This is a genomic window from Vibrio sp. 5S239 (genome assembly GCF_041439575.1).
In the GTDB taxonomy this organism is placed as follows: Bacteria; Pseudomonadota; Gammaproteobacteria; order Enterobacterales; family Vibrionaceae; genus Vibrio; species Vibrio kanaloae.
The window spans coordinates 1-57,671 of record NZ_JBGOOM010000028.1 but is presented as its reverse complement, the minus strand read 5'-3'; the positions used below and the strand labels follow the sequence as shown (position 1 = coordinate 57,671).

Here is a 57,671-nt window from a genome sequence, read left to right as displayed (position 1 = left end):
TTTGGGATCTGCCGCTCTCACCTCTTTTGTTACCGGTATTACAGAGCCTGTTGAATTTGCATTTATCTTTGTAGCGCCTTTGCTTTATGTGTTTTCTGCTATTATGGCAGGGGTATCTTATGCCGTAACTTATGCGTTGGATGTCCACATAGGAAAAACCTTCTCTGCGGGTATTATTGATTTTGTTTCATTTGGGGTGCTTCCTGCTATGGATGGTTTTAAGACCAACTGGATCAATGTGATTCTTTGGGGACTGACTATGGCTGCGATTTACTACACTGTTTTCCGTTTTGCGATTAGAAAGTTTAATTTAAAAACCGTTGGGCGTGAGGATACTCAAAGTAAGGCGATCACTTTGGATAATGAAGATTTAGCTAGTGAAATCACAACCTTGATTGGCGGTGCTGCTAACATTACTTCTATAGGTGCATGTATTACGAGGTTACGTTTACAGATTAAAGATCAGGCACTTGTGAATGAGCAAGGAATCAAAGACCTAGGTGCAATGGGAGTTATAAAAGTAGGTTCAAATGGCTTGCAAATTATTTTGGGCTCAAGAGCACAATTTGTGGCTGAGCTTATGAATGAAGGTACTGCTGAGTCATCAAGTGCGTTATCTGCTAACCCAAGTTAAAAGTGCGGGCTACTTCCGATAAAGCTGACGACAATAAGTTATAGTCTCTGATACATAAATAATAACGCTATCAACGCTATGGTTGGTGGCGTTTATTTGTATCTAAAGTTATGTGCTTATGGCAGCTTTAGTATTCAATTAATGCGCTTTGAATAGGATTCAGTTATCATCTGTGACACGAAATTTTGGTTAGATGTACGGAACTATGCTAAAAGTCGCGATAAATGGATTTGGACGAATAGGGCGTAATGTATTGCGCGCTGTCTATGAAAGTGGCAAAAGCCAACAAATCAAAGTAGTAGCTGTCAATGAGCTTGCTCAGCCTGACGCTATGGCTCACCTATTGCAGTACGACACCAGTCATGGCCGCTTCGGCAAGAAAATCTCTAACGATCAAGAGCACATCTATGTTCATCATGGCATTGGTGCTGAAGATAAAGGCGAGTTTGATACCATTCGTATCTTACATCTGGCTGATATTGAACTGTTGCCTTGGCGTGATCTTGAAGTCGATATTGTTCTCGATTGTACTGGTGTTTACGGCTGCCGAGATGACGGCCTTGCGCACATCGCTGCTGGCGCGAAGAAAGTGTTGTTTTCACATCCAGGTGCTAGCGACCTCGATAACACCATTATCTATGGTGTAAATCACGATACTATCGAAGCTGACCACCGAATCGTTTCCAATGGTTCATGCACCACTAACTGTATTGTCCCTATCATTAAGGTTCTTGATGACGCCTTTGGCATCGAGTCCGGTACCATCACGACTATTCACTCTTCAATGAATGATCAACAAGTGATCGATGCGTACCACAGCGATCTTCGCCGTACTCGAGCGGCGAGCCAATCCATCATTCCTGTCGATACCAAACTGCATAAAGGTATTGAAAGAATCTTCCCGAAATTTTCTAACAAGTTCGAAGCGATATCTGTGCGTGTGCCGACGGTAAACGTAACCGCGATGGATTTAAGTGTCACAATTAATACAAATGTGAAAGTTAATGACGTAAATCAAACCATTGTTAATGCATCCCAGTGTACATTACACAATATAGTTGACTATACTGAAGCGCCGCTCGTTTCCATTGACTTTAATCACGATCCCCATAGCGCAATCGTTGATGGTTCGCAAACACGAGTGAGCAATGGCACCTTAGTGAAAATGCTGGTTTGGTGTGACAATGAATGGGGCTTTGCGAACCGAATGCTGGATACGGTTCTTGCAATGCAAGCTTCTGAAGGCAAGAAGTAAGACCTAGAAGCAAATGTGTGGATTATTTATTTTTTAGCTTGAAATAAATACAAAGTATCCACATATTATGAGTAGTTAAAAATTACCAGTTGAATAATTTATAGGCTTAGCAGGGTTGCTGAGTTTCCAAAACTTTATATTTATTTAAATTTGAGAGGACAAAACATGTCTGTGATCAAGATGACTGACCTGGAACTTGCAGGTAAACGCGTATTTATTCGTGCTGACCTAAACGTACCAGTAAAAGACGGTAAAGTAACTTCAGATGCACGCATCCTTGCATCTCTACCAACTATCAAACTTTGCCTAGAAGCTGGCGCAAAAGTTATGGTTACTTCTCACCTTGGTCGTCCTACTGAAGGCGAATACAACGAAGAGTTCTCTCTAGCACCTGTAGTTAACTACCTAAACGACGCACTAGACTGCGACGTTAAGCTAGCGAAGGATTACGTTAACGGCCTAGATCTAAACGCTGGTGAACTCGTTGTTCTTGAAAACGTTCGATTTAACAAAGGCGAGAAGAAAAACGAAGAAGCACTTTCTAAGCAATACGCTGCACTATGTGACATCTTCGTAATGGATGCATTCGGTACAGCTCACCGTGCTCAAGCTTCTACACACGGTGTTGGTACTTACGCTCCTGTAGCATGTGCTGGCCCTCTTCTTGCTGCTGAGCTTGAAGCTCTTGGCAAAGCAATGGACAACCCAGAGCGTCCGCTAGTGGCTATCGTTGGTGGTTCTAAAGTTTCTACTAAACTAACCGTTCTTGAGTCGCTATCTAAAATCGCTGACCAACTTGTTGTTGGTGGTGGTATCGCGAACACATTCATCGCTGCTGAAGGCCACAACGTAGGTAAGTCTCTATACGAAGCAGACCTAGTTGAAACGGCTCAGAAGCTAATGAAAGAGTGTGCTATCCCAGTAGCGACTGACGTTGCATGTGCGAAAGCATTCGACGAAAACGCAGAAGCTGAAATCAAGCACGTTTCTGAAGTTCAAGACGACGACATGATCTTCGACCTTGGCCCAGATTCAACTGCAGCACTAGCTGAAATCATCGGCAACGCGAAAACTATCCTTTGGAACGGCCCTGTAGGCGTATTCGAATTCAAGAACTTCGAAGCGGGTACTGCTGGTATCTCTAAAGCAATCGCTGAATCTGCAGGTTTCTCTGTAGCAGGTGGTGGTGACACGCTAGCAGCTATCGACAAGTTCGGTATCAAAGCTGACGTTTCTTACATCTCTACTGGCGGTGGCGCTTTCCTTGAATTCGTTGAAGGTAAAGTACTTCCTGCAGTAGCAATGCTTGAAGAGCGTGCTAAAGCATAATTGATTTAGAAAGGCGAGATGTGAATCTCGCCTTTTAACGTTTGCTGCATATCACACTTTTTTGCTAGAATGGCATAAGTTGTGAGCAAACGATTGCAAGTTTTTGAACTTAAGTTTTTTAATCTTAAAACGATAGAATAAATAGGACTATTTCCATGTCTAAGATCTTCGATTTTGTAAAACCTGGTGTGATTTCTGGCGATGACGTACAGAAAGTATTTGAAGTAGCAAAAGAAAACAAATTTGCTCTTCCTGCTGTAAACGTTGTTGGTACTGACTCTGTAAACGCAGTACTAGAAGCAGCTGCTAAAGTTAAATCACCAGTAGTTGTTCAGTTCTCTAACGGCGGCGCTGCATTCTTCGCAGGTAAAGGCGTTAAACTTGAAGGTCAAGGCGCACAAGTTCTTGGCGCTGTAGCTGGTGCAAAATACGTACACGCTGTAGCTGAAGCTTACGGTGTTCCAGTTATCCTGCACACTGACCACGCTGCTAAAAAACTTCTTCCATGGATCGACGGTCTACTAGACGCTGGTGAAGAGTTCTTCGCACAAACTGGTAAGCCTCTATTCTCTTCTCACATGCTAGACCTTTCTGAAGAGTCTCTAGAAGAGAACATCGAAACATGTGCTAAGTACCTAGAGCGCATGGCTAAAATGAACATGACAATCGAGATCGAACTTGGTTGTACTGGTGGTGAAGAAGACGGCGTAGATAACTCTGATATGGACGCATCTGAACTTTACACTTCTCCAGAAGACGTAGCGTACGCTTATGAGAAACTAATGGAAGTTAGCCCTCGTTTCACTATCGCTGCTTCTTTCGGCAACGTACACGGTGTTTACCAAGCTGGTAACGTTGTACTGACTCCTACTATCCTACGTGATTCTCAAGCATACTGTTCAGAGAAGTTCGGTATTGCACCTAACGCTCTAAACTTCGTATTCCACGGTGGTTCTGGCTCTTCTGAAGCAGAAATCCAAGAGTCTATCGGTTACGGTGTTATCAAAATGAACATCGATACTGATACACAGTGGGCGACTTGGGACGGTATCCGTCAGTACTCTGCTGACAACTTCGATTTCCTACAAGGTCAAATCGGTAACCCAACTGGCGAATCAGCTCCAAACAAGAAGTACTACGATCCACGCGTATGGTTACGTGCAGGTCAAGCTTCAATGGTTGCTCGTCTAGAGAAAGCATTTGCTGACCTTAATGCTGTAGACGTACTATAATTCTTTGAATTAAGTACTCTTTGAGTTTTAAGAAACCCGCTTAATGAGCGGGTTTTTTTATACCTGATGAAAACTTGTATTAAATATGTGAAAACCCTAGCCTACCGTGCATAAATTTCGTAGTCTTTTAGTTATCGGTATTTGTGTTTATCGGTAAGTTTTATTTTTCAAAAGCTTACATAAATATGACTTTGCAATCTGTCAAAGATAGGATATCGTGCCGAAAAACTGGACTTGGTTCAGTTTATAAAAAGGACTTGGCTTTTATTTACTTTTAACACAATAACTTAACAGGAGTTAAACTGTTTGCTTTGTTGTCTAGTAAGTTTGGCTTAAGGCAGTTTAGCCCATAGCATATTATATAGAGGATGCACATTATGGCTGATAGTTCGACATCAATTGAAACCCCACTTGTGGACAGCTTGTCTCACGCAGAGAAGTGGTTAACAAATAATTCAGATCTATTTATCCAATATGGCGTAAATATTATTTCAGCACTGATAATTTTATTTATTGGTAACCTTGTTGTTAAAGCGGTAGCGAACAGCGTGTCCAAGGTTCTTGAGAAGAAGAAGATGGACCGAGCCGTTGTTGAGTTTATCCACGGTTTAGTTCGTTACTTGTTGTTTGTTATTGTCTTAATTGCTGCTCTTGGTCGCTTAGGTGTTCAAACTGCATCTGTAGTCGCTGTAATTGGTGCGGCAGGTTTAGCTGTAGGTCTTGCGCTGCAAGGCTCACTATCTAATTTTGCTGCTGGTGTACTTATCGTTGCGTTCCGTCCATTTAAGTCTGGTGACTATGTGGAAATTGGTGGTGTAGCAGGTTCGGTTGATTCAATTCAGATCTTCCAAACGGTTCTAACAACGCCAGATAACAAAATGGTAGTGGTGCCAAATGGTAGCGTTATCGGTAGCCCAATTACAAACTACTCTCGTCATAATACTCGTCGTATTGATTTGATGATTGGTGTTTCTTACAATGCTGATCTTCAGAAGACAAAAGCACTACTGACTAAGATCTGTGAATCTGATGAACGTATATTAAAAACGCCAGGTGTGAAAGTTGGTGTCCATACGCTAGCTGATTCTTCAGTAAACTTTGTAGTTCGTCCATGGGTTAAAACTGCAGAGTATTGGGATGTTTACTTCGACCTGATGCAAGAAATCAAAGAAGGCTTGGATAAAGAAGGTATCGAAATTCCATTCCCGCAAATGGATGTACACATGAATAAAGTAGAAGCTTAATTTCTAGTTAGTTTTTTATAGCTATAAGCTTTTATAAGGAAAGGCGGATAACTTAGGTTATCCGCCTTTTTTTGTGGGTTCTCAATATTAACCCTTCTACTCGTTAATCGTTCTTATCGTTTACTGCCTTAATGCTCAGCTTTCTTTTTTGATTAGACATCGGCCACAATGATGTTTTCAACATCGCATATAAGGGCTTCCTTACTTCTTGCCCTCCCAAAATCGCCAATAAACATAAACCGCCGGGAATCAGAATTATCATCAGTAGTGGTCGAAGTAGGTAAGAGAAGCAAAAGATCGTGGGCAGAAAAATCAGTACTTGTCCCAGTCGGTTTAAAATATTCATCATGTCCGTATCTCCAAAATTATATTGAGCATGCTCATTTTTATAATTGAGCGCGCTCAATTTGTCAAATTAAAGCACTAAGAGTATGATCAAGCTTGATTTGAGAAGGGTGTATTTTCGTGAGTAAGAGAGAGATAACGAAACAGAAGATCTTAGCGTCTGCTTGGGAGTTGTTTGGGGAGAATGGTTATGACAACACCACAACTCGTCAGATCGCTCGTCACGCGAGTGTGGCTGATGGCACGGTGTTTAGTCATTTTGAAACCAAGTTGACGATTCTGCGAGAAGGGATGCTATCGCAGTTGGAAAAGATTGGTCAGGAAGTGTTAGCCACTGAGCAAGATAAGTGTACTGTGGATGTTGGGATCTCGCTGATTGAACGCTACTACCGCTATTATTTTGATAATGTTGAGTTAAGTCGAGCGTTACTCAAAGAGGTCATTTGGGATCTAGACTATTACCGCACCTTTGATCAGGCACTCTTTCAGACGGTTAATGTCGGTGTATCTATTTCTGAAAAAATGCCATTGATTATGGATAGCTATTTCATGACCTTGATAAAGCACTTGAGCCAGTCTGAACCAAGCCTTGAAGCTGCGCTGAGTGAACTGAACAATAAAATTCGAGTCATTCTAGAGTAGCTTCATTATATTATTGGGTCACTTACGGCATGTCTGGCTTGGTCGGTAATCTCGGTTCTTTAAGCGGTTAACCAGTACTGTTCAATCAGCCCATTAACGAGCACAAGTGCAATGGCAAACATTATGGTTGCGACTGCGATATCGATACCTTTCTTAACATTCGGTTTAGATAGCGTTGGACCTAGCTTTGCTGCGCCCAATGACAAAGAGTAAAACCAAACGAACGAAGCCAAGATAGTCCCCATAGCAAAAGCAATTCTGTCGTTACCTTCAAACTGCCCGCCAATCGAACCTAGAATCACTACGGTATCCAAATAGAGGTGTGGGTTTAATACGGTAACCGCCAATGCACCCAAAATAACGGTGCGCTTACCACGAGCCAGTATCTCCCCTTTTGACTCCTCGTTTGAGGGCGCTTTAAAGGCACTGCGTAGCGACAACAAACCATACACGGTTAGAAAAGCGATACCGCCTAACGTTACTGAGGTGAGTAGCAATTCGTTTTGCGACAAAATCGCACCGCCACCAAAAATACCCAATGAGATAAACAGAGTGTCGAGCAGGCTACAAATTGTCGCAGTGGTTAAATGATGGTTGCGCTTTATCCCTTGATTTAAGACGTACGCATTCTGAGCGCCAATAGGGATAATCATGCTTGCCCCTAGACCAAAACCTTGTAATAAAACCCAAAAACTCATTTTAACCTCCACTGATTTAACGATATTTACGTGCTATATGGCGAAGATACTCTGACTTTTTAAATAAGTATAATTAATGATTTTAATCTATTATTAGAGTTGCTAATGTTATGTTGAGTTAGCTCAAAAAGGAAGCAAATTGATGCGTGGATTGGATTATAAGTGGATAGAAGCACTGGATGCTGTGGTGAAACAACGTAGCTTCGAAAGGGCTGCGGAGCAGTTATATATCTCCCAGTCTGCGGTGTCTCAACGTATCAAACAACTGGAAAAGTGGCTAGCTCAACCTGCTTTGGTGAGAGAAAACCCGCCAAGGCCAACCCCAGCGGGTAAAAAATTATTGGGTTTGTATCGCCGGGTTCGTTTGTTAGAGCACGAATTTGTCCCTGAATTAATGAATGAAGATGGTCATCATCCTCTGTCTATATCGATAGCAACCAACGCAGATAGTTTGGCGACATGGCTGTTACCAGCATTATCGGATGTGATGAGGTCTCGCCAAGTGGAACTGAACCTCGCGATTCATGGTGAGGCGAGAACCATTGATAAGATAAAAAGTGGTGAGGTTGCCGGCGCGATCAGTTTGGAGTCTCAAGCGATTCCAGGCTGCAGTGCTGATTATCTCGGCAGAATGGATTATGTATGTGTGGCGAGCCCTGACTTCCATCAGCGCTATTTTTCTGAGGGCGTAAACTACGCCACATTAAGCAAGGCACCAGCGGTCTCTTATGACCAATATGATGACCTGCATAAGAAGTTTCTTCATGACCATTTTAACGTACCAAGAGACAGTGTGATCAATCATACAGTAGGTAGCTCAGAAGCGTTTGTACGTTTGGGTTTATCAGGTGTTGCCTACTGTTTGATCCCTCGATTGCAGATCATTGATGAGTTAGAGTCTGGGGCATTGATTGATATCACGCCTGGTTTTCTGCTGTCTTATCGCATCTACTGGCACCACTGGCAGTTAGAAAGTGGGGTACTCAAAGAGATATCTCAAGCGATATTAAGTTATGCTCACAACCACTTGCCTCAGTAATCTGTCGATTTTTTCATCGTCAATGTTCTGTTAGAAATGAGATGTTAGGATTGGCTAAACGACAAATTGCTCTATGATGAAAGTACATTTGCTTAGCACAGGTCTACCTAATGAAGTTTGCACCAAAGATGTTAGTAACGTCTCTTACTCTTACTGCAGCGTTGAGTGCTGTGAGTTTTCCATCATTGGCAAACTCTCCCTCTTTTCCGCATATTTCAACGACGGGCTATGGTGAAGTAGTTGCGACACCTAATATGGCAACATTTTCTGTTAGAGTCGTAGAATCGACGATGACGGCTGAACAGGCAAAAAAAACCGTTGATAAAGTTGTAACGGGTTTCCTCAACAAGCTGCATCACGCTGGCGTCAAGGAAGAGAGTGTACACAGCTCTAATCTCTATCTGTCTCCTCAGTACCATTACCCTAAAGATGGCAAGCCTGAGCTAGTTGGCTATAGAGCTTCACGTAACGTGACGGTTCAAGTGAACGATTTAGCTAACTTAAATGAGTACATGGATATTGCTATTGGGCAGGGTATTAATCAGATCGATAATATTCAGCTTCAGGTTCGTGACGAAGCTAAGTACCAAGAACAAGCGCGCTTAGAAGCAATTAAAGATGCAAGGTTGAAAGCTAAGTCGCTAGCGAGTGGTTTTGAACGTGAGTTAGGTGATGTATGGCGTGTAGATTACAACGCACAATCTTCTCAGCCCGTGCTAATGCGCTCAATGGCGATGGATGCGAGAACAGAGTCGAACTCTTATGAAGATTCAACGATCACTATCCGCGATCGTGTTAATGTGATCTATCAACTAGAAGAATAGGGAACACACATCTGAGAGGTATTAGATCACTATGATCTAATTACCTACGATAGGCCAAATACTAAAAAGGCTCTCATTATGAGAGCCTTTTTACTAATGATCGAGTTTGATGATTAGTGAAGTAGACGAGCGCGGATTGTGCCTTCGATCTCTTTCAGTTTAGCCAGTGCTTCTTCTGAACGATTTGCTTCTACATCAATAACCACATAACCCATATCTGCCGCCGTCTGTAAGTACTGACCTGCGATATTGATGCCTTCTTCTGCGAAGATGGTGTTGATCTGAGTTAGAATGCCAGGACGGTTTTCGTGGATATGGAGCAAACGAGACGTTCCAGTATGCAATGGCAGTGATACTTCTGGGAAGTTAACACTTGATAGCGTTGAGCCGTTATCAGAGTATTTCGCTAGCTTACCTGCTACTTCTACACCAATATTCTCTTGTGCTTCTTGTGTTGAACCACCTACGTGAGGAGTCAAGATGACATTGTCGAACTGCATTAATGGAGACTCAAATGGGTCTGCATTGGTTTTTGGTTCTGTTGGGAAAACGTCGATCGCTGCACCAGCAAGGTGACCAGAATCTAGAGCACCACACAGAGCAGGGATATCAACCACAGTGCCACGTGCCGCATTAATAAAGATAGAGCCAGGCTTCATTCGCTCGAACTCTTCTTTCCCCATCATGTTCTTAGTTTCTTTGGTTTCAGGTATGTGCAAAGAGATCACGTCGCACTTGTTTAGCAATTCAGTCATGGTATGAACTTGCGTTGCGTTACCCAAAGACAGTTTGTTCTCGATGTCATAGAAGTAAACTCGCATCCCAAGATTTTCCGCAATAATACCCAGTTGAGTACCAATGTGACCGTAGCCAATAATACCTAAACGCTTACCACGAGCTTCGTAAGAGTTATCTGCACTCTTCTTCCAAATGCCACGGTGAGCGAGAGCGTTCTTTTCTGGGATACCACGTAATAGTAATAAAATCTGACCAAGAACCAATTCAGCAACACTTCGTGTATTTGAGAATGGCGCATTGAATACAGGAATACCGCGCTTCGCCGCAGCTTGAAGGTTTACTTGGTTTGTACCGATACAGAAGCAGCCGACAGCAACAAGCTTTTCAGCCGCATCAATAACTTCTTGAGAGATGTTTGTGCGAGAACGTATACCAATGAAGTGAACATCTTTAACAGCCTCAAGAAGCTCATCTTCTGGTAATGAGCCTTTATGATACTCAATATTGGTATAACCAGCGGCTTGCAGTACTTCTACAGAAGAAGGGTGAAGACCTTCTAGAAGTAGAATTTTTATTTTGTCTTTTTCCAGTGAAACTTTGGCCATTGTTCTCGTCCTTAAAGTGGAAAGGTGGGGCAAATGCGGCGCACGTGCAACAAAATGGCTGAGAGGGGAACTAATTCACCATTTTGTCAGGAGACAAACGTTTTCCTTGTGCGTCTTCTGAACAATAAAGTAACAAAAAAAAAATGTTTTGGGTAAGAAAATTACGGAATAAGACATAATTTTACGGGTACAAAGCAAAAAAACGGCGCCCTTGGGCACCGTATGTAATGAAGTAACAGAAAAACTCAATCTCTTGGTATTTATTCTTCTATTTTTGCACCTTCAGGCGTGCCAGTGATCACCACATCTGCGCCGCGGTGAGCAAACAGACCAACTGTAACTACACCAGCGATAGCATTGATATTATCTTCTAATTGTTTTGGGTTTTCGATCGCCATGCCGTACACGTCTAGGATCATGTTACCGTTATCTGTTGTACAACCGTCGCGGTAAACTGGGTCACCACCAAGTTTCACTAGCTCGCGAGCTACGTATGAGCGTGCCATTGGAATAACTTCAACAGGAAGAGGGAATTTGCCCAAAACATCAACCGCTTTCGTGTCATCTACGATACAAATAAACTTGTCTGAGATAGCCGCTACGATTTTTTCACGAGTCAAAGCAGCACCGCCGCCTTTGATCATGTCGCGTGAAGCGTTAATTTCATCTGCACCATCAACGTAAACGTCTAGTTTAAATACGTCATTACACTCAAATACTTTGATTTCTAGCGCTTCTAGTTTTTCAGTAGAGGCTACAGAGCTTGAAACCGCACCTTTGATTTTGTCTTTCATTGTGCCAAGTGCGTCGATGAAGTGATTTACTGTTGAGCCAGTACCTACACCGACAATGCTGCCTTCTTCAACATATTGAAGTGCTGCCCAGCCAGCCGCTTTTTTCATTTCATCTTGAGTCATGCCATTCTCCTGAATAAGGTCTTGCGCTTTGAATTAATCGTTCGCGTATTGAAGTTAACGTTTATATCTTGAGGTTAACGTTTGCGGCGCGATTATAGCGCTTTAATAGTTGTTTTCCCATTGCCAAGTTTTACTCGGAGTCACTATTTTAGGTAAAGGAATGTCCCATTCTTCAATCGGTAGGGAATCAACATGCTGGCAATCATGAGCCAAACCAATTGGCGTTGCACCTTCGCCAGTTTCAAACCATTGAGCCAAAGTACGATCATAATATCCGCCGCCCATGCCTAAGCGATGCCCTTGAGAGTCAAAGCCCACCAGTGGTGTAAGAATAAGGTCGAGTTGTTGGCACGGCTTAACGAGCAATTGATTGAGCTGAGGTTCGACAATGCCGTATTTATTCAAAACCGTGGGTGTGGTTGGTGAGTAGTGCAGGAACAGCAGATGTCCGGCAGAGAAAGGGTGCAATACTGGTAAATAAGTTTGTTTACCTTGCGCCCATAACCATTCGACTAAAGGCTGAGTATCGAGTTCGCCATCAATCGAAATATAAAGAGCAATATGCTGAGCAGACTGAATATCATCAAGCTGCATGCACTGCTTAACTAAGTCTATACCGGATTGAGTTTGTTGGTCGCCAGATAAGGCATTGCGTTTGATACGGATCTGTTTGCGAAATTCGCTGCGTGTGAGCGTCTTCATAAGAAGGGATACCCCAAAGTGCCGTTGAGAATAGATGGCCCTTGAACCAGCGAGTTCAAGGCGGATCAGCAATGATTACCGTAGGCTTCTCGGTCGGGCCGAGCATGCTCAATAGCACTCAAGTACTAACCCTTAGGGATTGCTTATCGGCTCGGGGACGTGAATCCTCTGACAAACACTCCAGGGTAAATTTTGTGTACGCTATTGCTGTCCGTGCTTAACTTTACTGAGGACATCCGAAAGTGATGTCGTGAGCTGTTCCATGCGCTCGGTCAGTGCGTTTTGTTCATCATTTGCTTCAAACTTCTTGGTTTGTAATTCGTAGCAAATGTTCAGAGCTGCGATAGTCAGCAGCTTTACTTCATTGGTTACCTTAGTACGTTCAGCCATCTCTTTCAATCGATTATCGAGATCGGCCGCCGCTGCAATCAATGACTCTTCTTGCCCTGGTGGACAATTCACTCGAGTCAGTTTTCCTAATATTTCAACGTCTACCGCTTGATTACTCATGATGGATGAACTCTTTAACGCGCTATTTTAAGGCTGTTGCTCTTTGCCATTTTTTGAGAAAGAAAAAGTGCAAGTACCGATGAGGAAGCAATCTCCTCTGAGGGAGAAACTATAGGTAAACCGCTATTAAGATTCAAGCTTTTCAGAGTGACTGTTTGTAAATGAGAGCTTGAGCACACAGTAATTCAGCAAATTGAACAATTGCTAGTCAGTCACCCTTCAATTGCTAGGGATCGATGCTTACCAGAATTGGGGTGAAGTGGTACGATTATACTATCGATATAAAGAATAACTGAGCGAGCTATCTGATGAGCGAAACTACTTTACCTGACTACCTAACGGTTGCGACTGAACTTCAATCGGCAAGTCTAGCCGTTACCCCTGCTGAGATGCACGGTTTATTAACGGGTATGTTAAGCGGAGGCTTAAACCTTGCAGATAAAAGCTGGCAACCATTGATCTTCGATTACACCAACGAAGGTATGGGCTGGCCAGATCGCGCGTTAACCTTAGCGGAAGCAACACTGAAAGTAACAACCAGCGAAATTACAGGCTCAGGCATGGAGCTGTCTATGTTATTGCCGGATGAGGACGCAAGCGCGAGTATTTTTGATCTGGCTGACGGCGTATCTGATTGGATTAATCATTTTATTTCAGGCTTGGGTCTTGTTGGCGCTCAATTAAACAAAGCGTCTGATGGCGCTAAAGAAGCGTTGGCGGATCTTGAAGAGATGGCGAAGCTAGGCATTGACGAGGACGATGATCTGGAAGAGCAAGCGCAGCTTCTAGAGCACGTTATTGAGCACGTAAAAGCGTGTGCACTAACGATTCATGCTGAATTTGGTGCACGCCCATCTGAAGATGCGGCGCCAACTATTCACTAATCGTTTGTCGATTTGAGGTTATGATGGCTCAGTATGATGTTGTAATTGCGGGTGGCGCAATGGCAGGGGCAACCTTAGCCCTTGCTCTGAATCACCTAAGCCAAGGTTCGCTATCGATTGCGGTTGTTGAACCTTATCAGGTTGATCATCAAGCTCACCCAGGGTTTGATTCTCGTTCGATTGCTTTGTCTTATGGCACGGTACAGATTCTCGATTCATTGCGCTTGTGGCAATCTATCGCTTCCGTGGCTTCTCCGATTAAAGATATCCATGTATCGGATAGAGGCCATGCCGGAATGACGGATATCTACAGTGAAGAACTGGCTGTAGATGCACTTGGCTATGTGGTCGAGTTAGCGGATGTTGGTCGAGTTTATCAGCAGAAGCTGGAATCAGAAGCGGCAATTACGATGTTGTGTCCTGATTCGGTTGCGAAAATCGAGCGCAGTGAATCACTGACGACTGTCGACCTCAATAGTGGACAAACCATTACGGCTAAGTTATTAGTTGCGGCCGACGGTGCAATTTCAACCTGTTGTCAGCAACTTAATATCCCACTGAGTGAGCATGACTTTGAACAAGTCGCTGTGATTGCCAATATCGTGGCTAGCGAACCCCATCAAGGCCGCGCATTTGAGCGTTTTACTCATCATGGGCCAGTTGCTCTACTGCCGATGAGCGATAATCGTTTGTCTCTGGTTTGGTGTATGCCGCCGGACCAAGCCGATAAAGTCATGACTTTTAACGACAACGAATTCCTTGAGCAGCTTCAGTGTGACTTTGGTTGGCGACTGGGTCGATTAGAGAAGGTTGGTAAGCGTGCTAGCTACCCATTGCTTCTTCGCCATCGACAGCAGAACGTGTCACATCGATTCGCCATTGTTGGTAATGCAGCGCAAACGCTTCACCCCATTGCCGGTCAAGGCTTTAATCTAGGTATCCGAGATGTGGCTTCCTTGGCTGAAGAGTTGTGTTGTCAGTTGGATGATGTAGGCCGTTACACAGGTCTTGTTAACTTTAGAAAGCGTAGAGAACAAGACAGAGACGCAACGATCACGCTGACATCAAGTCTCGTTCATCTGTTCTCAAACGAATTTTTAACCGCTCGTATCGGGCGTAATCTGGGGTTAGCTGTCATGGATAACCTTCCACCACTTAAAGGTCCACTTTTGCGTCATACGCTTGGCCTAGTAGAAAGATAAGGTAATAAATAATGATGCAAAGTGTTGATATCGCGATTGTTGGTGGTGGCATGGTGGGCCTAGCGCTCGCGGCTGCGTTGAAAGACAGTGATCTAAGAATTGCCGTGATTGAGGGCAAAGCACCTAGCGAAGGCCTGAACGAATTGCCGGATGTTCGAGTATCGGCTCTGAGTCGTTCGAGCGAATCGATTCTGCGTAATTTAGGTGCTTGGCAAGGCATTGAACAAAGACGCGCCGCACCTTATCAAGCGATGGAAGTGTGGGAGCAAGACAGCTTCGCTCGTATCGAGTTTGACTCAACACGCTTGGCACAGCCTAACCTAGGCCATATTGTTGAAAATCGAGTGATTCAATTAGCGTTGCTTGATCAGGTTAAGAAGCAGGACAACGTAAGCCTCTACATGCCAGCGACATGCAAAACGATGGCGATCGGTGAAAGTGAAGCTTGGTTAACATTAGACAATGGTCAAGCGCTGACAGCTAAGTTAGTTGTTGGAGCGGACGGCGCAAACTCTTGGGTTCGTAAACAACAAGATATTCCGCTGACGCATTGGGATTACGGTCACAGTGCGATTGTCGCCAACATTAAAACAACAGAGCCGCACCACAGTGTTGCTCGTCAAATATTTACACCCCAAGGCCCACTGGCATTCTTACCAATGCAGCCGGGCAACATGAGCTCGATTGTTTGGTCTACCGAACCTAATCGTGCCGAGAATCTTGTGTCCATGTCGGATGCTGAATTCAATAAACAACTAACGGCAGAGTTCGATTCGAAGCTTGGATTATGCGAAGTGGTTGGTGACCGTTTTGCCTTCCCACTGCGGATGCGTTATGCACGTGACTTTGCGGTAGAGCGTGTGGCTTTGGTTGGTGATGCTGCTCATACTATTCATCCATTAGCAGGGCAGGGCGTTAACCTTGGCCTATTAGATGCTGCAAGTTTAGCGCAAGAGTTGTTAAAGCTGTGGGCCGCTGGCGAGGACATTGGTGCCAAGCGCAACCTACGCAGTTATGAGCGCTGGAGAAAAGCAGAGGCGGCGAAAATGATCGCTTCAATGCAAGGCTTTAAAGATCTGTTTGAAGGCGACAATCCAGCGAAGAAGCTGATTCGTGGCATTGGTATGAAACTGGCCGGCCAACTACCTGGTGCGAAAGATGAAATAATGAAGCGGGCACTTGGTCTATCAGGAAATCTTCCTGAGTTAGCGAAGCGTCCAGTGACTCATCGGTAGTCGTTCAATGTTCTCACCTGAACTAACGCCAGAGAGTAACTCTCAGCGTCATGAGTACGAAAAAAGGGTTGGCACATGCCAACCCTTTTTGTTTTGAATTCTTTAGATAATCAGATTAGGCGTAAGCACAGCGCAGCTTCATGATTTCACTATTTATTTCTTTCACCGTTTGAAAGTGGCGTTTCTCTGCTCGATCTGGCAGGACTAGCTTGCCGTTATCAAACTCAAATTTCCCTACGCCGTAAATGTAGATTCGTCCTTTGAAAAGTCGACTTACATGTTTAGCAATCATACTCGGTGTATAGCGCTTAAACAGTCTCATTCTTAATTATCCTTATATTTACTTAGCCTGCATATTATAGAAAAACTCCGAGATCATAATTGTGATAAGAATGGAGTAATACGCAGTCGGTTTGACGTTAATTAGATATTTGTGCTGTTCGAAGCACTTTCTTCAGTAAATATCTTTTTTTACGTGAGCTCCTCCCCAAAATAATGCTGAGTAGTGAACTGCCGTAAACTTTCCTGTCCGGTATTAAGCAGTGACAATGTTACAAATATAAGAATAGGCGGGATTTTTTTGTTTGTGTAATCAAATTGTAAATTTTGGACAAAAAAAAGCCCGTCTAAAACGGGCGAATAGTCACAGATGCATTACACAAAAGTGGATACTGATATTACTCAGTGGATTCACTTATACTGATTACCTAAAGGCTAGTCAGCAAACTCACAATAACGTAAATCTTATCTTTTGACTACTTATGCTTTTATTTTGATTAACTATTTATTTATGGCGCGTTCTTATTATGATGAAGTTCACACTAAAAATGTACTCAATGAAATAATAGGATGAAGTTTGCGATCTATGACGCGAACGAGAGGATCATCGACTGATGTCTGAAACGATCGGTACGCATAGGGCCATAAGATCATTGAGTTCCATTGCTACACCAGCCATTCGATCACCTGAGCTAATAGTCACGGTTGAGTTGTTCTGAATGGAAGGATCAAAAATGATCGGCATATGTCTTTTTAGGACTAGAGGGCCAACACATCCAACTTTAAAGCCGGTGATGGCCTCAACATCATTGAGTGATACGCAGGTCATTCGGCGGTAATTCAGTAGCGAACGTACTTTCTTGGGGTCGACAGAGCGATTACCAGTAGTACAAGCCAACGCATACTGGTTACCCATATCTTTCAGCAGGATGCACTTCACCATTTGAGAGGTGTCGATACCTCGTTCTTGTGCTGTTTCTTCGATGCTGGTGGTTGGTTTGCTTTGCATCAGCAGGCGATAGTTCACCTGCTGTTGATCCAGCCATTGTGTAATCGGTGTTTCCACGTGATTACTCTTCGTCGAGGCTATAAGGCAATGGTAGGATGTTCCACGTTTGATCAGGTTGTGCAGTCAATCGAAGCTGAACATCGTCATCAAGGTTGTTTGGTAACACCATCAAACCAATCGCTTGGTTATCAGAAAATTGATATACGTTTAAGAGTCGGCCAGCACTACGCCAGTTCTCACCAACGCTACGCTCTAGTTCAATAGGACTTTCTAGAGACAACACGTCCGCTGTTGTGCCTGAAACAATACGCATCTCACGTTTGTTCATGCCACGATACTTGGCGCGAGCTACGGTTTCTTGACCTGTGTAACAACCCTTTGAAAAGCTAATGCCGCCAAGAGCATGTAGGTTCAATGCTTGCGGGATGTGTTCGTTTTGCTCTGCTTTCGATAGATTAGGCTGAGCATCAAGAATCTCATGATACTGCCATAACGCCTCTGATACTTTTTCCGCAGTGCTGCTTGATACCAAGGCTTCAGCGGCTTCTTCTGTAACAAGCAGAGCCCAACGGTTGTCTGATACTAAGACGGCTGTGCCGCCAGAGATAGCACGCACATTGCCTTGGCTTTCTGAAATAGAATCAATGTATTGATTCGCAGACGCCCCCATCACACCGATAACAACGTCAGACGTTTGTTCGATATCGACCTTAGAGAATACGGCATACTTCTTGATTTCAACTAATTCGATCTCAATAGCAGATTTAGGTTGCATGAGTGCGTAGCCACCATTGTGGTGGAATAAACGAAAGATGCTCCATACCTTTCCTTTTGCATCGCAGTGCGCGCCTAATGTGGATTCATCACTAGGAAGAGTGACGACATCACATGTAATTTGACCTTGCAAGTATGATTTTTTGTCATCGCCTACCATGGTAATGGCACTCCAGTCAGACACGTGTGTCATCATTAGTTCTGGAAGCGAATCATTTTGTGTATGAGCGAGCGGCTGAAATGTATTTTTCCAATCCATATTATCTTTCCTAAGAATTTTGTTTTCCTCTATGTTAATCCGGTTCTGTTTCTTTGTCAGCATAGGTTTTTTTGTGAGCTTAGATAGGGACTGTGACTCACATAGTAGTTGCAGAGCGCCTGACTTGTTACACTCTGAGAAAGCAAAATTATAGGTGAGGATAGCCAATGTACACTGCAGAGCAGAAAGCACGAATTAAATGGGGTTGCCGTCGCGGCATGTTAGAACTTGATGTAGTCATCATGCCATTTTTTGAAGAGTGTTTTGATTCATTGCAAGAGCAGGAGCAGCGCGAGTTTGTTTCTCTACTAGAGTGTGATGATCCAGATCTGTTTACTTGGGTAATGGGACATGGACGCAGTGAGAACTTAGGTCACGCATCAATGGTTGATAAAATTGTCGCACATAACCTCAGCAAGGTTCGTTAAGCTTCAGCTTAACCCTTCATATTCAGCATCATTCGCAAAAGGCACTATTTTTGGGTGCCTTTTGTTTTTCATTGTTCTTTCTTCCATTCCGCTCGTTATTAGCCTCTATTGCTTGCCTTTAATGATCAACTTGTTTCGAACAAATAATGTGATATTAAATTCCGCTTATGGGCATTTTGATTATAAAGACGATGGTGAGATAAAGCTGAATGACCAACGTTATAAATTAAAGTCCGTTGACAAAGCCTGGGCACAGTTCTTTGTCAAACTGCAATTCGAGTGTGGACACTCTGTCTTACTATGGCGAGACAGCTGTCGTGAGCGTGAGTATCGTCATTTTCTGGCACTCTTACAACGAGAGCGCTAGATAAAAAAAAGGAGCACTTGCTCCTTTTTATTTATCTGTTACTCATATTTACGATTGGGTTTTCTCTGGTGTAAGAATTGTTGGGCCACTGTCTTTTGCAAGCTCAGGGTAATCTAACGTGTAGTGTAAGCCACGGCTCTCTTTACGTTGCATTGCACAACGAACCATTAACTCTGCAACCTGTAGCAAGTTACGCAGTTCTAACAAGTTATTCGAAACCCTGAAGTAGCTGTAGTACTCATGAGTTTCTTGTTGCAACATCTGGATACGGCGTAGTGCACGTTCTAGTCGTTTATCGGTTCGAACAATCCCCATGTAATCCCACATGAATAGGCGTAGTTCGTGCCAGTTGTGCTGAATGATAACCTCTTCATCACTATTGGTGACTTGGCTTTCATCCCATGCTGGTAGTTCAGCACAAAGCTGAGACTGGTCGATGTTTTCAACGATGTCTTTGGCTGCCGCCCATGCGTAAACCACACATTCAAGCAGTGAGTTAGAAGCCATACGGTTCGCACCGTGTAGGCCGGTGTAGCTCACTTCACCAATCGCATATAGGTTAGTTAAGTCGGTTTGACCTTGCTTATTTACCATCACACCACCACAAGTATAGTGAGCAGCTGGTACGATAGGGATCGGCTCTTTGGTCATATCGATACCCAAATCCATCAAACGCGTGTGGATCATTGGGAAGTGCGTGGTGATGAACTCTTCAGGCTTGTGACTGATATCGACATACATGCAATCTGCACCTAGGCGCTTCATTTCAAAGTCAATTGCACGAGCAACTACATCACGCGGAGCCAATTCACCGCGCTCATCGAAATCTTTCATAAAGCGGGAGCCATCTGGACGACGAAGGTAGGCACCTTCACCACGTAGTGCTTCCGTTAGTAGGAAGTTACGCGCTTCTGGGTGGAATAAGCACGTTGGGTGGAACTGGTTGAACTCAAGGTTTGCTACTCGGCAACCCGCACGCCAAGCGATAGCAATACCATCACCGGAAGAGACATCTGGGTTAGAGGTGTATTGGTAAACCTTTGAAGCGCCGCCTGTTGCTAATACAACAAATTTAGCGCGCACGGTTTCAACGTGTTCTTGGTTACGGTTCCAGATGTAGGCACCGATAACTTTATCTTTCGAACCACCAACCTTATCTTCAGTGATCAAATCTAGCGCATTGTGGCGCTCGAAGATTTCGATGTTTGGGTGGTTGTTGACGTTATCTTGTAGCGAAGTTTGCATCGCCATGCCGGTGGCATCAGCAGCGTGCAGAATTCTGCGGTGGCTATGTCCACCCTCACGAGTTAGGTGATATTTTGGCTGACCTTCCGTGCTGTTCTCATCTTTATCAAATGGAACACCACCATCAATCAGCCATTGCACACACTCTTTCGCATTTTCAGCAATGAATTGAACGGTATCTTCTTCGCATAACCCGGCCCCAGCAATTTGAGTATCCTCTACATGAGACTCAATACTGTCCGACTCATCGAACACCGCGGCGATACCACCTTGTGCGTAATACGTCGATCCTTCGCTGCGTGGTCCTTTGCTTAATACAATTACTTTTGCATGTTCTGCTACGCGTAAAGCTAATGACAAGCCTGCCGCACCACTTCCTACCACTAATACATCACACTGATGTTCACGGTTTGCGTTCATAAAACTTATTAAATCCCGGGCTATAGTCGAATTGTCTACACTCAATTGACTTTGTCTTGTTTTAGGAGTTGCAGTAAGACTGTTATAATCTTCTGAGTCATCCTAAAACGCTATGCAAAATCAAGATATAGACAGCTATCTAGAAATATTTAATTGCTCAATACCATTGCTTTTGCTCAAGTTTTCCCAAATTGATAGGGATAGCTATTTTCATTACATCACATTGTGAAACAATAATGGCAAATAATTTTAAGAAAGTTGGAACTTTCAGTATTTGGCTTAGTCACAATAGTGCTCTTGTAGACGGTGGTGTCAATACTACATTTCGCATAATTAGTACCCATATCTGTGAAGGTAAGGGTTATAACAATAGGAGTACCCGCTCGAATGAACGAGCAGCTAACCGATCAAGTGTTGATTGAGCGAGTTCAGAGTGGAGATAAGCAGGCGTTTAACTTATTAGTGGTTAAGTATCAAAATAAAGTCTGTAATCTTATCTCTCGATACGTGAATAATTCCGGTGATGTACCTGATGTAGCACAAGAAGCTTTTATTAAAGCCTACCGCGCGATACCTAACTTTCGTGGCGAGAGTGCCTTCTATACATGGCTGTATCGAATTGCCGTGAACACCGCTAAAAATCATATCGTTGCCCAGGGCCGCAGGCCACCAGCAACGGATGTAGATGCAGAAGATGCAGAATATTACGAAACAGGCAGCGCGTTAAAAGAAATATCGAACCCTGAGAACTTAACGCTGTCAAAAGAGTTGAAACAAGTTGTTTTTGGTGCGATTGAAGCGCTACCAGAAGACTTAAAAACTGCAATGACGCTGCGTGAGCTCGAAGGTTTGAGCTACGAAGAGATTGCAGAAGTAATGGATTGCCCTGTAGGAACCGTACGTTCGCGTATTTTCCGAGCTCGTGAAGCGGTGGAAAAGAAAATTAAACCTCTTTTGCAACGCTAGAACTTGTAATAATTATGGTGAAAATAATGGCTGATAAAGAAAAGCTTTCGGCACTCATGGATGGTGAAACGATCGATAAAGCTCTCATAGTAGATCTTGAATCTGATCAAGAAAGCATGAATACCTGGCAGAGTTACCATTTAATTGGTGACGTGATGCGTGGGGATGCGCCAGAAACGAAAGATTGGAACATTGCTGACAGTGTGGCAGCGGAGCTTGAAGCCGAGCCTGCGCATAGTGCAATGCCAAACCTGCACCAAGTGAATGTTGAACCTACGGTTGCTCCAATCGAAGAGCAACCAAAGCCTCAGCAAGCGAAACGTCAGCTTCCTGCATGGCTACAACAGTTTGGACAAGTTGCCGTGGCAGCGTGTGTTTCATTAGCGGTTGTATTAGGTGTTCAGCAGTATGGTGGTAGCGATCCAGCAGCACCAGAGCAGTTACCTGTACTACAGACGATTCCATTTGCGGGCTCTGCGGAACCAGTAAGCCTAACGCGAGACTCTGTTTCTAAGCCTGTCTCTGAGGCTAATTTACAAGAACAACGTAAACGCGTTCATGCATTGCTGGAAGATTATGAACTGCAGTTAAGATTAAACGGTGACGCATCATCAATGGAAGATGCACATTTAGAATCGGATATTGAATGAAGAAAATCCTGGTCAGTGCACTGACACTGTTCAGCTTGATGTCTCCAACAGCCTTTGCAGAAGAACTCTCTGCAAAGGCGTTATTGCATCAAATGAATGAGGCCAGTCAGCATCTAAATTACGAACTCTCCTATATATTGATAAAGAAGAGCAGTATTGAGCCTCTGCTTTATCGTCATGCAGTTAACGATGATCAACAGCTCGCACACCTTGTTTATCTCAGTGGCCCTGTGCGTGAAGTCATTCGACGTGGCAATGAAGTTAGCTACGTCGAGCCGGGGACTGAGCCATTTACTATTTTGTCTGGTAGCATGGTTGCCCCTGTCATTCCGATGATTAATAGAGATATCGATTCTCTTAACCGGTACTACGACTTCGTAAAAGTTGGGCGATCTCGTGAAGCGGGGAGCACAACACAAGTATTACGCGTGGTGCCGAAAGATGGCCTTCGTTATTCTTACGTAGTTTGGGTCGACGAGAAAACTCATCTTCCTTTACGTGCCGATCTTTTGGATCGTGATGGCGAAGTGCTAGAACAGTACCGAACTATCTCTTACGTGGTGAATGATAAGATCGCAGAAGCAATGGGTGGCTTGAATCAAGTTAAACTGCCGAAGGTTTTGTCATTACCAGAAGGCTTGGTGAGTGAAACTAACTGGCAAGCTTCTTGGATTCCTGAAGGATTTAAGTCAAAAGAGCTTAGCCGTTATCAAATGGCGGTGACCGAAAAAATGGTTGAGAGTCAACTTTTCAGTGATGGGTTGTTTAGTTTTTCGGTGTATATAGCCGACAAAGATGAGCACTCATTGAAAGGGCAATTGGTACGTCAAGGGCGCAGAACCTTACATAGTTTAGTGATGGGCAACAGGGAAATATCTGTAGTCGGCGATATTCCGCCTGCAACGGCTAAGCGTATCGCTCAATCAGTAACGTTCAATAACTCGGTACCAGTGCAATGATGACCGCGCTGGCGACCGTTAGCTCAGTCGAGCAAAAAGGTAAGCAATATTTTGTTCAACTGAGCTGCGAACAGCAAACCAGTTGCAGTAGTTGCTCTTCTCAAAAAAGCTGCGGAACCGGTATCGTCACCAAGGCCGTTGGCAATAAAGCTTTGTTTTGGCAGTTTAAAACCAAAAGCCTTGTTAAAGCCGGACAAATTGTAGAGATTGGCTTCCCAGAAAAAAGTCTGCTTCAGTCGGCGGCTATTGTTTACCTCGTCCCACTTTTCATGTTGATAATTGGTGCTGGCCTTGGACAGCTCTTGTTACAACCCTTGCTCCAAGGGGGCGAAGGGGTTGTTATACTCTGTGCTGCACTATTTACCACTGCTGGTATTGCCTTGGCGAAGCGGTTAGCCAAACCAATGGAAGACAAATCCAAGCAAGAAGTCGTCTTGATTCGAATTCTAGGTGAGTCTCTCGTCTAATTTATGATGCGTCTTGCCCTTAAATTGGGTAGAATCTGCCAACTTGATTGAAATGCCGCCACCAATGCTAATATTAGGTTGGAAGCATAGCGGCTTTCTTATTATCCCTATACAAAGAGTTTAGTCATACCAAGCCTATGAAGCACATTCGTAATTTTTCGATTATCGCCCACATCGACCACGGTAAGTCGACCCTTTCTGACCGCTTAATCCAAGTTTGTGGAGGATTAAGTGAACGTGAGATGGCAGCTCAAGTCCTCGATTCTATGGATATAGAACGCGAACGTGGTATTACAATTAAAGCGCAGAGTGTGACTTTAGATTATAAAGCTAAAGATGGAGAAACTTACCAACTTAACTTTATCGACACCCCTGGACACGTAGACTTTTCTTATGAAGTATCTCGCTCTCTAGCGGCTTGTGAAGGCGCGCTACTTGTAGTAGATGCTGGCCAAGGTGTTGAAGCACAAACTCTAGCAAACTGTTACACAGCAATCGAAATGGAGCTGGAAGTGGTGCCAATCTTGAACAAGATTGACCTACCCGCAGCTGAACCAGAACGTGTTGCTGAAGAAATCGAAGAGATCGTTGGCATCGATGCGATGGAAGCGACTCGCTGTTCTGCGAAAACAGGGGTAGGTGTTGACGATGTTTTAGAAAACATCGTAACGGCTATTCCACCACCGGAAGGTGATCCAGATGCGCCTCTACAAGCCCTTATTATTGACTCTTGGTTCGATAACTACCTTGGCGTAGTTTCTTTGGTACGTATCAAAAACGGTAAGCTGAAGAAGAACGACAAGATTAAAGTCATGTCGACAGACCAAGTTTGGGGAGTTGACCGTCTAGGTATCTTCACACCTAAGCGAATCGACACCACTGAGCTGAATACTGGCGAGGTAGGTTGGGTTGTTTGTGGCATTAAAGACATTCTAGGTGCGCCTGTTGGTGATACCTTGACGCTTGCTAAAGGTGGCTGTACTGAACGTCTACCTGGTTTCCAAAAAGTGAAGCCTCAGGTATACGCAGGCCTGTTCCCTGTTTCATCTGATGACTACGAAAACTTCCGTGACGCACTAGGCAAACTAAGCCTGAATGATGCATCACTGTTCTACGAACCAGAAAGTTCAGCAGCACTTGGCTTTGGTTTCCGTTGTGGCTTCTTAGGAATGCTTCACATGGAGATCATCCAAGAGCGTCTAGAACGTGAATACGACCTAGATCTAATCACGACTGCTCCAACAGTTGTGTATGAAGTTGTAAAAACAGATAAAACCGTTCTGTATGTTGATAGCCCGGCTAAACTGCCAGCGGTTAATGACCTCGAAGAAATTCGTGAACCAATTGCACGCTGTAATATTTTGGTACCTTCGGACTACCTAGGTAACGTAATCACACTGTGTGTTGAGAAGCGTGGCGTACAAGTAGATATGGTTTACCACGGCAACCAAGTTGCTGTGACGTACGATCTTCCTATGGCAGAAGTGGTTCTAGACTTCTTCGACCGTCTGAAGTCAACGTCTCGCGGTTACGCATCATTGGATTACAACTTCCAACGCTACGAGCCATCAAACATGGTACGTGTAGATGTATTGTTGAATGGTGAAACGGTTGATGCACTAGCGATCATTACGCACAAAGACATTGCTCAGTCTCGTGGTCGTCTACTGGTAGAGAAGATGAAAGAGTTCATCCCTCGTCAGATGTTCGATATTGCGATTCAAGCTGCGATTGGTAACCACATCATTGCTCGTTCTACAGTGAAGCAACTGCGTAAGAACGTAATCGCAAAATGTTACGGTGGTGATATCAGTCGTAAGAAGAAACTTCTTAAGAAACAAAAAGAAGGTAAGAAGCGTATGAAGCAGATCGGTAACGTTGAACTGCCTCAAGAAGCTTTCCTTGCCATACTTCACGTTGGAAAAGACTAGGTATCAATCGCACTAACTATCTGCTGAACATTACTGGTTAAATCGTTTATTTCTTTGTTGCAAAGATTGCAATTAGGTCCACTAGTCACTGCACTTTACGCCTAGAACTAAGCGATGTTTCCTGCGTAATCTTCCTAGCATTTAGTCAGCATGATTGATACAAATTAGAAATATTAAGTAGAGTGAAAGGGTTATACTCTTTCACTTTCGTTATTTTTAAAGAAATGAAATTTAAGGGATATCAATGGCTAATACATTTTCACTTATCTTAGTGATCGTAACTCTAGTGACTGGCATTGTATGGGCGTTGGAAAAGTGGTTGTGGGCAAAGAAGCGCCAGCAGAAACTGGCTGCCGTTGAAGCACAATCGACAGGCCTAGACGCTGAAACGAGCGCAAAAGTTACGGCTCAGCCTTGGTGGGTTGAGAACAGTGTTTCCATTTTCCCGGTCATTGCATTTGTTTTGATTCTGCGTTCATTTATTTATGAACCGTTTCAGATCCCGTCTGGCTCGATGATGCCAACCCTTTTGGTGGGTGATTTTATCTTGGTAGAGAAGTATGCGTATGGTCTAAAAGACCCGGTATGGCGTACTCAACTGGTTGAAACGGGCAAACCAGAACGTGGTGATTCAATCGTATTTAAGTACCCACCTCAGCCTAATATCGACTACATCAAGCGTGTTGTTGGTATGCCAGGTGACACCATTCGTTACAGCAGTCGAAAAGAGATTTGCATTCAAGCGAAGGGTACAAGTAACTGCGATCCAGTGAAACTAAGTCACGTTGAAGAAAGCCAATTTGTTCAAGATGGTGTGCCTCTTATTCAGCTGAATGAACAGCTTGGAGACGTAGAGCACCAAATTTTAGTTAACCCATTACGTCGTGATCGTGTGCAAGCATATCAGCCCCGTAATGGTGTTAACGAGTGGGTCGTTCCAGAAGGCCAGTACTTTGTGATGGGTGATAACCGTGACAACAGTGCCGATAGCCGTTACTGGGGCTTTGTCCCTGAAGCAAACCTTGTTGGTAAGGCCGTTGCGATTTGGATCAGCTTCGAGTTCGAACGTGGTTCAGACAGTGTACTTCCAACATGGATTCCTACTGGTGTGCGTTTTAATCGCATCGGTGGGATTCATTAATCGATCAATTAACACATCGAGAGAGCATGAATTCTCCAATTGATAAACTAGAGAGAAAGATTGGCTATCAGTTTAATGATGCCGATCTTATCCACTTGGCGCTGACTCACCGCAGCGCCGCAGGTAAACATAACGAACGTCTTGAGTTTCTGGGCGATTCAATTTTAAGTTTTGTTATCGCTGATGATCTTTACCACCGTTTTCCTAAGGTAAACGAAGGTGACATGAGCCGTATGCGTGCAACACTGGTGCGTGGTCATACATTGGCTGAACTAGGTCGTGAATTCGAACTAGGAGATTACTTAAAATTAGGTCCAGGTGAGTTGAAGAGTGGCGGTTTCCGTCGTGATTCTATTCTAGCGGATGCGGTTGAAGCGATTATTGGTGCTGTCTATTTAGATAGTGATACCGAGACGGTTCGTCGCATTATTTTGAGCTGGTACCAATCTCGCCTAGAAGCTATTCAGCCTGGAGTATCTCAAAAAGATCCCAAAACTCGCCTTCAAGAGTTTTTACAAGGTCGAAGAAATCCTCTACCTGTCTACACAGTGACTAATATTAAAGGTGAAGCACACAACCAAGAGTTTACGGTTGAGTGTGAAGTGGCAGGTGTGGATAAACCTGTTATCGGTAAAGGCACTAGCCGCCGCAAGGCAGAGCAAGCGGCTGCTGAAACAGCATTAGAGCAACTAAGCAATGTCTGATAACAACCAAGATTTCGATATCGATGCATTTTTTTCATCGGATAGCAAAAAAACGGGCCTACCGGAAAACCAACACTGTGGCTTCATCGCTATTGTCGGTCGCCCAAACGTAGGTAAATCGACGCTTCTGAACCATATTCTGGGGCAGAAGATTTCTATTACATCACGTAAACCACAGACGACACGTCACCGTATTATGGGCGTTGAAACTGAGGGTGATTACCAAGCGATCTTTGTTGATACTCCTGGACTTCATATTGAAGAAAAGCGTGCAATCAACCGTTTGATGAACCGTGCGGCGAACAGTTCTTTGAGTGATGTGAACCTAGTCTTCTTCCTTGTGGATGGAACACACTGGACTGACGACGATGAAATGGTTCTGAACAAACTGAAGAAGACTGACTTCCCAGTTGTACTTTGCATTAACAAAGTTGATAACGTTCAGGATCGTACTAACGTCATGCAGCATATGATGGAAGTCTCTAAAAAGATGGAATTCGTTGATGTTGTGCCAATCTCGGCGAAGCAAGGTAAAAACATTGATGTACTGCGTAAGCATGTACGTGAGCATTTACCAAAAGCGACCCATCACTTCCCTGAAGAGTACGTGACGGATCGTTCGCAGCGCTTTATGGCGTCTGAGATTATCCGTGAAAAGCTGATGAGATTCACAGGCGAAGAGCTACCTTATTCGGTAACGGTTGAAATAGAGCGCTTTGATTACAACCCAGACAACGATGGCTTCCACATCAACGCCCTGATTCTTGTTGAACGAACGGGTCAAAAGAAAATGGTGATTGGTAAAGCGGGCGAGAAGATCAAAACAATTGGTCGTGAAGCGCGTATTGATATGGAAGATCTATTTGGCCGTAAGGTTTACTTAGAAACTTGGGTCAAGGTTAAATCGGGTTGGGCTGATGATGAGCGTGCACTTCGCTCATTAGGTTACATCGACGATCTATAATATATTGAACGTCACTTTCTGATATCACGAAAGTTGAACTTAATATAATTTCTAGAGAGAGTGCGAACTCTCTCTTTTTGTATCTGTAAGAAGGGTAAGTGATTGAGCGAAGGTTTACATCGATGCTTTGTGTTGCACCGTCGACCATACAGTGAGTCGAGTCTGATCTTGGACGTCTTCAGCGAAGAGTTCGGTCGGGTGACCTTGATGTCTAAAGGCGCTCGAAGCAAGCGTTCCAATTTGAAAGGTACATTACAACCTTTTACGCCGCTATTGCTAAAGTGGTCTGGCAACAGTTCAATGAAAACCTTACGTCAAGCTGAGCCAATTAGTTTAGGGCTTCCTCTTACGGGGATAAACTTGTATTCAGCGATGTACGTGAATGAGCTGATTGGTCGAGTGTTGATGGCCGAAGTACCAATGCCTGCACTTTTTCATGACTATCTTCATGCTTTAACAGAACTGGCCCATAATGAAAATCCGGAGCCAGCATTGCGTCGTTTTGAGTTGGCTCTACTATCCGCGATGGGATATGGCGTCGACTTTTTGCATTGCGCTGGTAGCGGTGAACTGGTCGCGCCAAACATGACTTATCGATACCGAGAACAGAAAGGTTTTATTGCTTCAGTGCGTCGAGATAATCTGACATTTATGGGCGATGAACTTATCGCAATCAGCGAGCGTAGGTTTATCACTAAAGAACAGTTAAAAGCAGCAAAACGCTTTACACGCATAGCCTTAAAGCCGTATCTTGGCGGCAAACCATTAAAAAGCAGAGAGCTATTTATGCCAACAATAGCCCTCTCTAGAGCACGGAGTATTGGAAAATGAGCTCAATCCTTTTAGGCGTTAATATCGATCATATTGCAACACTACGTAATGCACGTGGGACTAAATACCCAGATCCCGTACACGCAGCTGAGATAGCTGAACGTGCAGGTGCTGATGGCATTACTATCCATTTACGTGAAGATCGTCGCCATATTGTTGATCGTGATGTGCGTATTCTGGCTGAAACTATTCAAACGCGAATGAATTTAGAGATGGCTGTGACGGACGAAATGGTTCAAATTGCACTCGATACTAATCCTGAGTTCGTTTGCTTGGTTCCTGAGAAACGTGAAGAGCTGACCACTGAAGGTGGTTTAGACGTTGTCGGCCAACTTGAAAAGATCAAAACGGCGACGGAAAAACTGTCAGCTGCTGGTATTAAGGTGTCGCTATTTATTGATGCGGATCGTCAGCAAATCGATGCAGCTAAAGTATGTGGTGCGCCGTTCATTGAGCTTCATACTGGTCATTACGCTGATGCGAAAACAGAAGAAGATCAGCAAGATGAACTGAAAAAGATTGCAGCTGGCGCAAGCTATGCTGACGATCTTGGTATCACAGTCAATGCGGGTCATGGCCTGACTTACCACAACGTAGCACCTATTGCGGCGCTTCCTGAGATTTATGAGCTGAATATTGGCCACTCGATCATGGGACGTGCTGTCTTTGATGGCTTGAACAGAGCCGTTGCAGATATGAAATCTGTTATGGAAACAGCACGTAATAACAAGTAGTTAGGTAAGCGGTAACTTAGGTAAGCGGTAACCATAAGCGACAAATTGAGTCGTAGCATGTTGAGTAGTAACGAGTTGAGTAGTAAAGGTTAATAATGGCTGTTGTTGGATTAGGTACCGATATCGCAGAAATTGAACGCATAGAGAAGGCACTATCACGAAGTGGTGACGCTTTTGCTCAGCGTATTTTGACGAGTTCTGAATTTGAAGTATTTCAGAAAATTAAGCAAAAAGGGCGCTACCTTGCAAAGCGTTTTGCCGCAAAAGAAGCGGCATCTAAAGCGTTAGGTACGGGGATTGCCCTTGGTGTGACCTTTCATGACTTCGAGATTTCAAATGATGAACATGGTAAGCCAGTATTGATCCTACATAAGAAAGCTCGTGAAATCGCCGATACGAGTGGAACCAGGTCGATCCACCTCACTATCTCGGATGAGCGCCACTATGCTGTGGCAACGGTATTACTCGAATCCTAAACCTGTTGCCGCTAATCTAAATCTAGTGCCTAATTAATCAGCAAACATAAAAAAGCAGAGTCCATGAGCTCTGCTTTTTTATTGGTTTGTATTCTTAGTCGTTAAACGTTAAACGTTAAACGCTAAATCGCTAACTAGATATCAGATGCTAGATGGTTTTAAATAATGAACCGCGGTTGCTTGAACCTTATCTAACTCATCCTGAAGTTCAAAAAGTTCCGGTTCAATATCTTCAACGGAAATGCCAGATCGCAGCTCTTTCTCTATCGTTGCACATACCGATTTAAGCCTTGGTACACCACTATATGAGCTGCTGCCATGCATCTTGTGGATAATGTGTATTAGTTCTTCAACAGGGTAATCACTATCTTCTATCGCTTTCTCTGTTGCCTCATAAACCTCAGGAATAAAGTCCACTAGCATTTGCAACATATCTCGTGCAAGGTCTTCTTTATTGGCTGCTTGCTTCATTGCAGCTTGCCAATCTATGATGATGTTTTTGTGCACACTTATTTCTCTTTCTGATATTTGGCTATGATCGATTTCGACTGAAACTGCTGGGTGGTCTGGGTCTATTTTTTCGATATGCTCAACCTCAGAGGTTGGGCTCCAATGAATCAGAACCTGTTGTAATATATGTTCTTCAATAGGTTTCGTTAGGTAGTCATCCATGCCCGCTTCAAGCAACCGGTCACGTTCGCCAATCATGGCATGAGCGGTCACTGCAATGATCGGCGTATTCGCATTATTCGCTAGTTTTTTGATATTCTGACAAGCGGTCACACCATCCATTTGTGGCATTTGAATGTCCATGAAGATGATATCAAATGGTGTTTCTGTCGCTTTGTCGATTGCCTGCTGACCGCTAGTGCAACTGATGACGGTTTCTACGCGTTCTTTCAGTAGTGCGGTAATCAATTTAAGGTTTGCAGGGTTGTCATCGACAGCCAATACGGTAAATGGAAGCTTCTCTTCCGAGTGCGTTTCAATCGCCGGTGCAATCAAGGTTGGAGCTTGGTTCGATACTAGGGTTTGCAGCAGTTTCTTACGAGAAAGAGGCTTGGTGATGCACTGAACATCCACCTCTTTCATCAATTGTTCACCTAACGCTAATTCGGTACTTGGTGTACCAATAATTACGTTCTGAGCTATTTTTTTAGCGCCAATAGCCCAACCACTTACGGTATCAAATTGGTATTCTTGGTTTGATGCAAGGTTTAGCAGAACGTAGTCATACGAGGGTGACTCGTCAGGCATCACCGAGCGATAAGTGACCACAAGCCCTTCTTGGGTTAAGATCTGTTGGGTAATTGACGCTGCTTGCATGTTTGGTTCGATCAACAGTAGTTGTTTGTTTTGCAGGCACTGAGTTTCAATCAGCTCCGTCATCGGCATATCAGTGGTAGAAAGCCTCAACGTAAACCAGAAGGTTGAACCCTGGTGAAGGCGACTGGTTAGACTGATTTCACCACCCATTTGGCTCACCAATTTTTGGGTGATAACCAGACCTAAACCTGTACCACCATAACGACGAGAAATACTTGCATCTGCTTGGCTAAAGGCTTGGAAAAGCTGAGCTTGTTGACGTTCAGATATACCAATACCAGTATCGCGAACCATGAATTGAAGCTCGATATTGTCTTCGCTTTGTGAGCGAAGTTCAACGCTGATATCAATGTTGCCATGCTCAGTAAATTTGATGGAGTTACCCACTAGGTTAGTCAAGATCTGCTGGATACGTAGTGGATCACCAACAACGCCTGGCGGTACTTTAGGGTCGATCTTGAGGGTCAGTTCTAAGCCTTTTTCATGAGCATTAGTTGCTTGAAGGTTCACAACTTCTTCGAGGCTGGATTGGAACTCAAATGGGATGTTCTCTAAGGCTAGCTTGCCAGCTTCAAGTTTCGAGAAATCCAAGATATCGTTAATAATACTGAGTAGGTTGTTCGCCGAGCGTTCAATAGTTTGCAAGTAGTCAGTTTGGCTGTTCGATAGATGGGTTTTGAGCATTTGGCGAGTAAAGCCAATCACACCGTTGAGCGGCGTTCTTAATTCGTGAGACATATTCGCCAAGAATTCAGACTTAACACGAGCCGCTTCTTGAGCACGCTTTTTCGCAATGTCTAATTCAACGTTTTGAATCTCTAACTGTTCAAGTGTTTCACGTAGATCGGAGGTCGCTTGGTCAATACTGTGTTGCATTTCAACGTGATATTCCGACAGCGATACTGCCATCGCGTTGATACCGTTTTTCAGCGAGTCTAGCTCACCATGCATTTTGCCTTCGATACGTACATCGAGATGACCACGACGTATTCGGTCGACCATGTTTTTCATGTGTGTGATCGGCTGGGTCACGTCGTGCATTAAGCGGAAGGCAAACACACCTGAAAGCCCAAGCCCGAGAACCAACACTAAGAATGCAGAAAACACCTCTTGATATTGTTGTAATCGAAGTGACGAAAGGTCTAACTCTATCGCGATATAACCGATCGCTTGATTGGCTTGAGATTGGCCATTGGCTGAGTTTATATACTGACCTTCAGCAATAATCGGCGTCCGAAGAATCAGCGTGTTATCGAGCAGGTTCGATGAGCTTAAATGCGGAATCGGTTTATCTTTGGGGTAGGTCAGGCTTTCAAAGTCAGGGTGGAAGTTTGAGGTTACAAACAGCTCGTGACGTTCATCAAACACCGCGATACTGCGCACCAGCTTAGAATTTTTTCGATGCGCATAGCTAATCAGCTGTCGAACAGACTCTCGGCTTTCGAGCTGCATGCCTGATTCACTCGCAATAGCCAGTGGTTCAATGATGCTAGTACCAGTGTTCACTACTTGACCCTCAAGGTCTTGATAGCGGTTAAATGAGAAAAATGCACTCAATAGCAACCCAATAATCAATGTTGGAGCTAGAGTTAAGGTAATTACACGGGCTCTTAAGCCATATCTGGTCATGTTCTTTAATTACATCGAGGTCTGGATATGGGAAAATAACGCACACAATGGCGGTTAAGTGAACGGTAAGCTTAATCAAAGCCGTGACGTTCGACAATGATTCCAAGGCAGAATAGTGAGCCCTGGATACCAATTACTAATTAAAAGATACATTAGGCATAAGCAATGGCACGTTTTTTCCAACCAAAAAAGAAAACTCAATTCGAGACCAAGCATCAATCGGTTTTGGTTGAACGAATGGATCACAATGGCGCTGGCATCGCTTATCAGAAAAACAAACCTGTTTTCATTGATGGGGCATTGCCCGGTGAGCAGGTGGTCATTCAACTGACTGAGAGTAAGAGTAAATTTGCACGCGCGAAACTAATCAAATTATTAAAGCCAAGCGAGCAGCGCCTAAAGCCGTTTTGTAAGCACTTTAATCAGTGTGGTGGCTGTCATCTTCAGCATTTTGGTTACGCCTCTCAGGTTGAGCACAAAGCACAGTCTCTTTCACATCTGATGAGCCAATATCAAACCGTTGAAACCGAAGTTGCCCAACCTATTGTGGGTAATGAAACGGGTTATCGTCGTCGCGCGCGTATCAGCCTATTTGTTGATAAAAAGACACAGCAGCTTCAGTTCGGTTTCCGTAAGAAGCAAAGTAAGCAGATTGAAAACATCACCGACTGTGCCGTGCTTGAACCTCGCCTTAATGTATTGCTACCAAAACTGAAAAATTTACTGAACACTTTCAACAACCTTACCTCTTTAGGACACGTAGAATTGGTACTGGGCGATACTGGCCCTGTCATGGTGCTACGTCACCTTAAGCCTTTGGTTGAAAAAGATGAGCAATCTTTGATTGAGTTGGCTCAGGCAGAAGGCGCTACGCTGTATTCTATGCCAGAAGCTGATAAGTTGATTCGTTTGGTGGGTGATACGCCAGCTTATAATGAAACCGGTGTGACTTTACCGTTTGAGCCAAATCACTTCATTCAAGTGAATCAAAAGGTCAATCAACAGATGGTGGCTCAAGCGATCGAGTGGCTAGAACCTCAAGCGGATGAACGGGTGCTTGATCTGTTTTGTGGTTTAGGTAACTTCAGCTTACCTATCGCACAGCAGTCGGCGTTTGTGGTCGGTGTGGAAGGTGTTACTGAAATGGTACAACAGGCCACGTCTAATGCAGCATTAAACCAGTTAAGCAATACGGAATTTTACCAAGCCAACCTTGAAGAAGACTTATCCTTACAGCCTTGGGCAAAAGAGAAATTCGATAAAGTATTACTTGACCCAGCACGTGCGGGAGCGAGTGGGATCGTTGATCAAATTTCAGCGTTAGGCGCGAAGCGTGTGGTTTATGTTTCGTGTAATCCTGCTACTCTAGCTAGAGATTCTGAGAGCTTAGAAAAACAAGGCTATCAATTAGCTAAGATTGGTATGTTGGACATGTTCCCCCACACCAGTCATCTAGAATCGATGGCTCTTTTTATCAAGGCTTAGAGGCCCTTAAACAAGGCTTAAAAATGAATCACAAAGGCGCAGTTAAGACTGCGTTGATATCAATATGAGTCGAACTAACTTGGAACCAGTTAGTCATATTGAATTGGGTATAAAACATAATAACTAGGAAGACATGATGGTTGCGGTACGAAGCGCACATTTAAACCCAAGCGAACAGTTTGAGCTAGAAAGTTGGATTGCGTCATTGAATCAAGATGCAAAGACCTCGAATAAACTGATCAAAGTTTATCTTCACTGTGAAGAGCTTTTAAAAGATCATGAACAAGCTTCGCTCTTGCTTTGGCGTGGGCGCGAGATGATCGAAATTTTGGTCACCTTGTCTATGGATCGTGCCACTTTAGTGGCAGCACAACTTTTCCCCGTCGTCTCAAGTGGTGTTTTTGAGCGCGAAGCGTTTGAAGAAAGCTACGGCAAAGAAATCGTAAAGTTGATCGATGGTGTTGAAGAAATGGCGGCCTTAGGCCAGTTAAACGTGACCCTTGAAGGTAGCGCTGCCTCGGGTCAAGTTGATAACGTTCGCCGTATGCTACTGGCGATGGTCGACGACTTCCGCTGCGTAGTCATCAAACTCGCTGAACGAATCTGTAACCTTATCGAGGTAAAAAAAGCGCCTGATGCTGTGCGTCGTGCAGCGGCAAAAGAGTGTTCTAACATCTACGCTCCGCTCGCTAACCGTTTAGGTATTGGTCAGCTTAAGTGGGAAATCGAAGATTACGCATTCCGCTACCAACAGCCAGACACCTACAAGCAGATTGCTAAACAGCTGTCTGAGCGTCGCATCGTACGTGAACAATATATCACAGACTTCGTTAACGACTTAACGGCAGAAATGAAGCGTTCAAGCATCAATGCTGAAGTCAGTGGCCGACCAAAACACATCTACAGTATCTGGCGAAAAATGCAGAAAAAAGGGTTGGCCTTCGATGAGCTTTTTGATGTGCGTGCTGTACGAATTATCGCCGATCAACTTCAAGACTGTTATGCCGGCCTAGGTGTGGTTCACACCAAATATAAACATCTACCCAGTGAATTTGATGACTACGTGGCGAACCCTAAGCCCAATGGTTACCAGTCGATCCACACCGTAGTTCTTGGCCCTGAAGGCAAGACCATTGAAATTCAGATCCGTACCAAGCAAATGCACGAAGACTCTGAGTTGGGTGTAGCTGCGCACTGGAAGTACAAAGAAGGTGCTACAAGCGCTCGCAGTGGTTACGACGAGAAAATTACTTGGTTGCGTAAACTTATCGATTGGCAAGAGGAGATGTCGGATTCTGGTGAGATGCTAGATGAAGTTCGTAGCCAAGTGTTCGATGACCGTGTCTACGCCTTTACACCTCGCGGTGACGTGGTCGATTTGCCTATGGGGGCTACGCCTCTCGATTTTGCTTACCACATCCATTCGATGGTAGGTCACCGCTGTATTGGTGCCAAAGTAGCAGGACGTATCGTACCGTTTACCCATAAACTATCGATGGGCGACCAAGTAGAGATCATCACGCAGAAAGAACCGAATCCATCGCGTGATTGGCTAAACCCAACCACAGGTTTCGTTCACTCAGGCCGTGCTCGTGCGAAAATCAACGCATGGTTCAGAGCACAAAGCCGCGAGAAAAACTTAGAAGCAGGTCGAGATATCCTTGAAGTTGAACTCGCGAAAGTGGGGGCAACCCTAAAAGATGCCGACCAATATGCGCTAAGACGCTTTAACGTCAACACGCCTGATGAGCTTTATGCCGGTATCGGCAGTGGAGACTTACGTATTAACCAAGTGGTTAACCACATCAATGCACTGGTCAATAAACCAACGGCGGAAGAAGAAGATAAAAAAGCGCTAGAGAAGCTGCTTGAGTCGGAAAATAAGCCTGCACAACAGAGTCGTCCAAATAAAGACGCGGTAGTGGTTGAAGGTGTTGATAACCTAATGACACACCTCGCTCGCTGTTGTCAGCCTATTCCAGGCGATATGATTAAAGGTTACATCACTCAAGGTCGTGGTATCTCTGTTCACCGTAGTGACTGTGAACAACTAAGTGAACTTAACCTACATGCTCCAGAACGTATTATCGATACTGTTTGGGGGCATGGATTTGTTGGCTCATACATCCTAACGTTACGCGTCGAAGCATTAGAGCGTAATGGTTTGTTGAAAGATATCACCTCACTGTTCTCGAATGAAAAGATCAGTGTGACCACAATGAAGAGCCGTATCGACTATAAACGTCAGTTGTCGGTAATGGATTTTGATTTGGAAGTGACCAATATTGAAATTCTGAGTCGAGTGACGAGCCGAGTAGAACAAATCAAAGATGTCATGTCGGTTAAACGCCTAGGCTAGTTTTTACGTCGTACTTGGCCTTCTAACTGTGTTAACTGCACTATACTCGCTTCATCACATAGGCAAGCTATGCTCAGAAGTCTCGTAAGTTTGTTGCCTTGTTAGAAGAACCAAGTACTTAGTAAAAACCGAACAATGCATTGAATGACGCGTTGTTTAACAAGAAAAACAGAAAGGTGAGTGGTTTTGGCTGCTCACCTTTTTTAGTTCTAGTATTTTTTTAGTTTGAGAACCTTTTAGTTTCAGTGAAGCTATAAGTTTAAAAATCAAAGACAGTAATAGGAAGAAAACGATGGATCACCCGATTGAACACCTTGAACAGATTATGACTAAGCTGCGCGATCCTGAGGGTGGCTGTCCTTGGGATTTAAAACAAAATTTTGAAACAATTGTGCCGCATACTATCGAAGAAACCTACGAGGTGGTGGACGCGATTCACAACAAAGACTGGCCGAACCTACAAGAAGAGTTGGGTGACTTGCTGTTCCAGGTGATTTTCTACAGCCAGTTAGCTAAAGAACAGGGGTTGTTTGAGTTCTCTGATGTGGTTGATGGTATCAATGAGAAGCTAACACGTCGCCATCCGCATGTGTTCTCTGATACCGAGTTTGCCAGTGATGAAGAAATTAATGCCAACTGGGAAGCTGAAAAGGCCAAAGAAAAAGCACAAGCAGGCAAAACTCAAGAAAGTATTCTAGACTCAATACCAAACTCGCTACCTGCACTTTCGCGTGCTACAAAGATTCAAAAGCAGGTTGCGAAATTTGGCTTTGATTGGGACGCTATTGGCCCGGTGGCAGATAAGGTTTTAGAGGAAGTTGACGAAGTGTTGGAAGAGGCGCTGAAAGTAACACCGAACGAAGATTTGATTGAAGAAGAGTTGGGAGATCTGTTGTTTGCGACGGTTAACTTGGTGCGACATTTAGGTAAAAACCCAGAAACGGCGCTGAACAAAGCTAATCTAAAGTTTTCTCGTCGCTTTAAAGGGGTGGAACAAAAAGTTCGTCAGCAAGATAAAAATTTAACCGACTTTTCTCTACAACAGCTTGATTCTATGTGGGATGAGGTCAAAGTAGAAGAGAAAAGATAATCAAAGCTTTTATCATGAATTGATTTGAAGCAAAAAATAAAAAATTGCAGTGTGATAGATTTCACGTTGTGGCGATAAGGGGCTTCTGGTATATTTTCATCCCGTCCAGAAGTAATCCATTTCCCTCATTCAACCAATTTCAGGTTAAACATGACGACAAATTACATTTTTGTTACTGGCGGGGTTGTATCCTCTCTAGGTAAAGGTATTGCAGCAGCGTCTCTTGCTGCTATTTTAGAAGCTCGTGGTCTTAAAGTGACTATGATGAAGCTTGACCCTTACATCAACGTTGATCCAGGCACTATGAGCCCAACTCAACACGGTGAAGTGTTCGTTACGGAAGATGGCGCTGAAACTGACCTTGACCTTGGTCACTATGAGCGATTCATTCGCACCAAGATGACTAAGCGTAACAACTTCACTGCAGGTCGTGTTTACTCAGACGTACTCGCTAAAGAGCGTCGCGGTGATTACCTAGGTGCAACTATTCAGGTTATCCCGCACATCACTAACTCTATCAAAGAGCGTGTTATTTCAGGTGCATCTGGCCACGATGTTGCGATCGTTGAAGTTGGTGGTACGGTTGGTGATATCGAATCTCTACCATTCATGGAAGCGATTCGTCAGCTAGCAGTTGAACTAGGCCGTGAACGCGCAATGTTCATGCACCTTACTCTAGTGCCATACCTAGCAGCAGCGGGCGAAGTGAAAACTAAGCCAACGCAACACTCTGTAAAAGAGCTACTGTCTATTGGCATTCAGCCAGACATCCTAGTTTGTCGTTCAGACCGTAACATTCCTTCGAACGAGCGTAAGAAAATTGCCTTGTTCTGTAATGTGCAAGAAAATGCGGTTATTTCTATGCGTGATGTTGACTCTATCTACAAGATCCCTCAGCTTATTAAAGCTCAAGGCACTGATGAACTTGTATGTAAGCGTTTCGGCATCACGGCTCCAGAAGCTGACTTGTCTGAATGGGAACAAGTTATTTACGAAGAAGCTAACCCAACGGGTGAAGTGACGATTGGTCTGGTTGGTAAATACATTGAACTACCGGATGCCTACAAATCAGTTAATGAAGCGCTAAAACACGCGGGCTTGAAAAATCGCCTAAGCGTTAATATTAAATACGTAGATTCACAAGACCTTGAGTCTCGTGGCGTAGAGCTTTTAGAAGGCCTGGATGCAATCCTAGTGCCTGGTGGCTTCGGTGATCGTGGCGTTGAAGGTAAAATTCTTGCTGCTCAATACGCTCGTGAAAACAAAGTACCGTACCTAGGTATCTGTCTAGGTATGCAAGTCGCGCTTATTGAATACGCTCGTAACGTTGCGAAAATGGAAGGGGCACACTCTTCTGAGTTCTGTTCTGAAACTAAGTACCCAGTAGTTGGTCTTATCACTGAATGGACTGATGGTGAAGGTAAAGTTGAAGAGCGTACAGAATCATCTGACCTAGGCGGCACGATGCGTCTTGGTTCACAGCTTTGTCACCTAGCGAAAGGGACGAAAGCTTACGAATTATACGGTAGCGCGACGATCCATGAACGTCACCGCCACCGTTACGAAGTGAACAACAATCTTCGTCCACAAATCGAAAAAGCGGGCCTGAAAGTATCGGGTCTATCTGCGGACAAGAAGCTGGTTGAAGTAATTGAAAACCCGAACCACCCATGGTTTGTTGCTGCTCAATTCCACCCAGAGTTCACTTCAACACCTCGCGATGGTCACCCATTGTTTGCAGGTTTCGTGAAAGCGGCTGGTGAGTTCCAGCGTGGCGAATTAGAGAAATAAAAGGAATACAGGTAGCTGCGTAGGTTGTGCTGCTACCTTTAAATTTGACATTTATATATTCAACGAGAAGGAAACATTCAATGTCTAAGATCGTTAAAGTTCTAGGTCGTGAAATCATCGATTCACGTGGTAACCCAACTGTAGAAGCTGAAGTACACCTAGAAGGCGGTTTCGTAGGTATGGCTGCTGCTCCATCTGGCGCATCTACTGGTTCTCGAGAAGCTCTTGAGCTACGTGACGGCGACAAATCACGTTTCCTAGGTAAAGGTGTTCTTAAAGCTATTGAAGCTGTAAACGGCCCAATCGCTGAAGCTCTAGTTGGTAAAGATGCTAAAGCTCAAGCTGACGTTGACCAAATCATGCTTGACCTAGACGGTACTGATAACAAGTCTAAGTTCGGCGCGAACGCTATCCTAGCTGTATCTCTAGCTAACGCAAAAGCTGCTGCTGCTGCGAAAGGCATGCCTCTATACGAGCACATCGCTGAGCTAAACGGTACTGCTGGTCAGTTCTCTATGCCTCTACCTATGATGAACATCATCAACGGTGGTGAGCACGCAGATAACAACGTTGACATCCAAGAGTTCATGATCCAACCTGTTGGCGCTAAAACTCTTAAAGAAGGTCTACGTATCGGCGCTGAAGTATTCCACAACCTAGCTAAAGTTCTTAAGTCTAAAGGCTACAGCACTGCAGTTGGTGATGAAGGTGGTTTCGCTCCTAACCTTAAGTCTAACGCTGAAGCTCTCGAAGTTATCGCAGAAGCTGTTGCAGCTGCTGGTTACGAACTAGGTAAAGACGTTACTCTTGCTATGGACTGTGCTGCATCTGAGTTCTTCGACAAAGAAGCTGGCATCTACAACATGAAGGGTGAAGGTAAAACTTTCACTTCTGAAGAGTTCAACCACTACCTAGCTGAACTAGCTAACAACTTCCCAATCGTTTCTATCGAAGACGGTCTTGACGAGTCGGATTGGGATGGCTTCAAGCACCAAACTGAACTTCTAGGCGACAAGCTTCAAATCGTTGGTGACGATCTGTTCGTTACAAACACTAAGATTCTTGCTGAAGGTATCGAGAAAGGCGTAGCTAACTCTATCCTTATCAAGTTCAACCAAATCGGTTCTCTAACAGAGACTCTAGCTGCAATTAAGATGGCTAAAGACGCTGGCTACACTGCAGTAATCTCTCACCGTTCTGGCGAAACTGAAGATGCAACTATCGCAGATCTAGCGGTAGGTACAGCTGCAGGTCAAATCAAAACTGGTTCTATGAGCCGTTCTGACCGTGTTGCTAAGTACAACCAACTAATCCGTATCGAAGAAGCTCTAGGTTCTAAAGCTCCTTTCAACGGTCTTAAAGAAGTTAAAGGTCAATAATTCCTAGCGAATTATGCACTAATGCTTTTAAATGCCTCGCTTATGCGGGGCATTTTTTTGCCTAAAATTCGTCATTCTTGAGACTGGCGGAGAAAGGAATTGGGATTCTCACATAGGTTTCGAATTACAACAATTCCCCGACTTATTGATTCCCTGGTACCACATATCTCGCACCAATAAACGCATTATGGTATATATGTGCCTTATTCTAGTTCCTTCTTTTTCAACCGGCGAAAGGTGTTATGCGAATTTTTGCTTTAGTTTTGCTCATAGTGTTTGGCTGGCTACAACACACACTGTGGTTTGGTAAAAATGGTATCTCTGATTACTACGGTGTGAACAACGAAATTCAAGTTCAGCAGCAAGTGAATGAAAAGCTGCATATTCGAAATGCTGAGATGTTTGCAGAAATCGACGACCTCCGACAAGGCTTAGATGCTATCGAAGAACGCGCACGTCATGAACTTGGAATGGTCAAAGAAGGCGAAACGTTTTATCGCATCATTGGCGAGGAATCCCATTAATGTCGACTCAACTTCAAAGCGTGATTGCCGTTGTACCTGCGGCGGGCGTAGGTAGCCGAATGAAGGCAGACCGCCCTAAGCAATATCTCAAGATTCACGGCAAAACAATTTTAGAGCACACCGTTGAGAAATTATTGTCTCACCCACAAGTCGCTCAAATTGTCGTTGCGATCAGTGATGATGACCCATACTACCCTGAGCTAGCTCTCAACCAGAACCCACAAGTGATCCGGGTATCTGGCGGAAGCGAGCGAGCGGACTCTGTACTCTCTGCGCTAAACTATATCGCTGAGCAGCAGCTTAGTGATTGGGTAATGGTTCACGATGCGGCAAGGCCGTGTGTTCAGCTAAGTGATATCGATAAGCTAATTTCCGGCGCGATGAGCCATGATGTGGGCGCTATTTTAGCCGCTCCAGTTCGTGACACCATGAAGCGAGGTGCCCAAGGGCAGATCGAGCATACCGTTGAGCGAGCGGATTTATGGCATGCACTTACGCCGCAAATGTTCAGAGCAAAGCCTCTGTGGAAGGCATTAAGTGACGCGTTGCAACAAGGCGCTTCGATTACTGATGAAGCCTCAGCCTTTGAGTGGAAAGGTTTATCGCCCGCTTTAGTTACAGGGCGCTCAGATAATTTTAAGATTACTCAGCCAGAAGATTTAGCCCTTGCTGAGTTCTATTTAAGTCAGAATAAGGAATAATGATGATTCGTATTGGCCATGGCTTTGATGTACATAAGTTTGGCGGTGAAGGCCCGGTAATTATTGGTGGGGTAAGCATCCCTTACGAGCAAGGTCTTATTGCACATTCAGACGGTGATGTTGCCCTTCATGCGTTGTGTGACGCTTTACTAGGTGCGATTGCTGCGGGTGATATTGGTCGTCATTTCCCTGATACCGATGATGAATGGAAAGGTGCAGATAGTCGTGAACTACTGAAAGATGTTTACCGTCGAGTAAAAGAACAAGGTTACATGATTGGTAATGCGGATATTACTATTATGGCGCAAGCTCCAAAGATGGCGCCTCATATAGACTCTATGTGTAAAGCTATTGCTCAAGACCTAGAAACCAGCATTGGCAATGTGAATGTAAAAGCGACGACCACTGAGCGTTTAGGTTTTACAGGTCGCAAAGAGGGCATCGCATGTGAAGCGGTGGTCCTAATTACTAAAAGTGCGTAAGCACCAACACGAAAAGAACAGCATGTCAGATATTTTATCTTCATTGGCTTATCTAAACGGTAAACCAACTGCGAAAGCAAAACTAAAAGCAAAAGCCGAAGACTTTGTCGTTAATGAAGACCTAGGTTTTGAGTTTACTGGTGAAGGCGAGCACCTAATGGTTCGCATTCGTAAAACGGGTGAGAACACGAGCTTCGTAGCAAACGAACTGGCTAAAGCGTGCGGTGTTAAATCGAAAGATGTGAGTTGGGCGGGTTTGAAAGATCGTCACGCGGTTACCGAGCAGTGGTTGAGTGTCCACCTACCTAAAGGTGAGCCTGACTTTTCAGCGTTCTTAGCACAATACCCAAGCATTGAGATCTTGGCGACAGCACGACACAACAAAAAGTTACGCCCGGGTGATTTAGTTGGCAACCAGTTCGAGCTGACTTTGTCTGAAGTAACAGACTGTGATGATGTCGTAAAACGTTTGGAAAAAGTCGCTCAAGTTGGCGTGCCAAATTACTTCGGTGCTCAGCGTTTTGGTAATGAAGGTAACAACTTATCTGAAGCTCGTCGTTGGGGCCGTGATAACGTTCGTACTCGTAACCAGAATAAGCGCAGCTTGTACCTTTCTGCGGCTCGCTCGTGGATTTACAACCTGATCCTATCAGACCGTATTGAGCAAGATGCGTTTGCATCGGCATTGCTTGGCGATATTGTCATGAAAGACGGCGCTCAACTAACGGTAACTGCGGACAATATCGAAGCAGTAAACCAAGACATCGCGAATGGCGCTGCATGGGTTACTGTTGCTTTGGCTGGCGATAATGCTTTGCCAACGACTGATGAGTCTCAAGCGTTAGAGCAAAAACATCTTGATTCTGAACCTGACCTAATGGCGCTGATTCGCGGTAACCGTATGCGCCATGATCGCCGCGAAGCGTCACTGAAACCAACGGATTTAACTTGGGAAGTGAACGAAGATAATGTCACGCTTAAGTTCTCTCTTGATGCGGGTTGTTTCGCAACAGCGATTGTTCGTGAATTGGTTGAAGAAGTACACGTAGAAAGAAGCTACGAGCAATAACGATTCTGCTTGGAGCTAAGTCACTTGATATTGGAATTTAGTCACTTGGCATTGGAACAAAAGAAAGGATACAAGATGAAGATTTTACTCAGCAACGATGATGGTGTGCATGCTCAAGGTATTCATGAGTTGGCAAATGAATTACGTGATCTTGCTGAAATTATCATTGTTGCACCTGATCGTAATCGCTCGGGTGCTTCAAATTCATTAACTTTAGAACAACCTCTGCGTGTTCAAGAAATTGCTGAAAATACCTATTCAGTACAAGGAACACCGACCGACTGTGTGCATTTTGCGTTAAATGAACTGTTAAAGAACGATATGCCCAATCTGGTTTTAACGGGCATTAATCACGGTGCTAACCTTGGTGACGATGTGCTTTATTCAGGCACAGTTGCAGCTGCAATGGAAGGTCATTTCTTGGGCGTTCAATCGGTAGCGTTTTCACTGGTAGGTAAAAAACATTTTAAAACAGCGGCAGAGATTGCTCGTCGTATCGTCGAGCAACATTTAGTAAACCCAATACCCACTAACCGCCTGTTAAACGTCAACGTTCCTGACCTGTCTGTAGAACAGTTGTCTGGAACTCAAGTAACACGCCTTGGCGCTCGTCACCATGCTGAAGATATGATTAAGCAAAAAGACCCCCGCGGTCATGATATTTATTGGCTTGGTCCTCCGGGCAAAGAGCAAGATGCAGGCGAAGGTACCGATTTTTACGCTATTGAACATGGCTTTGTATCGGTAACACCGTTACAAGTTGATCTGACGGCGCACGAGTCGTTAGGTTCGATGACAACATGGTTAGGAGAGAAGTAAGTGAGCAACCCACAAGCCGAGCGCTTAGTTACTTTTTTGATTGAAAATGGTATTCAGGATCATAAGGTTCTCGATGCTATTTACCAACTGCCGAGAGAGAGCTTTTTATCACAGGCAATGTATCATCAAGCTTATGATAACAATGCGCTGCCTATTGGACAGGGACAAACAATCTCTCAGCCATACATCGTTGCTAAAATGACAGAGTTACTTGAGTTACAACAAGACAGTCGCGTTTTGGAGATCGGAACCGGTTCTGGTTACCAAACCGCAGTATTAGCTCAGCTTGTTGACCATGTTTATTCGGTTGAAAGAATAAAGTCGCTACAGTGGAATGCTAAGCGTAGGTTGAAGCAACTCGATTTCTACAATATCTCAACCAAACACGGTGATGGCTGGCATGGGTGGTCTTCAAAAGCCCCTTTTGATGCGATTATTGTCACCGCTGCTGCTGAGTCGATTCCTCAAGTGCTTTTGCAACAACTTAAAGATGGTGGTCGTTTACTGATTCCTGTCGGTGATGATGAACAGCAATTGTTGAAGATTGTTCGCCATGGTGACGAGTTTTTATCGAGTGTTATCGAGGTCGTGAGATTTGTACCTCTCGTTCCTGGTGAGTTAGCTTAATCAAAATACTACTGGTGTAGGTGGATAGAGAGTCGATGGGTTCAAAGTTGTTAAAAGGAAGTACTTTACTGCTTGGCTGTGCACTTGTTGGGTGTGCAGCGAATTCGCCTGCGCCCGTTTCAAGCCTTAACAAGAATTACTCATCGATCGACCGTGGTAGTTATCGCGGCAGTTATTATGAAGTGAAAAAAGGCGATACTCTTTATTTCATCGCTTATGTCACTAATAAAGACGTTAATGATCTTGTGAGTTATAACAAGCTTTCTGCCCCTTATACTATCCACCCAGGACAGAAGCTTAAGTTATGGCGCCCGAGCTACAGCGCGCCAGCGTATGGTAAATCAACGGTGGCGGCAGCAGCTGTTGCTGCGCCTGTCGCGGCATCAACCACGTCATCTGCGGCAAGTAACCCTAAAATCATACCTAAACCGAGTAAAAACTCTAAATTTTCCCCTGCTCAAACTACCACCAAAGTGGTTAAAAAAGATTCACCAAAGAAGGTTGAACAATCCAAATCAAAAGAGTATGTTGGTTCTAAAGGTAAACAAAATGTTACACCGACCACCAAACCAACAAGTGATAAAGTATCCAAATGGTTATGGCCAACAAAAGGGAGAGTGATTAAGAACTTCTCTGTAGGCGAACAAGGAAATAAAGGCATAGACATAGCAGGACAGCGAGGTCAGCCAATAGTATCTACTGCAGGGGGAACGGTTGTTTATTCGGGTAATGCATTGCGAGGCTACGGCAATCTAGTGATTGTGAAGCACAATGATAATTACTTAAGTGCATACGCGCATAATGACCGGTTATTAGTATCTGAAGGGCAAAGTGTGAAACCAGGGCAGAAGATTGCAACAATGGGAAGCTCTGGAGCCAGCAGTGTTAGGCTGCACTTTGAGATTCGTTACCAAGGCAAATCAGTTAATCCAAAACGATATCTGCCTTAAATACAAGGTCTCTTAATAGGACATTGTATGAAGTGACATAGTCATTTAGCGACATATGAAGTTGTAATGTCATGCTAATTTCGCCAGGGGGAGGCGTTATGAGTATAAGCAATGCAGTAACCAAAGAAGAGTTCGATCTTGTCCAAGTAACCACGGAACCGGAAGCACTTGGAAAAGCAAAGCGAACAGTCACTAAGAAAACCGAAGCGAAAGAAGAAGTTGAAGTTACGTCTAAAAGCCTAGATGCCACTCAACTTTATCTAGGCGAGATCGGTTTCTCACCACTATTAACCGCAGAAGAAGAAGTGCTTTATGCACGTCGAGCTCTACGCGGTGATGAAGCAGCACGTAAACGCATGATAGAAAGTAACCTGCGTTTAGTGGTAAAAATTTCACGTCGTTATAGCAATCGCGGTTTAGCACTTCTCGATCTAATTGAAGAAGGCAACTTAGGTTTGATTCGCGCCGTAGAGAAGTTTGACCCAGAACGTGGTTTCCGTTTTTCGACTTACGCGACATGGTGGATTCGTCAAACTATTGAACGTGCGTTGATGAATCAGACTCGGACTATCCGTTTACCAATCCATGTTGTGAAAGAGCTGAACATCTACCTACGTACTGCAAGAGAGCTATCACAAAAGCTTGACCATGAACCAACGGCAGAAGAGATCGCTTCTAAGCTAGATAAACCCGTTGGTGATGTGAGCAAGATGCTTCGTCTAAACGAAAGAGTGAGCTCTGTAGATACGCCAATTGGTGGTGACGGTGAGAAAGCACTGTTGGATATTATTCCAGACATCAACAATTCAGATCCTGAGGTTTCAACTCAAGATAGCGATATCAAGAATTCGTTGATATTCTGGCTTGATGAGCTGAATCCGAAGCAGAAAGAGGTGCTTGCACGTCGATTTGGATTGCTTGGTTATGAACCGTCAACACTAGAAGAAGTTGGTCGTGAAATCAGCCTGACTCGTGAGCGTGTTCGTCAAATTCAAGTTGAAGGTTTGCGCCGTTTACGTGAGATTCTGATCAAACAAGGTCTGAACATGGAAAACCTGTTCAACGTTGAAAACGACTAAACGATATTCCACGATATCGAAATAAAAAAACGCTGACTAATGTCAGCGTTTTTTAGTTTTGGCTTCTGATTTAGCTTTTACTTCAACTAAAAACTACAGCGCTGGCTATTTAAACTAAAGTAGCTTCTTCAAGCGGTAGAGCTCTTCTAATGCTTGTCGAGGTGTTAGATCATCAGGATCGACATTCGCTAGTGCTTGTTCCACTTCACTCGGTTCAGGGATCAAACTCAGTTGGTTTGCGATATCAACGTCGCTTGATCTCGACATCGGAGCCCCGATACTGAGCGCTTCTAGTTGCGTTAGTTTAGCACGAGCATTTTTGATCACCACTTTAGGAACACCCGCTAAGCCGGCAACCGCTAAGCCATAAGATTTACTCGCTGCACCTTCTTGTACTGCATGCATAAAGGCAATGTTGTCGCCATGTTCAACTGCATCTAAGTGTACGTTTGCCAATGTTGGAAGTTGGTTCGGTAACTCGGTTAGCTCAAAATAATGCGTGGCAAACAACGTCATCGAATTAATTTGATTTGCTAGCCATTCTGCACTTGCCCAAGCCAGCGACAAACCATCATAAGTACTGGTACCACGGCCGATCTCATCCATTAATACAAGGCTATTTGGTGTCGCGTTATGCAGAATGTTAGCGGTTTCTGTCATCTCAACCATGAAGGTTGAACGGCCAGAAGCCAAATCATCCGATGCGCCAATACGAGTAAAGATACGGTCGATAGAGCCAATCGTCGCGCTTTCGGCTGGAACGTAGCAACCTATGTGGGCCATCAATGCTATGAGAGCCGTTTGGCGCATGTAGGTCGACTTACCACCCATGTTTGGACCTGTGATGATCAGCATTTTACGCTGGTCGTTAAGGTCGATAGGGTTGGCGATGAAAGGTTCGTCCATCACTTGCTCTACTACTGGGTGACGACCCGCTTGTATCTGTATACCGGCCGCTTCTGTCATAGTTGGACGACAGTAATCAAGTGTATCTGCTCGCTCAGCTAAGTTTTGTAGTACATCAAGTTGAGATACTGAAGAAGCGATGTTTTGTAGTCGTTCTAGGTATGGCAGTAGTAAATCAAACAACTCTTCCCACAACTGCTTCTCGATAGCCAGTGCCTTCGATTTAGAGTTAAGCACTTTGTCTTCGTGCTCTTTCAGCTCAGGAATAATGTAACGTTCAGCATTCTTAAGCGTTTGGCGACGAACATAATGTGGCGGCACAAGGTGGCTCTGTCCGCGGCTCACTTGAATGAAGAAACCGTGTACGTTGTTGTAACCAACTTTTAGAGTGTCGATGCCGTGACGTTCACGCTCTTCTTGCTCAAGTTTATCCAGAAATTCGGTTGCACCCGCAGCAAGGTCGCGCCATTCATCGAGTTCTGCGTTGTAGCCTTCTGCAATCACACCGCCATCTCGGATAACTACGGGCGGGTTCTCTTTGATTGCACGCTCTAGCAGCTCCGACACCTCATCCACAGGAGACGCATACTGAGCAAGTTGAGTCAGGTATGGGTGCTTAAGCTGAGTCAGTGTTTCAGCAAGCTCTGGTAAGTATTCCATTGCTTGACGAAGTCGAGCCATATCACGTGGGCGAGCAGAACGAAGTGCAAGACGAGCAAGGATACGCTCGATATCACCGATCTGTTTTAAGGTCGGCTGGAGCTCTGCAAAGAGAGCTAAATCTTTCATTTCACCAATCGCATCTAAGCGTTGATCAAGTGCCGAGATATTGCGCATTGGTTGATGTAACCAACGCTTAAGCATGCGACTGCCCATTGCCGTAGCAGTGTGATCTAGGACTTCAGCCAAGGTGTTATCTGTGCCACCGCCAAGATTTTGCGTGATCTCTAGATTGCGGCGAGTCGCAGCATCAAGGATCACCGAGTGATCTTGCTTGTCCATGGTCAGTGAACGGATATGTGGAAGCGCTGTACGTTGAGTATCTTTTACATACTGAATAAGACAGCCGGCTGCACACAAGCCAAGTTTCGCACCTTCAACGCCAAAACCCACAAGGTCGCGAGTACCAAATTGTTGGTTCAGCTGCTGCTTCGCGGTATCTAATTCAAATTCCCATACTGGACGGCGGCGATTGCCGTTACGACTTGCCATCAAATTAACAGGTTCGAAGTCTTCAGGGAACAACAGCTCACGTGGAGAGGTTCTCTGTAGCTCAGCGGACATCGCTTCTTCAGTTTCTGGCTCGCAGAGTTGGAAGCGGCCAGAGGTAATATCAAGCGTCGCGTAACCAAATTTACCGTTGTGGTAATAAATAGAGGCAATCAGGTTATCAACACGCTCAGAAAGCAGTGCTTCGTCGGTTACGGTTCCCGGAGTCACAATTCTTACGACAGCGCGATCAACCGGGCCCTTTGAAATTGCTGGATTACCAATCTGTTCACAAATCGCTACGGACTCGCCCAACTGCACTAACTTCGCAAGGTAACCTTCAACGGCGTGGTATGGAACACCAGCCATAGGAATAGGCTCACCGTTTGAAGAGCCACGCTTGGTTAGCGAAATATCGAGGAGTTGAGAGGCTTTTTTAGCATCATCGTAGAAAAGCTCGTAGAAATCTCCCATGCGATAGAACAGCAAAATTTCTGGATTTTCTGCTTTTAGTTTTAGGTACTGCTGCATCATAGGAGTATGTTTTTGATCGGCTTTCACAGTTAACTTCTTTCGTTTATTTCTATTGCGGCTTAGGATACGTGAAAGCGTTTCGTGCGAAAAGCGACACATGCGAAAAGATGCAAATCCAAATGATATACATCTAGATAAGGGAAGCCAAAGATGCAGACGACTCAAGCTCTTAGTGAAAAACTCGGACACTTACTTGCGAAACATAAACATGTATTAGTGACGGCTGAATCTTGCACTGGAGGTGGCGTTGCTAGCGCGGTAACCGATATTGCTGGTAGCTCGGCTTGGTTTGACCGTGCTTTCGTGACCTACAGTAATGAAGCAAAACAAGAGATGATTGGTGTTCAGCTTGAAACCTTAGTTGAGTTCGGCGCCGTGAGTGAGCCTGTCGTAATCGAAATGGCGAGCGGGGCATTGCAACACTCAAACGGGACGATCTCTGTATCAATTAGTGGCATTGCCGGGCCAGGTGGTGCGACCGAAGATAAGCCTGTTGGTACAGTATGCTTCGCGTGGAAAGCGCTAAATGGCTGGGATAAAGTAGAAACGCATGTATTTACAGGCGACAGATCACAAGTACGCCAACAAGCCACGCACCATGCCCTGCAAGTTATTTATGATTACCTATCAATGGAAGGTAAGTAACATTTGTACAAATTATTTTCATACAGGTATGGACACTGTATGAATCAACAGTATAATAAAAGCCAATTAGTCACCCCTATGTGGGTTAGAAATAGATTCTAGATCGCTTGTTGAGACAACCGATTATGTGGAGATAGAAATGGACGAGAATAAACAAAAAGCGTTAGCCGCAGCCCTTGGTCAGATTGAAAAGCAATTTGGTAAAGGTTCGATCATGCGTCTTGGTGATAACCGCACAATGGACGTAGAAACTATTTCTACAGGCTCTCTATCTCTAGATATCGCACTAGGTGCTGGTGGCCTACCGATGGGACGTATCGTAGAAGTTTACGGTCCAGAATCATCAGGTAAAACAACGCTAACGCTTGAGCTTATTGCTGCAGCACAGAAAGTAGGCAAAACGTGTGCATTCGTTGATGCGGAGCACGCACTAGACCCTATCTACGCTCAAAAGCTTGGTGTTGATATCGATGCACTTCTTGTTTCTCAACCAGATACGGGTGAGCAAGCGCTTGAAATCTGTGATGCACTGGCTCGTTCAGGTGCAATCGACGTTCTTGTTATTGACTCAGTAGCAGCACTAACACCAAAAGCAGAAATTGAAGGCGAAATGGGTGACAGCCACATGGGTCTTCAGGCTCGTATGCTTTCTCAAGCAATGCGTAAGCTGACGGGCAACCTTAAGCAGTCTAACTGTATGGCTATCTTCATTAACCAAATTCGTATGAAAATTGGTGTGATGTTCGGTAACCCAGAAACAACAACAGGTGGTAACGCACTTAAGTTTTACGCATCTGTTCGTCTTGATATTCGCCGTACTGGTGCGATTAAAGATGGTGATGAAGTTGTTGGTAACGAAACTCGTATCAAGGTCGTTAAGAACAAGATTGCTGCACCATTCAAACAAGCTGAGACTCAAATCCTTTACGGTAAAGGCTTCAACCGCGAAGGTGAGCTTATCGATTTAGGTGTTAAGAATAAGCTAGTAGAAAAAGCGGGCGCTTGGTACAGCTACAAAGGCGATAAGATCGGCCAAGGTAAAGCTAACGCTGGTAAATACCTACGTGAAAACCCAGAAGTTGCTCTAGAGATCGATACTAAACTTCGTGAGTTACTACTGACTCCTGCTGTTCTTGAAGAGAAAGACGTAGAGAAAGAAGAAGAAAACGAAGAGCTATAAGCTAACGTTTTACAGAGTGGATGTTTGAAATAAACACCCGCTTTGGAAGAGCTTAATAAAGCCTCGCATATTTTATGTGGGGCTTTTTTATTGAAGCTCTTCCGTCCTAGTCTGTGTTTACTTGGCTTACCTTAGTGGTTAGGTTGAAAGTGTAGTTCTGTTTTTTCTTTGCTCAGCTAGTGGAATATTCTCCACTTTACCTGATTCTCAATAAAATCTTGCCCAAGGGTGTCTTTTCTACAAGAAAACTAGTCGAAGCCTTAACCATGATCTACAATACGGCAAAATTCTAACTCGACTATTTTCAGGAAGAGCTGCATGTACATGAGCACTGATGAGGTTCGCAACGCGTTCCTTAAGTTCTTTGAGAGCAAAGAACACCAAATCGTAGACAGTTCATCGTTAGTTCCACATAACGATCCAACCCTGCTATTCACTAACGCAGGTATGAACCAATTCAAAGATTGCTTCTTAGGCGCCGAAAAGCGTGCCTACACTCGAGCAACTACGGCTCAGCGTTGTGTACGTGCGGGTGGTAAGCATAATGACCTTGAAAACGTAGGTTTCACGGCTCGTCACCACACATTCTTTGAAATGCTAGGTAACTTCAGCTTTGGTGATTATTTCAAAGAAGATGCGATTGCGTTTGCTTGGGAATTCCTGACAGAAACTCTTCAACTGCCAAAAGAGCGTCTACTGGTAACGGTATACGAGACAGATGATGAAGCATTCGATATCTGGAACAAAAAAGTAGGTGTTCCTGCTGACCGTATCGTTCGCATTGGCGACAAAGAAGGCGGTAAACAGTTCGAGTCCGATAACTTCTGGACGATGGGGGACACAGGTCCTTGTGGTCCATGTACTGAAATCTTCTACGATCACGGTGAGCACATCTGGGGCGGCCGTCCTGGCACACCTGAAGAAGATGGTGACCGTTTCATTGAGATCTGGAACAACGTATTCATGCAGTTCAACCGTCACGCTGACGGTACAATGGAACCGTTACCTAAGCCTGCTGTAGATACAGGTATGGGTATTGAGCGTATTTCTGCAATCATGCAGGGCGTTCACTCTAACTACGAAATTGATGTATTCCAAAAGCTAATCAAAGCGACAGCGGAAGTTGTGGGTCATGACGATCTATCTAACCAATCGCTACGCGTTATTGCGGACCACATCCGTTCTTGTTCATTCCTAATCGCTGACGGCGTTATGCCTTCAAACGAAGGTCGTGGCTACGTTCTACGTCGTATTATTCGTCGTGCAGTTCGTCACGGTAATAAGCTTGGCGCACAAGGCGTGTTCTTCCACAAACTAGTGGGTGTACTAGCTGAAGTGATGGGCTCTGCGGCAGATGAACTTAAGAAACAGCAAGAGCTTGTTGAAAAAGTACTTCGCATTGAAGAAGAGAACTTTGGTCGTACTCTAGAGCGCGGCATGGTTATTCTTAATGACGCACTAGATGCACTTGAAGGCAAAGAGCTTGACGGCGAAACCGTTTTCAAACTTTACGATACATACGGCTTCCCAGCTGACCTTACTAACGATGTAGCTCGTGAACGCGACTTTACTATCGATGAAGAAGGCTTTGAGAAAGCGATGGAAGTACAGCGTCAGCGTGCACGTGAAGCAGGCCAGTTCGGTACTGATTACAACGCGACTATCAAAGTAGACACCAATACTGAGTTCTTTGGTTACACAGGTACTGAAGGTTCAGGTGAAATTTCTGCGCTATTCGTTGACGGCGAAGAAGTATCTTCACTATCAGCCGGTGACAAAGCAATTATTATCCTTGAAGATACGCCATTCTACGCTGAATCTGGCGGCCAATGTGGTGATGCGGGTACGCTGAAAACAGTATCGGGTCTATTCGAAGTACAAGACACTCAGAAGCTCGGTAACGCATTTGCGCACCACGGTGAGCTAGTTGAAGGTGTATTGGCTAAGGGCGATAAAGTAGAAGCAACGGTTGACGCTGAGCGTCGTGCTGCTATCTCACTAAACCACTCTGCAACTCACTTACTTCACTCTGCACTGCGCGAAGTGCTAGGTGAGCACGTTGCTCAGAAAGGTTCTTTAGTTAAGCCAGACAACCTGCGTTTTGATTTCTCTAACCTTGAAGCGGTAACACCGGCACAGATTAAAGAAGTAGAGCGCTTGGTTAACGCACAAGTTCGTAAGAACCACGTGATTGAAACCAACATCATGGACATCGAATCAGCGAAAGAAAAAGGTGCAATGGCACTGTTTGGCGAGAAGTACGATGATGAAGTTCGCGTTTTATCTATGGGCGATTTCTCTACTGAACTTTGTGGTGGTATCCACGCAAGCAATACGGGCGATATCGGCCTATTCAAGATCACTTCTGAAGGTGGTATTGCTGCGGGTATTCGTCGTATTGAAGCGGTAACGGGTGAAGCTGCTCTAGATGCAGTAGAAGCTCAGGCTAACGCTTACGAAGAGAAACTTGCTGAATCAGCTAAGAAAGCGAAATCTCTAGAGAAAGAAATCCAACTGCTTAAAGAAAAGATGGCTGCTGCAGAAAGCGCAAACATCATGGGCAAAGTAGAAGAGATCTCTGGTACTAAAGTTTTGGTTGCTGCCATTGAAGGCGCAGACAACAAGAACCTACGTACTATGGTTGATAACGCTAAAAACCAAGTAGGTAGCGGCATCATCCTGATCGCGAACGTAGCAGACGGTAAAGTTGGCTTGATTGCTGGTGTAACCAAAGACCTAATCGGCAAAGTAAAAGCGGGTGACCTCGTTAAGATGGTTGCTGAGCAAGTTGGCGGTAAAGGCGGCGGTCGTCCAGATATGGCTCAAGCGGGCGGTACTGATGTTGAATCACTACCTGAAGCGCTTAAATCTGTACGTACTTGGTTAGAAGAACGTCTTTAAACTTAAGTAATTGATACAAAGATGCCCAATCAGATGATTGGGCATCTTTTATTTTGCCTATTGGAAGTGTGTAAAAGGCTGGATTGAGATAAACCAAGAAGTCTAATGGTAAGTTAGACTCCTTGGTTAATTTTTTATTGCTTCGCTATGACGCGAAGCATGTGTTTTTTTGTCATATATAGATGTCGGTCTTGGGAAGGTGAGGACGGGTGAAAATGCCTCTTATCGTACAGAAATTTGGTGGAACGTCGGTGGGTTCAATAGAGCGCATCCATCATGTAGCAGATAAAATCATTGAAGCGAAAAATGAAGGTAACCAGATCGTGGTTGTCGTTTCTGCTATGTCAGGTGAAACAAATCGATTGGTTAACTTAGCCACACAAATTGATAGCGTCCCCAACGCTAGAGAACTGGATGTGCTGTTAACGGCTGGAGAACAAGTTTCCATGGCCTTATTGGCAATGACGTTGCACAAGTTAGGTTATGAAGCGACATCGATGACTGGCTATCAAGCAAAGATACACACCGATTCCAATCATAATAATGCGACGATTGAGCATATTGATACAGCTCCTATTCAAGCGCTGCTCGATGATAACCAAATTGTGATAGTGGCAGGCTTTCAAGGCGTCAATACCAAAGGTGATATCACGACATTAGGCCGTGGCGGTTCAGATACCACTGCGGTAGCGCTCGCTGGTGCACTTCAGGCGAAAGAATGTCAGGTTTATACTGATGTAGATGGTGTTTACTCTTGTGACCCTAGAGTCGTAAAGCAATCTCAAAAGTTAGATACATTAGATTTTCCTTCTATGGAAGAGATGGCTCGCCGAGGTGCTAAGGTATTGCATCTGCCGTGCGTTCAGTGTGCCTGGCAACACAATGTGCCATTGCGAGTGCTTTCAAGTTTTGAAAAAGGCGAAGGTACATTGATCACGGGCAACCAGTGTTTGAATGATATTACTGGAATAGCGATTGAAAGAGATATGGAGCGGATTGAGTGTTTGAATGAAGATTTACCGTCTTTTATTTCTCATTGTCAATTGTTAGGGATCGAAGTCTGTAGTGTGATCGAGGAAACAGAACGAGCAGCACTCATTATTAAACAAGACATAAGTGCTAAATTAAAACTAGTTTTTGCTGCACAAATCCGTAATAGTGAACAGGTTAGTTTGTTAACTGTGGTAGGAAGCCGAACACGAGAAATTGTGGTCAGTTCACATGGATTGTTGTCTGAAGGCGAAATTGATGTACAGCATCACTTATTGCAGCAGCAGTCTTTAACTTTGGTGATATCACCAACGCAAGTCGATATGGCTGCTAACATATTACACAATGCATACATCGTTACGCGTGAAACACAGGGTTATCTTAAAAAAGAAGTGCATTTTGGTTAAATAAAACCAATCGATAGCTTACGAAAATATAACTTTTGTTGGATAATGCTCACGTAGCTAGATAAATTTAGAGATTACTCAAGGAGCAAAGAATGCTAATTTTGACTCGCCGCGTTGGCGAAACACTGATGATTGGTGATGAAGTAACAGTTACTGTATTGGGCGTGAAAGGTAACCAAGTACGTATTGGTGTTAACGCACCTAAAGAAGTATCTGTTCATCGTGAAGAGATCTACATGCGCATTCAAGCTGAAAAAGGTAATGGTAACGTTGCACCTGGCAACTACTGATATTTTTTGCGTAGAGAAGAGGCTAGCATTGTCGCTAGCCTTTTTTGATCTTGGGGAGCGAGAAATATTGTGTGAATGAAAATGGGTTTAATAACAGATTTTTTGATGCTGCGAAGCGAACATGTCATAAAACTGTGAAATACAGACATGACTGAGTATGGTCCTTTATCGGGTTTTGTTTGCCAAAGCTCAAGATTTGTTAACTTCTCCTATGGCGTAATATCGCATCCCATAGTATGGTAAAATAGCAGTAGCACTTGCTGCTAGATAAGTTAGATAATTGTTTTCGGCTGTTTATTATTGTTAATCTTTCGCCTTAATTTTTAAGGGAAAAAGTAGTTTCTAGAGCTTGTAAGTTTAATTTGCAAGCGCTTTGATTAAATAGCAAACGGTTGAGTGTTTTTGTCCAATTTTTTTCAATAAAGTGTTTGACATATTTTCGGTAAAACGTAATATGTGCCTCCGCAAGACGGTGAGGTGGCCGAGAGGCCGAAGGCGCTCCCCTGCTAAGGGAGTATGTGGTTTGTAGCCGCATCGAGGGTTCGAATCCCTCCCTCACCGCCATTTCTTGCGAGTCTAAAATTAGCAAGTTAGGCAATATAAATGTGCGCTCTTAGCTCAGCTGGATAGAGTACCTGGCTACGAACCAGGCGGTCGGAG

The 57,671-nt window shown here is 44.3% G+C and carries 54 protein-coding genes, 1 tRNA gene and 1 other RNA gene (1 of these 56 running past the window's edge); 43 read left to right on the top strand and 13 right to left on the bottom strand.

Annotated elements, in window-relative coordinates; translation table 11 throughout:
* The 5 genes from ACED48_RS18080 to mscS form a co-directional block, all read left to right on the top strand.
* Positions 1 to 634, top strand: the 3' end of a protein-coding gene (locus tag ACED48_RS18080) for a PTS transporter subunit EIIC (RefSeq protein ID WP_017056541.1). Its footprint begins 890 nt before the window's first position; only the last 634 of its 1,524 coding nucleotides appear in the window; the start codon falls outside the window, past its left edge; it ends in the stop codon at positions 632 to 634.
* Between the two features lie 205 nt (positions 635 to 839).
* Positions 840 to 1,889 carry an erythrose-4-phosphate dehydrogenase gene (epd, locus tag ACED48_RS18075; protein WP_032547908.1) on the top strand — a complete coding sequence of 350 codons (1,050 nt, stop codon included), beginning with the start codon at positions 840 to 842 and terminating at the stop codon, positions 1,887 to 1,889.
* 165 nt (positions 1,890 to 2,054) lie between these two features.
* Entirely contained in the window at positions 2,055 to 3,218 is a 1,164-nt protein-coding gene (locus ACED48_RS18070; RefSeq protein WP_017056543.1) for a phosphoglycerate kinase, read from the top strand.
* Positions 3,219 to 3,373: 155 nt separating this feature from the next.
* Complete coding sequence (gene fbaA / locus ACED48_RS18065) at positions 3,374 to 4,450, top strand: class II fructose-bisphosphate aldolase (protein WP_017056544.1); 1,077 nt, start codon at positions 3,374 to 3,376, stop codon at positions 4,448 to 4,450.
* Positions 4,451 to 4,827: 377 nt separating this feature from the next.
* Entirely contained in the window at positions 4,828 to 5,694 is an 867-nt protein-coding gene (mscS, locus tag ACED48_RS18060) for a small-conductance mechanosensitive channel MscS (RefSeq protein ID WP_017056545.1), read from the top strand.
* A 103-nt stretch (positions 5,695 to 5,797) separates the two neighbouring features.
* Here mscS and ACED48_RS18055 read toward each other — a convergent pair whose 3' ends face one another.
* Positions 5,798 to 6,043: a hypothetical protein gene (locus ACED48_RS18055; protein ID WP_017056546.1), complete on the bottom strand. Its 246-nt coding sequence runs from the start codon at positions 6,041 to 6,043 to the stop codon at positions 5,798 to 5,800.
* 116 nt (positions 6,044 to 6,159) lie between these two features.
* Here ACED48_RS18055 and ACED48_RS18050 point away from each other — a divergent pair, with 116 nt between their 5' ends.
* On the top strand, positions 6,160 to 6,681 hold the full coding sequence (locus ACED48_RS18050) for a TetR/AcrR family transcriptional regulator (protein WP_017056547.1): 522 nt from the start codon (positions 6,160 to 6,162) through the stop codon (positions 6,679 to 6,681).
* Positions 6,682 to 6,740: 59 nt separating this feature from the next.
* Here the strand turns inward: ACED48_RS18050 and ACED48_RS18045 are convergent, their stop codons facing one another.
* On the bottom strand, positions 6,741 to 7,379 hold the full coding sequence (locus tag ACED48_RS18045) for a LysE/ArgO family amino acid transporter (protein ID WP_017056548.1): 639 nt from the start codon (positions 7,377 to 7,379) through the stop codon (positions 6,741 to 6,743).
* A 142-nt stretch (positions 7,380 to 7,521) separates the two neighbouring features.
* On the opposite strand from ACED48_RS18045, the gene ACED48_RS18040 reads away from it, so the two are divergent.
* Together ACED48_RS18040 and ACED48_RS18035 are read left to right on the top strand one after the other, a co-directional pair.
* Positions 7,522 to 8,418 carry a LysR family transcriptional regulator ArgP gene (locus ACED48_RS18040; RefSeq protein ID WP_017056549.1) on the top strand — a complete coding sequence of 299 codons (897 nt, stop codon included), beginning with the start codon at positions 7,522 to 7,524 and terminating at the stop codon, positions 8,416 to 8,418.
* Between the two features lie 110 nt (positions 8,419 to 8,528).
* Positions 8,529 to 9,242 (top strand): oxidative stress defense protein, encoded by a 714-nt coding sequence (locus tag ACED48_RS18035; RefSeq protein WP_017056550.1) that lies wholly within the window; start codon positions 8,529 to 8,531, stop codon positions 9,240 to 9,242.
* A 113-nt stretch (positions 9,243 to 9,355) separates the two neighbouring features.
* Here ACED48_RS18035 and serA read toward each other — a convergent pair whose 3' ends face one another.
* The 5 genes from serA to zapA form a co-directional block, all read right to left on the bottom strand.
* Positions 9,356 to 10,585, bottom strand: a complete 1,230-nt coding sequence (serA, locus tag ACED48_RS18030; protein WP_017056551.1) for a phosphoglycerate dehydrogenase — start codon at positions 10,583 to 10,585, stop codon at positions 9,356 to 9,358.
* 260 nt (positions 10,586 to 10,845) lie between these two features.
* Complete coding sequence (gene rpiA, locus ACED48_RS18025; protein ID WP_017056552.1) at positions 10,846 to 11,502, bottom strand: ribose-5-phosphate isomerase RpiA; 657 nt, start codon at positions 11,500 to 11,502, stop codon at positions 10,846 to 10,848.
* A 102-nt stretch (positions 11,503 to 11,604) separates the two neighbouring features.
* Positions 11,605 to 12,204 (bottom strand): 5-formyltetrahydrofolate cyclo-ligase, encoded by a 600-nt coding sequence (locus tag ACED48_RS18020; RefSeq protein ID WP_017056553.1) that lies wholly within the window; start codon positions 12,202 to 12,204, stop codon positions 11,605 to 11,607.
* A 6-nt stretch (positions 12,205 to 12,210) separates the two neighbouring features.
* Positions 12,211 to 12,394, bottom strand: a non-coding RNA gene (gene ssrS, locus ACED48_RS18015) — 6S RNA.
* An 11-nt stretch (positions 12,395 to 12,405) separates the two neighbouring features.
* The gene (zapA, locus tag ACED48_RS18010) at positions 12,406 to 12,714 is read right to left on the bottom strand and encodes a cell division protein ZapA (protein ID WP_004735366.1); all 309 of its coding nucleotides are present in this window, start codon (positions 12,712 to 12,714) and stop codon (positions 12,406 to 12,408) included.
* A gap of 308 nt (positions 12,715 to 13,022) precedes the next feature.
* Here zapA and ACED48_RS18005 point away from each other — a divergent pair, with 308 nt between their 5' ends.
* Genes ACED48_RS18005 through ACED48_RS17995 form a run of 3 tightly spaced genes read left to right on the top strand, consistent with a single transcriptional unit; the run spans position 13,023 to position 16,035 of the window.
* Positions 13,023 to 13,598, top strand: a complete 576-nt coding sequence (locus tag ACED48_RS18005; RefSeq protein ID WP_017056554.1) for a YecA family protein — start codon at positions 13,023 to 13,025, stop codon at positions 13,596 to 13,598.
* 23 nt (positions 13,599 to 13,621) lie between these two features.
* Positions 13,622 to 14,800, top strand: coding sequence for a 2-octaprenyl-6-methoxyphenyl hydroxylase (ubiH, locus tag ACED48_RS18000; RefSeq protein WP_017056555.1), 1,179 nt, complete (start codon positions 13,622 to 13,624; stop codon positions 14,798 to 14,800).
* Positions 14,801 to 14,811: 11 nt separating this feature from the next.
* Entirely contained in the window at positions 14,812 to 16,035 is a 1,224-nt protein-coding gene (locus tag ACED48_RS17995) for an FAD-dependent 2-octaprenylphenol hydroxylase (protein ID WP_017056556.1), read from the top strand.
* A gap of 115 nt (positions 16,036 to 16,150) precedes the next feature.
* Here the strand turns inward: ACED48_RS17995 and ACED48_RS17990 are convergent, their stop codons facing one another.
* The 3 genes from ACED48_RS17990 to ygfZ form a co-directional block, all read right to left on the bottom strand.
* Positions 16,151 to 16,357, bottom strand: a complete 207-nt coding sequence (locus ACED48_RS17990) for a DUF1107 domain-containing protein (RefSeq protein WP_009847660.1) — start codon at positions 16,355 to 16,357, stop codon at positions 16,151 to 16,153.
* A gap of 561 nt (positions 16,358 to 16,918) precedes the next feature.
* Positions 16,919 to 17,380 carry an aminoacyl-tRNA deacylase gene (locus tag ACED48_RS17985; RefSeq protein ID WP_017056557.1) on the bottom strand — a complete coding sequence of 154 codons (462 nt, stop codon included), beginning with the start codon at positions 17,378 to 17,380 and terminating at the stop codon, positions 16,919 to 16,921.
* A 4-nt stretch (positions 17,381 to 17,384) separates the two neighbouring features.
* Complete coding sequence (gene ygfZ, locus ACED48_RS17980; protein ID WP_017056558.1) at positions 17,385 to 18,356, bottom strand: tRNA-modifying protein YgfZ; 972 nt, start codon at positions 18,354 to 18,356, stop codon at positions 17,385 to 17,387.
* 167 nt (positions 18,357 to 18,523) lie between these two features.
* On the opposite strand from ygfZ, the gene ACED48_RS17975 reads away from it, so the two are divergent.
* Both ACED48_RS17975 and ACED48_RS17970 read left to right on the top strand, forming a co-directional pair.
* Positions 18,524 to 18,784 carry a succinate dehydrogenase assembly factor 2 gene (locus ACED48_RS17975; protein WP_004735374.1) on the top strand — a complete coding sequence of 87 codons (261 nt, stop codon included), beginning with the start codon at positions 18,524 to 18,526 and terminating at the stop codon, positions 18,782 to 18,784.
* On the top strand, positions 18,744 to 19,151 hold the full coding sequence (locus ACED48_RS17970; protein ID WP_315897529.1) for a protein YgfX: 408 nt from the start codon (positions 18,744 to 18,746) through the stop codon (positions 19,149 to 19,151). The genes ACED48_RS17975 and ACED48_RS17970 overlap by 41 nt, the downstream gene beginning before the upstream one ends.
* Positions 19,152 to 19,199: 48 nt before the next feature.
* On the opposite strand, the gene nadB is transcribed toward ACED48_RS17970, so the two are convergent.
* Positions 19,200 to 20,816 (bottom strand): L-aspartate oxidase, encoded by a 1,617-nt coding sequence (gene nadB, locus ACED48_RS17965; RefSeq protein ID WP_017056559.1) that lies wholly within the window; start codon positions 20,814 to 20,816, stop codon positions 19,200 to 19,202.
* Between the two features lie 387 nt (positions 20,817 to 21,203).
* Between nadB and rpoE the strand changes: the two genes are divergently transcribed.
* From rpoE to acpS, 11 genes are all read left to right on the top strand, one after another.
* Entirely contained in the window at positions 21,204 to 21,782 is a 579-nt protein-coding gene (gene rpoE, locus ACED48_RS17960) for an RNA polymerase sigma factor RpoE (protein WP_004739025.1), read from the top strand.
* 26 nt (positions 21,783 to 21,808) lie between these two features.
* Positions 21,809 to 22,432 (top strand): RseA family anti-sigma factor, encoded by a 624-nt coding sequence (locus ACED48_RS17955; protein ID WP_017056560.1) that lies wholly within the window; start codon positions 21,809 to 21,811, stop codon positions 22,430 to 22,432.
* On the top strand, positions 22,429 to 23,391 hold the full coding sequence (gene rseB / locus ACED48_RS17950; protein ID WP_017056561.1) for a sigma-E factor regulatory protein RseB: 963 nt from the start codon (positions 22,429 to 22,431) through the stop codon (positions 23,389 to 23,391). The genes ACED48_RS17955 and rseB overlap by 4 nt, the downstream gene beginning before the upstream one ends.
* The gene (locus ACED48_RS17945) at positions 23,388 to 23,858 is read left to right on the top strand and encodes a SoxR reducing system RseC family protein (RefSeq protein WP_017056562.1); all 471 of its coding nucleotides are present in this window, start codon (positions 23,388 to 23,390) and stop codon (positions 23,856 to 23,858) included. The genes rseB and ACED48_RS17945 overlap by 4 nt, the downstream gene beginning before the upstream one ends.
* Positions 23,859 to 23,995: 137 nt before the next feature.
* A complete protein-coding gene (lepA, locus tag ACED48_RS17940; protein WP_017056563.1) occupies positions 23,996 to 25,789 on the top strand; it encodes a translation elongation factor 4 in 1,794 nt (597 codons plus the stop codon).
* Between the two features lie 244 nt (positions 25,790 to 26,033).
* Complete coding sequence (gene lepB / locus ACED48_RS17935; protein WP_017056564.1) at positions 26,034 to 26,930, top strand: signal peptidase I; 897 nt, start codon at positions 26,034 to 26,036, stop codon at positions 26,928 to 26,930.
* Positions 26,931 to 26,956: 26 nt separating this feature from the next.
* On the top strand, positions 26,957 to 27,634 hold the full coding sequence (gene rnc, locus ACED48_RS17930; protein ID WP_017056565.1) for a ribonuclease III: 678 nt from the start codon (positions 26,957 to 26,959) through the stop codon (positions 27,632 to 27,634).
* A complete protein-coding gene (gene era / locus ACED48_RS17925; RefSeq protein WP_017056566.1) occupies positions 27,627 to 28,598 on the top strand; it encodes a GTPase Era in 972 nt (323 codons plus the stop codon). The genes rnc and era overlap by 8 nt, the downstream gene beginning before the upstream one ends.
* Before the next feature lie 102 nt (positions 28,599 to 28,700).
* Positions 28,701 to 29,429, top strand: a complete 729-nt coding sequence (gene recO, locus ACED48_RS17920; protein WP_029627006.1) for a DNA repair protein RecO — start codon at positions 28,701 to 28,703, stop codon at positions 29,427 to 29,429.
* Positions 29,426 to 30,163, top strand: coding sequence for a pyridoxine 5'-phosphate synthase (gene pdxJ, locus ACED48_RS17915; protein WP_017056568.1), 738 nt, complete (start codon positions 29,426 to 29,428; stop codon positions 30,161 to 30,163). The genes recO and pdxJ overlap by 4 nt, the downstream gene beginning before the upstream one ends.
* Before the next feature lie 95 nt (positions 30,164 to 30,258).
* Entirely contained in the window at positions 30,259 to 30,639 is a 381-nt protein-coding gene (acpS, locus tag ACED48_RS17910; protein ID WP_017056569.1) for a holo-ACP synthase, read from the top strand.
* A gap of 141 nt (positions 30,640 to 30,780) precedes the next feature.
* Here the strand turns inward: acpS and barA are convergent, their stop codons facing one another.
* Positions 30,781 to 33,594: a two-component sensor histidine kinase BarA gene (barA, locus tag ACED48_RS17905; RefSeq protein ID WP_017056570.1), complete on the bottom strand. Its 2,814-nt coding sequence runs from the start codon at positions 33,592 to 33,594 to the stop codon at positions 30,781 to 30,783.
* 165 nt (positions 33,595 to 33,759) lie between these two features.
* Here barA and rlmD point away from each other — a divergent pair, with 165 nt between their 5' ends.
* The 13 genes from rlmD to rpoS all read left to right on the top strand — a co-directional run bounded on the left by rlmD (position 33,760) and on the right by rpoS (position 47,949).
* Complete coding sequence (rlmD, locus tag ACED48_RS17900) at positions 33,760 to 35,079, top strand: 23S rRNA (uracil(1939)-C(5))-methyltransferase RlmD (RefSeq protein WP_017056571.1); 1,320 nt, start codon at positions 33,760 to 33,762, stop codon at positions 35,077 to 35,079.
* A gap of 136 nt (positions 35,080 to 35,215) precedes the next feature.
* Positions 35,216 to 37,438, top strand: coding sequence for a GTP diphosphokinase (gene relA, locus ACED48_RS17895; RefSeq protein WP_017056572.1), 2,223 nt, complete (start codon positions 35,216 to 35,218; stop codon positions 37,436 to 37,438).
* 292 nt (positions 37,439 to 37,730) lie between these two features.
* Positions 37,731 to 38,528 (top strand): nucleoside triphosphate pyrophosphohydrolase, encoded by a 798-nt coding sequence (mazG, locus tag ACED48_RS17890; protein WP_017056573.1) that lies wholly within the window; start codon positions 37,731 to 37,733, stop codon positions 38,526 to 38,528.
* A 150-nt stretch (positions 38,529 to 38,678) separates the two neighbouring features.
* Positions 38,679 to 40,319 carry a CTP synthase gene (locus tag ACED48_RS17885; RefSeq protein ID WP_017056574.1) on the top strand — a complete coding sequence of 547 codons (1,641 nt, stop codon included), beginning with the start codon at positions 38,679 to 38,681 and terminating at the stop codon, positions 40,317 to 40,319.
* A gap of 80 nt (positions 40,320 to 40,399) precedes the next feature.
* Positions 40,400 to 41,698, top strand: a complete 1,299-nt coding sequence (eno, locus tag ACED48_RS17880; protein ID WP_017056575.1) for a phosphopyruvate hydratase — start codon at positions 40,400 to 40,402, stop codon at positions 41,696 to 41,698.
* 242 nt (positions 41,699 to 41,940) lie between these two features.
* Entirely contained in the window at positions 41,941 to 42,222 is a 282-nt protein-coding gene (gene ftsB / locus ACED48_RS17875) for a cell division protein FtsB (protein WP_017056576.1), read from the top strand.
* Positions 42,222 to 42,923 carry a 2-C-methyl-D-erythritol 4-phosphate cytidylyltransferase gene (gene ispD / locus ACED48_RS17870; RefSeq protein WP_017056577.1) on the top strand — a complete coding sequence of 234 codons (702 nt, stop codon included), beginning with the start codon at positions 42,222 to 42,224 and terminating at the stop codon, positions 42,921 to 42,923. Before ftsB ends, ispD begins: the two co-directional genes overlap by 1 nt.
* A 2-nt stretch (positions 42,924 to 42,925) precedes the next feature.
* A complete protein-coding gene (gene ispF / locus ACED48_RS17865) occupies positions 42,926 to 43,405 on the top strand; it encodes a 2-C-methyl-D-erythritol 2,4-cyclodiphosphate synthase (protein ID WP_017056578.1) in 480 nt (159 codons plus the stop codon).
* Positions 43,406 to 43,427: 22 nt separating this feature from the next.
* Positions 43,428 to 44,474 (top strand): tRNA pseudouridine(13) synthase TruD, encoded by a 1,047-nt coding sequence (truD, locus tag ACED48_RS17860; protein ID WP_017056579.1) that lies wholly within the window; start codon positions 43,428 to 43,430, stop codon positions 44,472 to 44,474.
* A 75-nt stretch (positions 44,475 to 44,549) separates the two neighbouring features.
* Positions 44,550 to 45,293, top strand: a complete 744-nt coding sequence (gene surE, locus ACED48_RS17855; RefSeq protein WP_017056580.1) for a 5'/3'-nucleotidase SurE — start codon at positions 44,550 to 44,552, stop codon at positions 45,291 to 45,293.
* Positions 45,294 to 45,920 carry a protein-L-isoaspartate(D-aspartate) O-methyltransferase gene (locus ACED48_RS17850; RefSeq protein WP_017056581.1) on the top strand — a complete coding sequence of 209 codons (627 nt, stop codon included), beginning with the start codon at positions 45,294 to 45,296 and terminating at the stop codon, positions 45,918 to 45,920.
* 35 nt (positions 45,921 to 45,955) lie between these two features.
* Complete coding sequence (gene nlpD / locus ACED48_RS17845; protein ID WP_017056582.1) at positions 45,956 to 46,870, top strand: murein hydrolase activator NlpD; 915 nt, start codon at positions 45,956 to 45,958, stop codon at positions 46,868 to 46,870.
* 98 nt (positions 46,871 to 46,968) lie between these two features.
* The gene (rpoS, locus tag ACED48_RS17840) at positions 46,969 to 47,949 is read left to right on the top strand and encodes an RNA polymerase sigma factor RpoS (protein WP_017056583.1); all 981 of its coding nucleotides are present in this window, start codon (positions 46,969 to 46,971) and stop codon (positions 47,947 to 47,949) included.
* A gap of 114 nt (positions 47,950 to 48,063) precedes the next feature.
* Here the strand turns inward: rpoS and mutS are convergent, their stop codons facing one another.
* Entirely contained in the window at positions 48,064 to 50,625 is a 2,562-nt protein-coding gene (gene mutS / locus ACED48_RS17835) for a DNA mismatch repair protein MutS (protein WP_017056584.1), read from the bottom strand.
* Between the two features lie 123 nt (positions 50,626 to 50,748).
* On the opposite strand from mutS, the gene pncC reads away from it, so the two are divergent.
* The 6 genes from pncC (at position 50,749) to ACED48_RS17805 (ending at position 57,575) form a co-directional block, all read left to right on the top strand.
* The gene (gene pncC / locus ACED48_RS17830) at positions 50,749 to 51,243 is read left to right on the top strand and encodes a nicotinamide-nucleotide amidase (protein ID WP_017056585.1); all 495 of its coding nucleotides are present in this window, start codon (positions 50,749 to 50,751) and stop codon (positions 51,241 to 51,243) included.
* A 139-nt stretch (positions 51,244 to 51,382) separates the two neighbouring features.
* On the top strand, positions 51,383 to 52,423 hold the full coding sequence (gene recA, locus ACED48_RS17825; protein ID WP_017056586.1) for a recombinase RecA: 1,041 nt from the start codon (positions 51,383 to 51,385) through the stop codon (positions 52,421 to 52,423).
* 318 nt (positions 52,424 to 52,741) lie between these two features.
* A complete protein-coding gene (gene alaS / locus ACED48_RS17820; protein ID WP_017056587.1) occupies positions 52,742 to 55,324 on the top strand; it encodes an alanine--tRNA ligase in 2,583 nt (860 codons plus the stop codon).
* Between the two features lie 215 nt (positions 55,325 to 55,539).
* A complete protein-coding gene (locus ACED48_RS17815) occupies positions 55,540 to 56,721 on the top strand; it encodes an aspartate kinase (protein WP_017056588.1) in 1,182 nt (393 codons plus the stop codon).
* A gap of 92 nt (positions 56,722 to 56,813) precedes the next feature.
* Positions 56,814 to 57,011, top strand: a complete 198-nt coding sequence (gene csrA, locus ACED48_RS17810) for a carbon storage regulator CsrA (RefSeq protein ID WP_009847619.1) — start codon at positions 56,814 to 56,816, stop codon at positions 57,009 to 57,011.
* Between the two features lie 471 nt (positions 57,012 to 57,482).
* Positions 57,483 to 57,575 (top strand) — tRNA-Ser (locus ACED48_RS17805).
* Positions 57,576 to 57,671 lie beyond the last annotated feature (96 nt).

Coding starts and splice junctions, on each gene's coding strand:
- truD (WP_017056579.1), top strand. CDS start 43,428: ATGTCAGATATTTTATCTTCATTGGCTTATCTAAACGGTAAACCAACT.
- ACED48_RS17995 (WP_017056556.1), top strand. CDS start 14,812: ATGATGCAAAGTGTTGATATCGCGATTGTTGGTGGTGGCATGGTGGGC.
- rseB (WP_017056561.1), top strand. CDS start 22,429: ATGAAGAAAATCCTGGTCAGTGCACTGACACTGTTCAGCTTGATGTCT.
- ACED48_RS17945 (WP_017056562.1), top strand. CDS start 23,388: ATGATGACCGCGCTGGCGACCGTTAGCTCAGTCGAGCAAAAAGGTAAG.
- eno (WP_017056575.1), top strand. CDS start 40,400: ATGTCTAAGATCGTTAAAGTTCTAGGTCGTGAAATCATCGATTCACGT.
- ACED48_RS18035 (WP_017056550.1), top strand. CDS start 8,529: ATGAAGTTTGCACCAAAGATGTTAGTAACGTCTCTTACTCTTACTGCA.
- barA (WP_017056570.1), bottom strand. CDS start 33,594: ATGACCAGATATGGCTTAAGAGCCCGTGTAATTACCTTAACTCTAGCT.
- rnc (WP_017056565.1), top strand. CDS start 26,957: ATGAATTCTCCAATTGATAAACTAGAGAGAAAGATTGGCTATCAGTTT.
- ftsB (WP_017056576.1), top strand. CDS start 41,941: ATGCGAATTTTTGCTTTAGTTTTGCTCATAGTGTTTGGCTGGCTACAA.
- rpiA (WP_017056552.1), bottom strand. CDS start 11,502: ATGACTCAAGATGAAATGAAAAAAGCGGCTGGCTGGGCAGCACTTCAA.
- ACED48_RS17955 (WP_017056560.1), top strand. CDS start 21,809: ATGGCTGATAAAGAAAAGCTTTCGGCACTCATGGATGGTGAAACGATC.
- ubiH (WP_017056555.1), top strand. CDS start 13,622: ATGGCTCAGTATGATGTTGTAATTGCGGGTGGCGCAATGGCAGGGGCA.
- ACED48_RS18070 (WP_017056543.1), top strand. CDS start 2,055: ATGTCTGTGATCAAGATGACTGACCTGGAACTTGCAGGTAAACGCGTA.
- ACED48_RS18020 (WP_017056553.1), bottom strand. CDS start 12,204: ATGAAGACGCTCACACGCAGCGAATTTCGCAAACAGATCCGTATCAAA.
- ACED48_RS18005 (WP_017056554.1), top strand. CDS start 13,023: ATGAGCGAAACTACTTTACCTGACTACCTAACGGTTGCGACTGAACTT.
- serA (WP_017056551.1), bottom strand. CDS start 10,585: ATGGCCAAAGTTTCACTGGAAAAAGACAAAATAAAAATTCTACTTCTA.
- lepA (WP_017056563.1), top strand. CDS start 23,996: ATGAAGCACATTCGTAATTTTTCGATTATCGCCCACATCGACCACGGT.
- ACED48_RS17975 (WP_004735374.1), top strand. CDS start 18,524: ATGTACACTGCAGAGCAGAAAGCACGAATTAAATGGGGTTGCCGTCGC.
- nlpD (WP_017056582.1), top strand. CDS start 45,956: ATGGGTTCAAAGTTGTTAAAAGGAAGTACTTTACTGCTTGGCTGTGCA.
- ACED48_RS17815 (WP_017056588.1), top strand. CDS start 55,540: ATGCCTCTTATCGTACAGAAATTTGGTGGAACGTCGGTGGGTTCAATA.
- ACED48_RS17885 (WP_017056574.1), top strand. CDS start 38,679: ATGACGACAAATTACATTTTTGTTACTGGCGGGGTTGTATCCTCTCTA.
- mazG (WP_017056573.1), top strand. CDS start 37,731: ATGGATCACCCGATTGAACACCTTGAACAGATTATGACTAAGCTGCGC.
- relA (WP_017056572.1), top strand. CDS start 35,216: ATGGTTGCGGTACGAAGCGCACATTTAAACCCAAGCGAACAGTTTGAG.
- mscS (WP_017056545.1), top strand. CDS start 4,828: ATGGCTGATAGTTCGACATCAATTGAAACCCCACTTGTGGACAGCTTG.
- lepB (WP_017056564.1), top strand. CDS start 26,034: ATGGCTAATACATTTTCACTTATCTTAGTGATCGTAACTCTAGTGACT.
- ACED48_RS18055 (WP_017056546.1), bottom strand. CDS start 6,043: ATGATGAATATTTTAAACCGACTGGGACAAGTACTGATTTTTCTGCCC.
- ACED48_RS17990 (WP_009847660.1), bottom strand. CDS start 16,357: ATGAGACTGTTTAAGCGCTATACACCGAGTATGATTGCTAAACATGTA.
- recA (WP_017056586.1), top strand. CDS start 51,383: ATGGACGAGAATAAACAAAAAGCGTTAGCCGCAGCCCTTGGTCAGATT.
- zapA (WP_004735366.1), bottom strand. CDS start 12,714: ATGAGTAATCAAGCGGTAGACGTTGAAATATTAGGAAAACTGACTCGA.
- ACED48_RS18045 (WP_017056548.1), bottom strand. CDS start 7,379: ATGAGTTTTTGGGTTTTATTACAAGGTTTTGGTCTAGGGGCAAGCATG.
- surE (WP_017056580.1), top strand. CDS start 44,550: ATGAAGATTTTACTCAGCAACGATGATGGTGTGCATGCTCAAGGTATT.
- pncC (WP_017056585.1), top strand. CDS start 50,749: ATGCAGACGACTCAAGCTCTTAGTGAAAAACTCGGACACTTACTTGCG.
- rlmD (WP_017056571.1), top strand. CDS start 33,760: ATGGCACGTTTTTTCCAACCAAAAAAGAAAACTCAATTCGAGACCAAG.
- rpoE (WP_004739025.1), top strand. CDS start 21,204: ATGAACGAGCAGCTAACCGATCAAGTGTTGATTGAGCGAGTTCAGAGT.
- era (WP_017056566.1), top strand. CDS start 27,627: ATGTCTGATAACAACCAAGATTTCGATATCGATGCATTTTTTTCATCG.
- ygfZ (WP_017056558.1), bottom strand. CDS start 18,356: ATGGATTGGAAAAATACATTTCAGCCGCTCGCTCATACACAAAATGAT.
- rpoS (WP_017056583.1), top strand. CDS start 46,969: ATGAGTATAAGCAATGCAGTAACCAAAGAAGAGTTCGATCTTGTCCAA.
- ispD (WP_017056577.1), top strand. CDS start 42,222: ATGTCGACTCAACTTCAAAGCGTGATTGCCGTTGTACCTGCGGCGGGC.
- fbaA (WP_017056544.1), top strand. CDS start 3,374: ATGTCTAAGATCTTCGATTTTGTAAAACCTGGTGTGATTTCTGGCGAT.
- csrA (WP_009847619.1), top strand. CDS start 56,814: ATGCTAATTTTGACTCGCCGCGTTGGCGAAACACTGATGATTGGTGAT.
- alaS (WP_017056587.1), top strand. CDS start 52,742: ATGTACATGAGCACTGATGAGGTTCGCAACGCGTTCCTTAAGTTCTTT.
- ispF (WP_017056578.1), top strand. CDS start 42,926: ATGATTCGTATTGGCCATGGCTTTGATGTACATAAGTTTGGCGGTGAA.
- pdxJ (WP_017056568.1), top strand. CDS start 29,426: ATGAGCTCAATCCTTTTAGGCGTTAATATCGATCATATTGCAACACTA.
- nadB (WP_017056559.1), bottom strand. CDS start 20,816: ATGAACGCAAACCGTGAACATCAGTGTGATGTATTAGTGGTAGGAAGT.
- ACED48_RS18040 (WP_017056549.1), top strand. CDS start 7,522: ATGCGTGGATTGGATTATAAGTGGATAGAAGCACTGGATGCTGTGGTG.
- acpS (WP_017056569.1), top strand. CDS start 30,259: ATGGCTGTTGTTGGATTAGGTACCGATATCGCAGAAATTGAACGCATA.
- epd (WP_032547908.1), top strand. CDS start 840: ATGCTAAAAGTCGCGATAAATGGATTTGGACGAATAGGGCGTAATGTA.